Source organism: Aliiroseovarius sp. Z3 (assembly GCF_029105185.1).
In the GTDB taxonomy this organism is placed as follows: domain Bacteria; phylum Pseudomonadota; class Alphaproteobacteria; order Rhodobacterales; family Rhodobacteraceae; genus Aliiroseovarius.
Genome location: NZ_JAFMZK010000005.1, coordinates 111,900 through 169,570 on the forward strand (window position 1 = coordinate 111,900; position 57,671 = coordinate 169,570).

42 protein-coding genes (2 of these 42 cut by a window edge) are annotated in these 57,671 nt (G+C 59.7%); 28 read left to right on the top strand and 14 right to left on the bottom strand.

Annotated features, from left to right (window positions below; all coding sequences use genetic code 11):
- The 14 genes from J3R80_RS10665 to J3R80_RS10730 all read left to right on the top strand — a co-directional run.
- A protein-coding gene (locus J3R80_RS10665) for an ATP-binding cassette domain-containing protein (RefSeq protein ID WP_275393926.1) crosses the window boundary here: on the top strand, positions 1 to 546 show its final stretch. The gene continues 927 nt to the left of window position 1, outside the view; 546 of the gene's 1,473 nt are visible here — the last part of the coding sequence; its start codon lies beyond the left edge, outside the window; it ends in the stop codon at positions 544 to 546.
- 114 nt (positions 547 to 660) lie between these two features.
- Positions 661 to 2,274, top strand: coding sequence for a cytochrome ubiquinol oxidase subunit I (locus J3R80_RS10670; RefSeq protein ID WP_275393759.1), 1,614 nt, complete (start codon positions 661 to 663; stop codon positions 2,272 to 2,274).
- A gap of 5 nt (positions 2,275 to 2,279) precedes the next feature.
- Positions 2,280 to 3,440 carry a cytochrome d ubiquinol oxidase subunit II gene (gene cydB, locus J3R80_RS10675; protein ID WP_275393760.1) on the top strand — a complete coding sequence of 387 codons (1,161 nt, stop codon included), beginning with the start codon at positions 2,280 to 2,282 and terminating at the stop codon, positions 3,438 to 3,440.
- A 13-nt stretch (positions 3,441 to 3,453) separates the two neighbouring features.
- Positions 3,454 to 3,591: a cytochrome bd-I oxidase subunit CydX gene (gene cydX / locus J3R80_RS10680; protein ID WP_275393761.1), complete on the top strand. Its 138-nt coding sequence runs from the start codon at positions 3,454 to 3,456 to the stop codon at positions 3,589 to 3,591.
- A 108-nt stretch (positions 3,592 to 3,699) separates the two neighbouring features.
- Positions 3,700 to 4,137 (top strand): hypothetical protein, encoded by a 438-nt coding sequence (locus tag J3R80_RS10685; RefSeq protein WP_275393762.1) that lies wholly within the window; start codon positions 3,700 to 3,702, stop codon positions 4,135 to 4,137.
- An 86-nt stretch (positions 4,138 to 4,223) separates the two neighbouring features.
- Positions 4,224 to 5,522, top strand: coding sequence for an FAD/NAD(P)-binding oxidoreductase (locus J3R80_RS10690; protein ID WP_275393763.1), 1,299 nt, complete (start codon positions 4,224 to 4,226; stop codon positions 5,520 to 5,522).
- Positions 5,523 to 5,533: 11 nt separating this feature from the next.
- The gene (locus tag J3R80_RS10695) at positions 5,534 to 5,896 is read left to right on the top strand and encodes a DUF5368 domain-containing protein (RefSeq protein WP_275393764.1); all 363 of its coding nucleotides are present in this window, start codon (positions 5,534 to 5,536) and stop codon (positions 5,894 to 5,896) included.
- Positions 5,897 to 6,481: 585 nt separating this feature from the next.
- The gene (locus J3R80_RS10700) at positions 6,482 to 6,679 is read left to right on the top strand and encodes a hypothetical protein (protein WP_275393765.1); all 198 of its coding nucleotides are present in this window, start codon (positions 6,482 to 6,484) and stop codon (positions 6,677 to 6,679) included.
- Between the two features lie 69 nt (positions 6,680 to 6,748).
- Positions 6,749 to 7,519, top strand: a complete 771-nt coding sequence (locus tag J3R80_RS10705) for a hypothetical protein (protein WP_275393766.1) — start codon at positions 6,749 to 6,751, stop codon at positions 7,517 to 7,519.
- Entirely contained in the window at positions 7,516 to 17,262 is a 9,747-nt protein-coding gene (locus tag J3R80_RS10710) for a DUF6603 domain-containing protein (RefSeq protein ID WP_275393767.1), read from the top strand. The genes J3R80_RS10705 and J3R80_RS10710 overlap by 4 nt, the downstream gene beginning before the upstream one ends.
- 1 nt (position 17,263) lies before the next feature.
- Entirely contained in the window at positions 17,264 to 19,354 is a 2,091-nt protein-coding gene (locus J3R80_RS10715) for a hypothetical protein (RefSeq protein ID WP_275393768.1), read from the top strand.
- Positions 19,354 to 20,388 carry a hypothetical protein gene (locus J3R80_RS10720; RefSeq protein WP_275393769.1) on the top strand — a complete coding sequence of 345 codons (1,035 nt, stop codon included), beginning with the start codon at positions 19,354 to 19,356 and terminating at the stop codon, positions 20,386 to 20,388. The genes J3R80_RS10715 and J3R80_RS10720 overlap by 1 nt, the downstream gene beginning before the upstream one ends.
- Positions 20,378 to 24,181, top strand: coding sequence for a hypothetical protein (locus J3R80_RS10725; protein ID WP_275393770.1), 3,804 nt, complete (start codon positions 20,378 to 20,380; stop codon positions 24,179 to 24,181). The genes J3R80_RS10720 and J3R80_RS10725 overlap by 11 nt, the downstream gene beginning before the upstream one ends.
- Positions 24,181 to 27,549: a hypothetical protein gene (locus J3R80_RS10730; protein ID WP_275393771.1), complete on the top strand. Its 3,369-nt coding sequence runs from the start codon at positions 24,181 to 24,183 to the stop codon at positions 27,547 to 27,549. The genes J3R80_RS10725 and J3R80_RS10730 overlap by 1 nt, the downstream gene beginning before the upstream one ends.
- Positions 27,550 to 27,650: 101 nt before the next feature.
- Here the strand turns inward: J3R80_RS10730 and J3R80_RS10735 are convergent, their stop codons facing one another.
- On the bottom strand, positions 27,651 to 27,788 hold the full coding sequence (locus tag J3R80_RS10735; RefSeq protein ID WP_275393772.1) for a hypothetical protein: 138 nt from the start codon (positions 27,786 to 27,788) through the stop codon (positions 27,651 to 27,653).
- Between the two features lie 120 nt (positions 27,789 to 27,908).
- On the opposite strand from J3R80_RS10735, the gene J3R80_RS10740 reads away from it, so the two are divergent.
- From J3R80_RS10740 to J3R80_RS10775, 8 genes are all read left to right on the top strand, one after another.
- A complete protein-coding gene (locus J3R80_RS10740) occupies positions 27,909 to 30,674 on the top strand; it encodes a VWA domain-containing protein (protein WP_275393773.1) in 2,766 nt (921 codons plus the stop codon).
- Positions 30,675 to 31,178: 504 nt separating this feature from the next.
- Positions 31,179 to 31,697, top strand: a complete 519-nt coding sequence (gene napF / locus J3R80_RS10745) for a ferredoxin-type protein NapF (protein WP_275393774.1) — start codon at positions 31,179 to 31,181, stop codon at positions 31,695 to 31,697.
- Positions 31,691 to 31,963, top strand: a complete 273-nt coding sequence (locus J3R80_RS10750; RefSeq protein ID WP_275393775.1) for a chaperone NapD — start codon at positions 31,691 to 31,693, stop codon at positions 31,961 to 31,963. Before napF ends, J3R80_RS10750 begins: the two co-directional genes overlap by 7 nt.
- 19 nt (positions 31,964 to 31,982) lie before the next feature.
- On the top strand, positions 31,983 to 34,478 hold the full coding sequence (gene napA / locus J3R80_RS10755; RefSeq protein ID WP_275393927.1) for a nitrate reductase catalytic subunit NapA: 2,496 nt from the start codon (positions 31,983 to 31,985) through the stop codon (positions 34,476 to 34,478).
- A 26-nt stretch (positions 34,479 to 34,504) separates the two neighbouring features.
- Positions 34,505 to 35,371, top strand: a complete 867-nt coding sequence (napG, locus tag J3R80_RS10760; RefSeq protein ID WP_275393776.1) for a ferredoxin-type protein NapG — start codon at positions 34,505 to 34,507, stop codon at positions 35,369 to 35,371.
- Positions 35,368 to 36,291, top strand: coding sequence for a quinol dehydrogenase ferredoxin subunit NapH (gene napH, locus J3R80_RS10765; RefSeq protein WP_275393777.1), 924 nt, complete (start codon positions 35,368 to 35,370; stop codon positions 36,289 to 36,291). Before napG ends, napH begins: the two co-directional genes overlap by 4 nt.
- A 26-nt stretch (positions 36,292 to 36,317) precedes the next feature.
- Positions 36,318 to 36,746, top strand: a complete 429-nt coding sequence (locus J3R80_RS10770) for a nitrate reductase cytochrome c-type subunit (RefSeq protein ID WP_275393778.1) — start codon at positions 36,318 to 36,320, stop codon at positions 36,744 to 36,746.
- 31 nt (positions 36,747 to 36,777) lie between these two features.
- Positions 36,778 to 37,485 (top strand): NapC/NirT family cytochrome c, encoded by a 708-nt coding sequence (locus tag J3R80_RS10775; RefSeq protein WP_275393779.1) that lies wholly within the window; start codon positions 36,778 to 36,780, stop codon positions 37,483 to 37,485.
- Positions 37,486 to 37,557: 72 nt separating this feature from the next.
- On the opposite strand, the gene J3R80_RS10780 is transcribed toward J3R80_RS10775, so the two are convergent.
- The 6 genes from J3R80_RS10780 to J3R80_RS10805 form a co-directional block, all read right to left on the bottom strand.
- Positions 37,558 to 38,547, bottom strand: a complete 990-nt coding sequence (locus J3R80_RS10780) for an ABC transporter substrate-binding protein (RefSeq protein WP_275393780.1) — start codon at positions 38,545 to 38,547, stop codon at positions 37,558 to 37,560.
- Between the two features lie 39 nt (positions 38,548 to 38,586).
- Complete coding sequence (locus J3R80_RS10785; RefSeq protein ID WP_275393781.1) at positions 38,587 to 39,432, bottom strand: ABC transporter permease; 846 nt, start codon at positions 39,430 to 39,432, stop codon at positions 38,587 to 38,589.
- Entirely contained in the window at positions 39,429 to 40,364 is a 936-nt protein-coding gene (locus tag J3R80_RS10790; protein WP_275393782.1) for an ABC transporter permease subunit, read from the bottom strand. Before J3R80_RS10790 ends, J3R80_RS10785 begins: the two co-directional genes overlap by 4 nt.
- Complete coding sequence (locus J3R80_RS10795; RefSeq protein WP_275393783.1) at positions 40,357 to 41,139, bottom strand: ABC transporter ATP-binding protein; 783 nt, start codon at positions 41,137 to 41,139, stop codon at positions 40,357 to 40,359. The genes J3R80_RS10790 and J3R80_RS10795 overlap by 8 nt, the downstream gene beginning before the upstream one ends.
- A 1-nt stretch (position 41,140) precedes the next feature.
- The gene (gene hydA, locus J3R80_RS10800; RefSeq protein WP_275393784.1) at positions 41,141 to 42,595 is read right to left on the bottom strand and encodes a dihydropyrimidinase; all 1,455 of its coding nucleotides are present in this window, start codon (positions 42,593 to 42,595) and stop codon (positions 41,141 to 41,143) included.
- A gap of 108 nt (positions 42,596 to 42,703) precedes the next feature.
- On the bottom strand, positions 42,704 to 43,951 hold the full coding sequence (locus tag J3R80_RS10805) for a Zn-dependent hydrolase (RefSeq protein WP_275393786.1): 1,248 nt from the start codon (positions 43,949 to 43,951) through the stop codon (positions 42,704 to 42,706).
- A gap of 208 nt (positions 43,952 to 44,159) precedes the next feature.
- Between J3R80_RS10805 and J3R80_RS10810 the strand changes: the two genes are divergently transcribed.
- Positions 44,160 to 44,804 (top strand): TetR family transcriptional regulator C-terminal domain-containing protein, encoded by a 645-nt coding sequence (locus tag J3R80_RS10810; protein ID WP_275393787.1) that lies wholly within the window; start codon positions 44,160 to 44,162, stop codon positions 44,802 to 44,804.
- A gap of 12 nt (positions 44,805 to 44,816) precedes the next feature.
- Positions 44,817 to 45,443: a TetR family transcriptional regulator C-terminal domain-containing protein gene (locus tag J3R80_RS10815; protein WP_275393788.1), complete on the top strand. Its 627-nt coding sequence runs from the start codon at positions 44,817 to 44,819 to the stop codon at positions 45,441 to 45,443.
- On the opposite strand, the gene J3R80_RS10820 is transcribed toward J3R80_RS10815, so the two are convergent.
- From J3R80_RS10820 to J3R80_RS10830, 3 genes are read right to left on the bottom strand one after another with little or no spacing between them, the layout of a single operon-like run.
- Positions 45,424 to 46,314, bottom strand: coding sequence for a DMT family transporter (locus J3R80_RS10820; RefSeq protein ID WP_275393789.1), 891 nt, complete (start codon positions 46,312 to 46,314; stop codon positions 45,424 to 45,426). The genes J3R80_RS10815 and J3R80_RS10820 overlap by 20 nt on opposite strands.
- 7 nt (positions 46,315 to 46,321) lie before the next feature.
- Positions 46,322 to 47,626: an NAD-dependent dihydropyrimidine dehydrogenase subunit PreA gene (preA, locus tag J3R80_RS10825; RefSeq protein WP_275393790.1), complete on the bottom strand. Its 1,305-nt coding sequence runs from the start codon at positions 47,624 to 47,626 to the stop codon at positions 46,322 to 46,324.
- Complete coding sequence (locus J3R80_RS10830; protein WP_275393791.1) at positions 47,626 to 48,966, bottom strand: NAD(P)-dependent oxidoreductase; 1,341 nt, start codon at positions 48,964 to 48,966, stop codon at positions 47,626 to 47,628. The genes preA and J3R80_RS10830 overlap by 1 nt, the downstream gene beginning before the upstream one ends.
- Before the next feature lie 386 nt (positions 48,967 to 49,352).
- Between J3R80_RS10830 and J3R80_RS10835 the strand changes: the two genes are divergently transcribed.
- A complete protein-coding gene (locus J3R80_RS10835; RefSeq protein WP_275393792.1) occupies positions 49,353 to 49,811 on the top strand; it encodes a (2Fe-2S)-binding protein in 459 nt (152 codons plus the stop codon).
- Between the two features lie 2 nt (positions 49,812 to 49,813).
- Complete coding sequence (locus J3R80_RS10840) at positions 49,814 to 52,048, top strand: molybdopterin cofactor-binding domain-containing protein (protein ID WP_275393793.1); 2,235 nt, start codon at positions 49,814 to 49,816, stop codon at positions 52,046 to 52,048.
- 270 nt (positions 52,049 to 52,318) lie between these two features.
- On the opposite strand, the gene J3R80_RS10845 is transcribed toward J3R80_RS10840, so the two are convergent.
- Positions 52,319 to 52,762 (bottom strand): hypothetical protein, encoded by a 444-nt coding sequence (locus J3R80_RS10845; protein ID WP_275393794.1) that lies wholly within the window; start codon positions 52,760 to 52,762, stop codon positions 52,319 to 52,321.
- A 75-nt stretch (positions 52,763 to 52,837) separates the two neighbouring features.
- Positions 52,838 to 55,009 (bottom strand): excinuclease ABC subunit UvrB, encoded by a 2,172-nt coding sequence (gene uvrB / locus J3R80_RS10850; protein WP_275393795.1) that lies wholly within the window; start codon positions 55,007 to 55,009, stop codon positions 52,838 to 52,840.
- A gap of 565 nt (positions 55,010 to 55,574) precedes the next feature.
- Here uvrB and J3R80_RS10855 point away from each other — a divergent pair.
- Complete coding sequence (locus tag J3R80_RS10855) at positions 55,575 to 55,886, top strand: ETC complex I subunit (RefSeq protein ID WP_275393796.1); 312 nt, start codon at positions 55,575 to 55,577, stop codon at positions 55,884 to 55,886.
- Positions 55,887 to 55,950: 64 nt separating this feature from the next.
- Here the strand turns inward: J3R80_RS10855 and J3R80_RS10860 are convergent, their stop codons facing one another.
- Entirely contained in the window at positions 55,951 to 56,709 is a 759-nt protein-coding gene (locus J3R80_RS10860) for an alpha/beta fold hydrolase (RefSeq protein WP_275393797.1), read from the bottom strand.
- 123 nt (positions 56,710 to 56,832) lie between these two features.
- Here J3R80_RS10860 and J3R80_RS10865 point away from each other — a divergent pair, with 123 nt between their 5' ends.
- The gene (locus J3R80_RS10865) at positions 56,833 to 57,195 is read left to right on the top strand and encodes a hypothetical protein (protein ID WP_275393798.1); all 363 of its coding nucleotides are present in this window, start codon (positions 56,833 to 56,835) and stop codon (positions 57,193 to 57,195) included.
- A gap of 111 nt (positions 57,196 to 57,306) precedes the next feature.
- Here the strand turns inward: J3R80_RS10865 and glyA are convergent, their stop codons facing one another.
- Positions 57,307 to 57,671: the 3' portion of a serine hydroxymethyltransferase gene (gene glyA, locus J3R80_RS10870; RefSeq protein WP_275393799.1), read on the bottom strand. It continues 928 nt past the right edge of the window; only the last 365 of its 1,293 coding nucleotides appear in the window; its start codon lies off the right edge, out of view — the gene reads right to left on this strand; its stop codon occupies positions 57,307 to 57,309.

The following is a 57,671-nucleotide window of genomic DNA, read 5'->3' on the forward strand; positions in this document are numbered from 1 at the left end:
AGCGGTTGTGGAAAGTCCACAGTTTTGCTGTGTGTCGCGGGTCAGATTGAACCGAGCGGTGGGTTTGTTGAAGTTGGGCGTAACCCAAGTGATGGCACCCTTTCAGACAACCGTTTTCAGTATCTCGCGATGGTTCCACAACGGCACGCTTTGGTTGCCGGGACCATCGCCGAAAACCTGCGTATCGCCGCACCTGACGCGACTGATGAGCAGCTTTGGGATGTTCTGAGGGCGGTGGAACTGGATGCGACGATTGACGCAAAAGGCGGCTTGACCGCAAGGTTGGGGTTCAGGGGAACAGGGTTGTCCGGAGGCGAGGCGCGGCGGTTGGTGTTGGCCCGGGCACTGTTAAGAAAACCCGATATACTTCTTCTTGATGAACCCACGGAGGGGTTGGATGGACATCTGGCGGAAAAAGTGTTGATTGGTATTCGCAAGACGTTACCTCATGCTGCAATACTGATCGCTGCCCATCGTCCCGAAGAGGTAAGTTTTGCTGATCATGAGCTTCGGCTAACGGCGCCTTTAAACCAGCGCGAAGAATAATCTGCATCTTTGATGCGGGTTTTTGACACAGGTCAATCAATACATTTCATAATTAGAATATGAATTGATTAATCCGAATCACGGATGCAGGTTTTATTCATCAAGGAGTCCACCATGGAGATCGGGCTGGTTGAGCTGTCGCGCATGCAGTTTGCGCTTACCGCCATGTATCACTTTCTGTTTGTGCCGCTGACATTGGGACTGTCGATCCTCGTGGCGATTATGGAGACGGTTTATGTCATGACGAACCGCCCGATTTGGCGGCAAATGACGAAATTCTGGGGCACGCTGTTTGGCATCAACTTTGTACTGGGTGTCGCCACAGGTATCACGATGGAATTCCAGTTCGGCATGAACTGGAGTTACTACAGCCACTATGTGGGCGATATTTTCGGAGCCCCTTTGGCAATCGAAGGCCTGATGGCTTTCTTTCTTGAGGCAACCTTCGTTGGCCTGTTCTTTTTTGGCTGGGACAAACTCAGCAAAGTGCAGCACCTGGTCGTGGCCTGGCTGGTCGCTATCGGTTCCAACTTCTCGGCGTTGTGGATTTTGATTGCAAATGGCTGGATGCAGAATCCGGTCGGGGCAGTGTTCAATCCCGACACAATGCGGATGGAAATGACTTCGTTCTTCGATGTCCTTTTCAATGAAGTGGCACAAGCCAAGTTTGTCCACACTGTTTCAGCCGGTTACGTCACCGCGTCGGTGTTCGTTTTGGGTGTTTCCGCGCTTTACCTGCTTCAAGATCGGCACAAGGATCTGGCAAGACGCTCGATTGCGGTGGCTTCGGCATTCGGGCTTGCTGCTGCGCTTTCGGTTGTGGTGCTGGGTGACGAGTCGGGATATTCGGCAAGCCATACCCAGAAGATGAAGCTCGCGGCCCTGGAAGCAATGTGGGAAACCCACGATGCGCCCGCGCCCTTCACCGCGATCGGGTTCCCGGATCAGGAAGCGCGCGAGACGCATTATGCGTTGGAAATTCCTTGGGTGATGGGTCTGATTGGCACACGTTCGCTGACTGCCGAGATTCCCGGAATCAACGATCTTGTAGCGGAATCCGAAGTGAGGATTCGTGATGGGTTGATCGCTTATGATGCGCTTATGACCATTCGCGATCAGCGCGAAGCGACCCCGCCCGAAGTTCGGGAGACGTTCGAAAAGCATTCCGAGAACCTTGGGTATTCGCTTCTGCTGAAACGGTATGTCGACGATCCCCGTGACGCGACAGATGAGCAAATCAAAATGGCTGCGGACGACACCGTTCCGGGTGTGGCGCCACTTTTCTGGGCCTTCCGTTTCATGGTGGCGCTGGGGTTCAGTTTCATCGCTGTCATGGCCTATTTCTTTTGGCGCGCGTCGTTCCGTCAAATGCAGTTTCCGCGCTGGTCGCTTTACACCGCAGTCGCAATCATCCCGACGCCGTGGATCGCCGCGGAGCTTGGGTGGTTTGTGGCCGAGTTCGGTCGTCAACCATGGACCGTTGATGGTGTATTGCCCACCGCGCTCAGTGCCTCGCATCTAAGCATTGCCGATCTTCTGATCACGCTTGCAGGGTTTATCATTTTCTACACGATCCTCTTCGTGATCGAGATGAGCTTGATGGTGAAATACATCCGCAAGGGCCCATACCTTGACGTTGAAGAGACAGATGCCTGGAGGGAGCGCCATGAAAGGCGGCTTCGTTCAGATGCTGAACCGTCCAACGTTGCTAACAATCCAGCGGAGTAAGGCAAATGATCCTTTATGAACTGATCGAATATGACATTCTTCGCGTCATCTGGTGGGGGCTTCTGGGTGTGCTTTTGATCGCATTTGCCCTGACGGATGGCTTTGACATGGGCGTTGGTGCGCTGCTGCCGTTTGTTGCCAAAACCGATGTTGAACGGCGTGTGGCCATCAATACAGTTGGACCTGTCTGGGAAGGCAACCAAGTCTGGTTCATACTTGGCGGCGGCGCGATTTTCGCTGCATGGCCACCGCTCTATGCCGTCAGTTTCTCGGGCTTTTATCTGGCGATGTTTGTGGTGCTTGCCGCGTTCATCGTGCGCCCTGTCGCCTTCAAATACAGATCCAAGCGGGAAGACGCAAAATGGCGAACCCGTTGGGACTGGGCCTTGTTTGCCGGTGGCGCAGTGCCGGCGCTGCTGTTCGGGGTTGCTGTTGGAAACGTTTTGTTGGGCGTCCCTTTCTATCTGACCGAGGATCTGATGCCGATGTATCCGGGCAACTTCGCGATGAAGTTTGTTGGATTGCTGCGGCCGTTCGCCCTACTGGCTGGTGTTGTGTCGCTGTCAATGCTTCTGATGCATGGCGCGGCATGGCTGTCGCTGAAAGCTGAAGGTGCGGTTGCTGAACGTGCACGTGCAATCGGCACCAAAGCAGGCCTTGTTGCCGCGGCAAGCTATGCGCTGGCGGGCCTTTGGCTTGCAGTCGGTGTTGATGGATTTACGTTGGGCGAGGTTGCCGCCAATGGCCCGTCAAACCCGCTTTATTCTGAAGTGACCCGCGGCGGGTCCTGGTTTGCCGCTTACAGCGAACGACCATGGATATTGATCGCACCGGTTATGGGATTTGCGGGGATCGCATTCGCTGTCCTGGGCCTCCGTTCAGGGCGTGAAGTTTCGACCCTGCTTTGGTCGAAACTGGGGATACTTGGCATAATCTCAAGCGTCGGGCTGACAATGTTCCCATTCATCCTGCCATCGACCCTTGATCCGAACAGTTCGCTGACGGTTTGGGATGCGTCTTCGTCACATCAAACCCTGTTCATCATGTTGATTGTGACGGCGATCTTTCTTCCGTTGATCCTTGCTTACACGGCATGGGTTTACAAAGTGCTCTGGGGCAAGGTCACAGAGGCGCAAGTCACCGAAAACTCAGAAACCAGCTACTGAAGGAGATATAGACATGTGGTATTTTGCCTGGCTTCTAGGATTGTCCCTTGCTGCACTCTTTGCTGTGTTGAATGCGATGTGGCTTGAACTTCGATCCGACGCTTGTCTTTCGGATGATGGCGATTGCCCCGTGGGCGAACACACCCACTAGCCACGGGTATTTCCCCTTAGCAAAAACTGCGAGGCCCCAGACGAAACTCCGGGGTCACGTCCTCCCTACGCGCGAAATCTAGCTTTTTGACCCTCAAAGGAACCTCAAATGAAAAAGATGATTTTTGCCGCCTGTCCTGCAATTGCTTTAGCTGGTCCGACGCAGGCACAAGATGGGCCTGATAGCCTGGTAACGATCCTGACCGCACCCGAGCCGCAGACACAGTTGATGGCGATGGTGCTGGCGGTGCAGGCTGCACAACAGGGTGCTGCCCCGCATGTCATGCTGTGTGGACCCGCCGGTGACATCGCCCTGAAAGATGCGCCAGAATCTGCGACCGCACCGCAGCCGCCACGCGATATGAGCCCCAAGGGATTGCTGTCGAAAATTGTCGGCATGCCCGGCGCAAAAGTCGAGGTTTGTGCCATCTATTTGCCCGGCAAGGGTGCACAGGCCGACGTCTTGATGGACGGCGTGACCGTTGCGAAACCTGATGCAATGGCTGCGGCAATGATTGCCCCGAACGCCAAGATCGCAAGCTACTAATCTCATAGCCCGCATTTCTTTTGAGGTGCGGGCTTCATTATCAAATCCTGTAATGCATACGGAAGTGTACAGTTATGGAAATCAAGTTGAACAGAAGACAGCTGTTATCGCTTGCAGCAGGCAGTGGCGCCGCTCTTGCGACCTCTGGTTATGCGAATGGTGCGCGCGCACAAGTTGCCACAAAAGCCCGCATCGTGATTATTGGTGCCGGGGCAGGGGGGACCGCGCTGGCGAACCGGCTGGCAGATCGTCTGCAGGGTGCCGAAATTACCCTGATAGACCCTCGTGTGGATCACCTCTATCAACCCGGGCTAACGCTTGTGGCTGCGGGTTTGAAACCGGCCGACTATGTCCTGTCAAAAACCACGGACTGGTTGCCCAAAAGTGTGAACCTTATTCAGGAAGCGGCGACGGCCATAGATGCCGAAACCCAAATCGTCGCGACTGAAGGAGGTCAATGCATTGCTTACGATTTCTTGGTCGTGGCACCGGGTCTTGTATTGGATCATGATGCGATCGACGGATTCCACCTTGATATGGTTGGCAAAGACGGCATTGGCGCGTTGTATGCCGGGCCACAATATGCAGCAGCGACATGGCAGGCCGCACAGGCATATGTGGAAACCGGCGGTGTTGGTCTGTTCACCCGTCCTGCGACCGAAATGAAATGCGCAGGTGCGCCGCTGAAGCACACGTTCCTGATTGAAGACATCGCGCGAAACGCGGGCACACGCGGCAAACTGGATATGCACTATATGGCAAACAACGACAGTCTTTTCGGCGTGCCTATTGTGTCGGAAAAGGTGCGGATGTTGTTTGGCGATCGGCAGATCGACCCTGCTTACTCACACGTTTTGCGGGCGATAGATGCCGGTGCAAAAACAGCAACGTTCGATACACCGGAGGGTGCTGTTACCCGGGACTATGATTACATTCACGTCATCCCGCCACAGCGTGCGCCCGAGGTCATTCGGCAATCTGGATTGAGCTGGGTAGACAAGTGGACTGATCAGGGATGGGTCGAGTGTGATAAAGCCACGCTGCGGCATCTGAGATATGAAAATATCTGGGCGCTTGGCGATGTGGCGGGTGTGCCGAAGGGAAAAACCGCGGCCTCGGTCAAGTGGCAAGTGCCTGTTGTCGAGGACGGATTGATCGCAGCAATAGAAGGCCGTGATCCAACCGAGACCTATAACGGTTATACATCGTGCCCGATGATCACGCGCGTGGGGCGCGCCATGTTGATCGAATTTGACTACAACAACAACCTGACCCCATCGTTCCCCGGCATCATCGCACCGCTAGAGGAGCTGTGGATCAGCTGGTTGATGAAAGAGGTTGCATTGAAGGCAACCTATAACGCGATGCTGCGCGGTCGGGCGTAAGGAGAAGTGCAATGAAAGATATGACCTTTGGTACAATCCTGGCGGTCTTCGAGGAAATCTTCGGGCGGGGTCTTTTTTGGGTCATGGTCGCGATTGCTGCGACTGTTACGGTCACCTACCTTTATGTTCTTGTCCGTGATCGCAGTATTTCATGGCGGAAGTTTCTGCTGGCTCAACTATCTATGCCGTTGGGGGCAATCGCTGCGGTCTGGTTTGTGTTGGTGATGACCAGCTCAAGGCTCAGCGATATAGGAGGTCCGGTCGATGTTATTTTGTTCCTTGGCATCGCTGCCGCCGGTGCGGTTGGTATCGCAATTCTGGTGTATACTGCGCAGGCTTTGTTGGGCCGCAGGTCCGGATCCGATGCCCGCTAAGTCGTTCTACGTCCTACACTGTAAAACTGCTGCGGTAGATCATCTGCTTTGAGATGCCTTGGTTCGGTGGCGTGGGTGAAAACGCTTGTGGGGATAAATTGTCCGCGCTTTCGTGATCTGCGTCACCCACAACCGGGTCGAGGCAATCATCTCGTCTGAGAAGCTGGGCGGGAAACAGACGCCGATGAGGTCTTGTTGGCACACTTGGCGTCGCCTTCGATAAATGCAGTTCTGAATTGTCCCGCCGATTTTCGCAAAGCCGTTAACGGCGCGTACGCGTCCGCGTTGCAGCACGTGCGTGCAGTTTCGAGAGACGGGGCCTTGATGATCACCGAGTAGGTCGGGGATCAATCACCTTTCTTGCGTCAATTTCGCTAACTTTCACGACATACTCCCCGCCAATGGTGTGGATGCCGGCTCGAACTTGTTCAGCGTGAAATGCGCGTTTGAACGTCAAAGTGCTCGACCGTGTGATCGGCGGAAACTTGACCCTTTCCCCAATTTTTCAATTCTGAGTTGACAGATCGACATGGGGGCGAGCAGGCTAAACTTATTCAAAGAGCTTATTGTGCAAAGTGGGATGTCATGTACACGCTTATCGCAAATTGCGGATTGGCACGCGCGCTGCGCGCGGAATTTGTGCCGTTTCTGATAGCGCTCGTCGTTGCGCAGCTCTTCTTCAAATGGGGCAGTTTTGGTTTGGAGCTTCTGGGATTTATCGTCCTGTGGGCTGTTTTGGGCTTCATCTCTGATCGCGTGATGCCGGCACCCGGCAAAGACTGACGCGACACACCTATCGATGTCATCGCACATCACGCTTGTTGGGATCGCCAGCAAGCGAGGAGGATCGCTATGGGCAAGCCGCCCCGCCAACAATCACAACGACCACAGGGTGCGAAGCGTCCGACAAAGCGGCCAGAGGTTTCGCTTCCCCACTCACGTCTTGATGATCTTGAGCAACTCGTCGGAGCGGGGGCCTTGCGGGTCGCGATTGACCGTCTGCTGGAAAGGGCACCTGACAAAGAGACGGGCAAGGATGACGACGATATCGAAAAGGTTTGCGACAAGATGTTCCAGGCGCTCAAAAAGCGCTGCCCGCATCTGGTGCCGGATCGCCCTGTAAATTCCGGGGAAGTCGGCCCAAGGATTGATCTTGGACCTAAGACCGCGGTGACATTGTTCCGGGGTGCCGCAGTCAAGCTGGCGGGTGAAAAACAAATTGTCTGGGTTCAGGGCGATAGCGAAATGCTTGTCTTTGCAAGCCGCGTAGGTCTTGAAACCGAGTCTGGCCGGATTGTTGTGCATGTGCCCGTGAGGACCGACCAGACCAAGGATGTGGTGATCAAGGTGCCTTTCGCGATCGGGTCTGAAAAGCGCCCCGCGGGTCTGATGGCGTCGACGCCGATGCGTCCCACCGGACCCGAAGCAATTGTCGAGATTTGGGCCGACGCCCTTACCGCCTTCGCTTGGGGTTCGGTTCTGACCCTGGCCGAGGTGCTTGCCAGCCGCGCCGGGCAAGATCCCGACCGTCAGGGTCTTATAGCGTTCAACCTGCTGGCCGGCGCCGACGGATTGGCCATCGGCACAATGGCGCGACACGGATTTGATCGGAGAGCGCCATGAGCCTTGACGCCGCCGATTTTGGAGATCTCGAAGACGTCCTGAAGGCGCTTGGCTTTGCCGGAGACAACGGTGCGCTAAACGAAGATTGGCTGGCCGATCCGATTGCGTATCTGAAGAAGATGCTCGCCAACGAGACGCAGCGCGAGGCGTTGTTGGCGGTCATGGATCGCTTGTTGGAAGGCGATACAGAAATTGATGGCGAAGGGCATCAGTGGTTGCCGATCGTTGCCAGCGACGATGGCGCGGCGACCTTCTATTTTGTCATCGATGATGAACCGGAAACCGAAGTTCACATCGGTCTGGGCGTACGGCTGAAAACCACTGACCCAGACACCGCGACCTCGTTCTTCGTGCCCTTGTTCCGGGCTGCCAAGGAAGGTCATTCCGTCCCGGACCCGGTTTTGATCGGCCATCCCGGCGGCAAGATCATTTTGGCCAGCGAAATTGTCGTCGATCCCAATCCGCCAAGCGGCACGGCGGGGCTCAGATCGATCGGCCTTGCCTTTACCACCCCCACCGCCGCCGGGGACGGTGATCCTTCCGTGGCGCTGACCCTTGGCGGGTTGTTCCTTCCGGGGTTTGCTTCGCCGCGCGATTTCTCGCTGTCGGTATCGGATCTCGAGACGCTCGATGAAGCCGCGCTTGAACTGATCCTTGGTATCATTCAGGCGATGGCCGATGGTGGGGCCACAGCGCAGATCACTGCGCTGGCCGAGCTTTTGGGTCTTGCCGGTTCGGTGCCACCGCTTCCCATCGAGGGGTTGGTCAATCAAGGGCCGGAAGTGTTGGCAGATTGGTTCGCATCGCTGATGGGGGACAACGCGGCCAAGACGACATGGATGCAGGCGGCGGCTGATTTGATCGGGGGCGCGGCAAGCCTGTCGGGCGATACGCTCGCCATTGATCTGGGCGGCGGGGTCAGCGTCGATTTGGTCATCGCGGCTGTGACCGGTCCGACCGGACGCCCTATTGTGACGCCTGCGATCTCGTTCGGGATCACACAGGGGACGGCGCGGGTCGAGGCCGTGGCAGACCTGTTGAAACTTGATCTGGGAACCGGCGCGGCGGTTGCCGTTCCATCTTTGTCGGCGCAACTGAGGCTTGGAAGTTCAGGTTCGCCACTTCTGGTCGGTGATCCTGGCATCGAGGCGTTGCGCGCGGGTATTGCCCTTGGTCCGTTGCGCCAACCCATTGCGATTCTTGCGCTGGATCAAGTGGTGATCGCAGGCAATTCCTATGAAGTGCTCGACTTGTCCACACCGGACGCGATTGCCGAGGTCGGCACGACCCTGATCAACGAGGTGATCGCGGATCTTCTGGCACAGCTTGGACCACCGGGAACCGCGATTTCGGTTCTTTTGGGGATTGCGCCGCCCGCCAGCGTGCCGGGCATGCCGACCTTGGATATGACCGCCTTTCTGGCAGACCCTTTGACAGCAGTGCGAAACCATTGGTTGGGCATCCTCAGCACACATGCCGCCGACATTCCGGACATTCTTGGCGCACTTCGCGGGCTTATCGCCGACACCACGCTGGCCGCTGACCCCGTAACAGGCGATGGCAGCGTTGAGACCCCATGGCGCATCGGCATCACCGGGCCGGTGGCCTTGCTGGTGCGGCAACCCGATCCGGGCGTGATCGAACTGGCGATTGGGATCACCGCAACGCAGTCGGAGCTAGGCGAGCGTTGCACGGTGCTGGACACAAGTTTGGACATCCAGATCATGCGCGCGGACCTTTCCGCGCCGGATGCTGCCTTCGCCGCAGAGATTACCCTGAATATCGACGCCCGAGGGCGTGGCACGCGGCGCACCGCGTTGGGGGACGACCCACTGGCGATTGCCGCAGACCGGGTCGGCGTCAGATTTGGCTGGAGCGCCACCGACGGGCTGGCGATCAGTTTTGCCGCCCCCAATCCTGCGCTGGTGGTGAGTGAGATCGAGATACCGCTCGACATACCGGATTTTGACCAGGGCTTCGATGCCCTGACCCCGGCGCAATGGGACGCAATAGAGGAGCTGATTGGTCTATTGGGCGACACGATTGCCGCGCCATGGGCGGTGGATATTCTGACCGCTGTTGGCTGGCGGCGCCCCAGTGTTCTGGCCGAGAATACGGCGATCAATCGTTTGCCCCTGTCGGACTTGATCGACAACCCCGACGCAGCGCTTCGGGCTTGGCTTGGCCGGCTGATCAGCGATCCGGGCGGTTCGCTGCGCAAGGTTTTGGAACCTCTGGGGCGGGTGTTGTCAGGCAGTCGCGACCGCTTTGGTGCGTTGACTGGCCGGGGGGCGCCGAATGATCCCTTGCGGCTGAACCTTGCTCCGGATTTGGGCGGCCCGTCGCTGGGGCTTTGGACTATGCCCGGTCGCGCCGTTCAGGGAGACGGGCTGGTGCAGTCCGAAGCGCTTCGGCTGTGGCAACCCCTTGACGCCCCGCTTGATGCTGCCGCGTTGGCAGCAGGGATCGTGGTCGAACTGGCGTCGCGCGAGGGGTTGGCGCAGGCAGGCGCGCGGATTGGTGCGTTGGCAGAGGGGATCGCTGCGCTTGAAGCACGACTGGCCGGCACCGATGGCCTGATCGCCCCGCCCGAAACCCTGCCTAGCGGCGCATCGCGGCATGACATTCCAAACGTCGCTGGACCCGGGCTGCGCGACACCGTTGATCTGAACGCTGTATTCGGTGCAACGCCGGGCACCGTCTTGCATGTGGCCGTGACCAGCGAAGCCGATGCGTTCCCCTTCGAGGCTGCGCCTGACGACCGCAGGATTGATTTGCGCCCGGCTGGGCGTGCACCGGATACCTTCGAAGCGCCGACCGCTATGCCGGGTGAATGGTTCATTGCGCTTGGCCCACGCGCCGATGTTGCACTTCTGTCTGGCGACCCTGATGGGTCGGTCGGGCAAGCGGCAAGGCTCTCGCGGATATTCGCCGCATTTTCGACAGCCGGTGGCGATGTCGCCGTGGTTGCAGATGCTGCTGCGTCCCATGCGGCTTGGTTGGCGGCAGAGGATGTCGGTCCGGCGTCGATCAACCGGCTTTTGACCCTCGGCATGCCGTTGGCTCCGGTGGCGTTCTCGATCTTTGATCTGAACCCCGGTGCTGAAGCCCTTCGAACCTTCCTTGGTTTGTTGCCGCCCGAGGATCCGGGAACGCCGGATGACGCCGCACTTGGCGTCGCGCGCGCGGTGTTCGGGGCGTTGTCCGGGCTGTCGCGTTTCTCTGATCCCGCTGCCGAACTTAGCCCACCCCCACATCTGCCGACTGCCGTTGCCGCAGGTCTGGACCTGCACTGCGCCTATGGCGTCTTTGACCGAGCAGCGATTCAGGTTGGTCTGACAGCCGCCGCAGCGGCGGGGCTGAGCGAACGCGCGGTCGTGCAATCTGAATACGAAGCCGGGGAGACCGTAACCGGCGCGGGATTTGGTCTGCTTTTGCCAATCGCCCCTACCAGCGGCGGTTTGTCGGTCTCGGGCCACGTGGCCGTCGAATTGGGGGCCATCGCGCTTGATCCGCTTCCCTCGTTGACCGACGAGCGGAGCGTCAGGCTGCATCTGGAAATCCGTCGCGATGGTGGCTGGCTGTTGGGTGGCCCCGGATCAGGCGCGGGGGCGGCGCAGGAGTTGCGCTGGATTGCCGTCGATATCGCTGTGCCGCTTGGTGCATCTGGCCCTGTGGAAGCGGAAATCAGGCTGCATGACGCGGTGGTCTTTGGTCTTGCCCGCGATGTCTGGACCCTGCGCGAAGCCGGGGCCGAAGCCGCCGAAGGCGTGGTCACAACCGCGCTGCCCGAGGTGCGGGTACTCTTGTCATCCGTCATTGCCGAAGTTCTGGCCGACCCCAGCCCGGAAATGGGTGCACTGGCGGATTTGTTGCGCGCAATCGGCGTTGTGGACGATCTGGGCGGGCTGGTTGCCACGGCACTTGACCGGGTATTGCACGAACCAGATGCGCAGGTGCGCGACGCCCTTCTCAGCGCGGCGCGGGTTCTGGACCTGCAAGATGCCGCAGACACGATCTTTGCCGGCATTCCGGGCCTGAGTATCGACATCGCCGCCCGGTCAGTGGCGTTTTCGCTGGCCGGGTCGGCCCCGGCGCTGGGTTTGCCCAACTGGGCCATATCCGCCTGCGCGGCCGCTGCCGGGCCGGTCACAGCGGATCTGAGCATCGGCTCGGTGGCCTCGGGCGCGCTGACCGCCTCGCTCGATCCGTTGGAGATACGGCTTGACTGGACACCGCCCGGTGCCGCGCCGGTCAGCCTGCCGATCTGGCCGAACGCCGATGCCGTCGCTCTGGTGCGCGAAGGCGCCCCGTTGACCATCGCCAGCGCGGTCAAATTCGGCGTGGATTACATGCGCGATCAGGATGACGGCGCGAAGCTGGTCATCGACGGGTTGCTTGAACTGCTCGGACTGCTTGCCGATCCCAACCCGGAGGGTGATCGGGCGATGATCACCCCCATCGGGCTGTTCCGTGACCCGGTGGGCTGGTTGAAAAGCGAAGCAGTGTTCGGTCTGGCCGGTGGCTATGACGCCAGCCGTGTGGCAGCGGCCTTCGATGCGCTGCGACCCTTCCTTGGGCTGCCCGGTGCGCCGGGGCGCTGGGATGTGGCGGATGGCGTCGCGATTGAACTCAGCGGCGCAGGCGGGGTGCTGGATCTGGCACTGGCGCTGGACAGCAGTGCCATCGGTGGCGGGGCAGAGCAACTGACCTTCGGGGGTCGGTTCGGGCTGCTGATCGCGAGCACCGGCCCTGTCGCGCCCAACATTGCCATTTTCGCGGGGCTACCAAGCGCGGTCGAGGGGCGCAGCGCCGTGCATCTTGAGATTGCCCCCGATGTCAGCCTGTTCCTGCGCAACGCAAGCGGCACCGACCTGCCGCTTTATCCCAACACGCCCGGCCTTGCGGCGCTGGCCAGTACGGCGGTTGAAACTGCGCTGCCGCTGGCGCTGAACGCGCTGGTGGATGCGGGCGGCACGGCGGGGGACGTGGTGGCGGCGGTGGGCGATGCGCTGGTCTTGCGCGAAGGCGCGCCGCTGGAATTCACGGGTCCGCGCCTGTCGGCCTGGGCGAACGACCCGGAAGGCGAGCTTGCCGCGCGCTGGCCCGCGATCACCACCGGGGCGTTGAACGCCTTGGCCAGCGCGTTGGCACCGGTTCTGCCCGTTGGCGTGTTGGCAAGCGCCAGCGCGACCGGGCTGGATATCACCGCCGGGCCGATCACCCTGTCGCTGGACACCGGGCCGTTCCGGTTTGCCATCGGCTATTCCGACACCGGGTTGCCATTTGTCGAAACCATCACCACCGCGATGGTCTTTGACGCAGGTGGGCTGGACGAGTTCACCGGCAGCGTCGGGCCAGCCCTGATTGACGCGGGCGGCGCAAGCCTGTTCCCCGTGGTCTCGTTCGAAGTGGGGGAAGGCATTGCAGTGCCCTTCGTGGGGCTAGGCCTTGCGATTGCGGGCGACGGGGTTCAGGTTTTGACCCTGCGCACGATCCTTGATCCGCTGGGGTTCGAGGTTGTGTTTGACGATGGCGGCGGGCCAGTGTCCGATCCGGCCAGTGTTGCCTCGGGCCTGTTGACGCTGACGCTGGGACTGGTGGTGGACTTCCTGCGCCAAACCGACCCGGTTCAGGACCTTCTGGAAACCGAAATTCCCGGCACTGGATCCAGTGATATCGAAGACCTTCTGGAAGGTGTGATCCTGTTGGATGGTGACACCAGCCAGCTTGACCTTGCCCTGTTCCAACTGATCCCGACGCCCGGGCAGAGCGCGGCCGATATTCGCGACAACTTCATCGCGCGGATGATCCGGTTGATCGAAAACTTCGCCGATGCAGGCCCATCGGTGACGATCGACAGCATCCTGACCGTGGGGCTGGCACGGGATGGAAACGCCATCGGTGTGAATGTCGGCCTGACGTCACGCCTGCCGCTGACCTCGGGCGATATTGTTGTCTCGATTGAAAACGACAGCCGCTGGATCAAGGGCGCGCCACCTGCGGGGATCGTGATCGGGTTGGTCGAAACAAGCCCGTCCCTGGGGTTCGCGCCGTCGATTGCCGCCAATGGCTTGGGCGTGCGGATCGGCAAGGACGGTGCGCCGCTGGTCGATTTCGGCCTGTCGCTCGGCTCGATCGCCCTGCATCTGTTTGGTCGGATCGGCAACGGCCCGCCTGCGGGCGGTGTGCAGGTGCAGCTTTCCGATCTTGCGGTCAGTGTCTCGGGCGGGACGGGCGGCAACCCGGTGGCGCAAGGGATCATGGACGAAAGCTCGGACAGTGGGCAGGCGTTGGCACCGATGTTCAGCCCGGCGCTGGCCATCCAGAAACACGGGTCCGACCCGGTGATGGTGCGCCTGTCGGCGGGCGAGGGCGACGGGCCGTGGTGGCTGTCGATCAAGAAGGGCTTCGGGCCGCTTTACGTCGATCAGGTCGGGCTGGGCGTCACGCAGACTGGTGAAGAGCTTGAGAAGATATCGCTTCTGTTCGATGGCAATATCTCGATTGCCGGATTGACGGCGGCGGTGGACGACCTGCAACTGACCTATTCGCTGGATGCCGGACCGATCTATGACCCCGGCAGTTGGAGCGTCGATCTGGCGGGTCTGGCCGTCAGCGCGGACCTGTCCGGCGTGCAACTGGCCGGGGGGCTGCGCAAATTCTCGGACCCCGGCAACCCCGAGAATGTCGAATATGTTGGTATGTTGCTGGCGCGGTTCGCGGCCTATGGGCTGTCGATCTATGGTGGATACGCGTCAATCGAGGAATCGGGCGAGGGGCGTTATACCGCCTTCTTCGCCTATGGCGCGGTGGTCGGCCCCATTGGTGGGCCACCCGCGTTCTTCCTGACCGGGATTGGCGGCGGTTTCGGGATAAATCGCGAGATCATCGTCCCGGACGACCTGTCGAAATTCGATGAGTTCGTGATGATCAAGGCGCTTGATCCCAGCGCTTCGGCCCCGTCTGACCCGATGGCCGAGATGGACAATGTCAGGGGCACGTTCCCGCCGCGCAAGGGCACATTCTGGTTTGCCGCCGGGATCAGTTTCACCAGTTTCATGATCGTCGATGGCGTTGCCGTCGTCGCGGTCGAGTTCGGCAACGGGTTCGAGCTGAACATCTTCGGTCTTGCCCGCATGGCGTTGCCGCGCCCACAGTTTCGGTTGGTGTCGATCGAGATTGCGTTGGTCGCCCGGTTCTCAACCGAAGAGGGCGTGATCTGGATCCAGGCGCAACTGACCGACAATTCCTGGCTTCTGCATGAAAGCGTGCGGCTGACCGGCGGCTTTGCCTATGTCTCGTGGTTCGGGGGGCCGAAGAAGGGCGAGTTCGTCCTGACCTTCGGCGGCTACCACCCGAAATTCCACCGCGACGGCTATCCGGTTGTGCCGCGCCTTGGGTTCCATTGGCAGCCGGTCAGCAACATCGTCATCAAGGGCGGCAACTATTTCGCCCTGACGTCCGAGGCGATCATGGCGGGCGGCGGGCTGGAAGCCTCGGCCACGCTGGGGCCTGCCTGGGCGCATCTGTCCTATGGCTGTGACGTCATCATCTATTTCGATCCGTTCCGGTACGAGGCCGAGGCCTATGCCAGAATTTCGGCGGGCGTCACGATTGATGTGTGGATCGGCAAGATCACGATCAAGATCAGCCTTGGTGCCAGCATCTATATCGAAGGGCCCGAGTTCCGGGGCGAGGCCAAGTTCAAGGTCGGACCGGTCAAGCTGAAGGTGAAATTCGGCGCCAGTGCGCAATCCTCGCCCAACTACATCACCTGGACCGATTTCGTCGTCAAATACCTGGAAGAGGCGCAGCCGGGAACGGCGCGTGCACTGACAGCCATCGCGGGCAATGGCGCATTGCCGCCCGGAGGTGAAGAAGGCACAGCGGATGGTTCCATCCAGCATCCCTTTGAAGTCATGAGTGAATTTGAGATGACGGTAACGACCACACTGCCTGCAGACCGGCTGGTGGTCGGTAACGCAAGCCCGCAGAATTACTCAACCCTGCCGCTGGGTCTGCCCCCGATCAACGCCTCGCTCGACGGATCAGAACTTTCGCTTTCGCTGATCCGGGTCGACACGCAGGCCGAACGGATCAATGAAACCGGTGTCACCGTTCTGGGGCGCTATACCGGCAAGTTCCCCATTGCCGTGTGGGGCCCGCCGCAGGAGATGGACAAGAAATCCATGCCCAAGGGCGAGGTGCTGGACGCGCTTGAAGGCGCGCATATGACCGTCAAGCCCTCGCGCATTGGGCGGCTGCCACCCGAAATTGCATTCAATCAGGTTGAGGCTGGCCCGCGCAAACCTTTGCCATTCGTCACCGAGGCCACAGTGCGCCCCGGCTTCCTTGCTGGCATCGGCGGGCTGGTCGCGAGCGTGCCGGGTGGGCTGGGGCAACTCGAAATTTTTGCGTTAGAGCAAAAGATCCTTGCCGATAACGGGTTGGGCAAGGCGGCCTTGGCTGGGCGTGCGAATGCACGGGTTGCGCCCGGGCGCATTGGATCGCTTGGCGAGCGGTTGGTGGAACCTGAGCCTGTCACCCGCGGCACTGTGTTGAATGCGGCGCCTGTGAAGGAATTGGATCTGTCGGTCAAACCACCGCGCGCCGCCGCCATCCTAAGCCCCGAAATCCGGGCCGAAGCCGCCGCGCGGATCACGACGGTTGCGAATACCGATCAAATCGCACGGACCACTGCACCGAGCCTTGCGAAGATGAGGGCCGGCCTTTCGCCCCAAATGCCCGCAGTTCTGACCCGTGTCGATACTGCGGCTCGCGGAGAAAAAACCGTCATTGCCGGCACACGCCCACCTGTCACGCAATCGGCGCGGGCCAATGCCAGTTTCGTGGCAGGGCTTGGGCAGGATGGCGCGGCAGCCGCGCGTCTGGCGGCGTTCGACCGCGTGGCGACCGGTCCGGCACGCCGCGCGGCGTCAGATAGTGCTTTGCTATCGCCCGGTGAGATCGCCATTTTTGACATGCCAGCCGCCCGACGTTCGGACCCACGTCTTGGGGCTGGGACAATCGCGACATCCGGTGGGGCTGCACGGGTGACGGCAATCGGGCTGGGCGGCGCAGTTCTGGAGACCGGCAAGCCCGAGCGTGGGCGCGTCCGCTTGCCGGGCCGCACCTCGCGGATCATTGTCGAAGCGTTGGGCGATGGTGGGGCCAAGGGCGGGGTCACAGGCTGGATGGCCGAGCGGGAGCTGGCCTTTGTCGGCTGGAGCCGCGCCTTGTTCGCCGGTGGCTCGGTCCACGCGGCGGGCGCGCGCATCGGGCGGCGTGACGAAGCCGCCGGGCTGGGCTGGATCAAAGCGGCAAAATTGGCGCGGCAGGGCCGTATCACCACGCGGTTTGACACCTTCCAACCCCTTCTGGTCCTGTTGCTGGAAGGCCCGGTTGATCCCGATGCGACCCGCGATTTCGCGCTGGCCCTGACCGGCGCAACGGAAACCGGTGTCGCGCCAGTTGTGGCGCATCTGGGCGCGCGCACCGCCCTAATCCTGAATATTGCACCGACAGGCAAAGGCGGCCCGGTCAGCGTGGGCGTGGAAACCAAGGCGCCCGGGCGGCTGGCTGGCGTCATGCTGGCAAGCGGCACCGCAGACCGGTTTGCCGAGCTTCTGGACAGCCGCAGCCTTGAGGGCCTTCTGGATCGCCCCCGCGCAGCCGGTGGCAAGCCCGTGAAAATCGCCTGGACGAAACCGAAGGCGAAGAAGAAAGAGGAGGCATACTGAGATGGTCGCGGTTGGAAAATTCGTGCTTTATGACGGGTTCGTTCCCCCGCTTGAAGCCGGGGATTACGATCTGGTTGCCCGCCACACGCTCGACTCGCCCGACGTGTCCGGCCTGAATGTCGAGACCCAATCAAGCCGGGTGCGCATCACCTCGCCCCGGTTCAAGCTGCCACCCGATCAGATATTGTCGACCTTTCCGCCCGCGAATTCCGAAGGGGCATATGAAAGCCGCCTGCCGCAGATCGTCATCAAGCGCCGGACGATGCCGTGGGAACGCCGCCCGCTGCGCCCCGGCGACCCGGATGTGCCCCACGCCCCCGAAGAAGCCGCAGATCGCAACACGCCATGGCTGGCGCTGGTGGTGATCGCGGAAGGGGAAGGCGAGATTTCGGTCGAAACCCCGATTGCTGATTGCGTGACGCCGGGCGTTCCGATGACCGGGCCGTCCGACGTGGTCAAAGGGCTGTATCTGGCGGTGCCGGAAACGGTGGTGCGCAAGGTTTTCCCCACGGTCGAGGATCTGCGCCTTCTGGCCCATGTGCGCGAGGTCAGCCTGGCCGACACGGAAAATGCGCTGGGGGATGATGACGGGTTCATGGCAGTGGTCCTGGCCAATCGTCTGCCCCAATTCGACCGGGTGGCGTGCAAACCCGTGCGCTATATGGCATGCCTTTTGAACCTTGAAGGTCAGCTTGACGCACTGCCCGCGCCGACCCCGCCGATCAACACATTTCTGGCAACACAGTTTGTGTTCAACGCCGCCGCAGTCACGCCATCCCAGCCGGTCGATCCGGATTTGCGCTTCATGGGTGCCGAAGTCGACACCGTTTTTGCATCGCCCTTCGCTGGCGGCGAAGTCCCCCGCAGCGGGCCGGGAACCCGCGCAGTCTTGGGCGGCACAACGGCGCGGGTAAATGCGGGAAACCCGACACGTGCAACAGCCGCGACTTCGAGCCGGGCAGCGGAATGGGCGTCCGGTGCCACGACAGCGCGTATTTCGGACATCGCCAGCTCGTCCAATTCAGAGGATGTTGCCTTCGCGGTGCGCGACGCGATGAAAGCAGGTTTCCGCATTCCGTTCGAGGCCTATGTGCTGGAGAAAACATATCGTTTCCCGGTGCTTGCACACTGGAGTTTCACCTGCACCGGTGCCGGGTCGCTTGATACGATCATGCAGGAACTCGACGTAGGGCTCCTAGGCACCTTGCCCGGACCGGACGCCGAACCCCCTCGGCCCGAATGTTTGCCGCCGGTCGGGGGCGATGCGCCACCGCCCGCAGACAAGCCGCGTGTGCCACCCGAAGTCACCGGGACCGGCCATGTCGGGTTGGCGCATAAAACCCGCGAAGGCGAAGATCGCCGCGCGTGGTTCCGTGGCCCCTTCGTGCCCTTTGCCACGCGCAGGCGCCATCATGAAGGCGACCTGCCGGTGCTGGCCCATGTCTCGGACCAGTTGCGCCTGACCATTCCGGATGGCCGTGAAGACCTTTCGCTTGCCATCGCGTTTGAGATCGGGCGCCTTCTGGCGCTGTCGCAACCCTCCTTCGTGGCGGGCCTGATGCGTTGGCGGCGCGAACAGTTTGGGGCCGAACGTGCGCGGCTTCTGAACGGTAATCTGGGCAAGTTCGGTCAGTTCGCTGGAATGCTTGATCTGAGCTTGAACCAGGGTGTCGCGCGCGAGGTTGGCAGGCGGTTTCTGAAGGTCGCGTCAGCCGATCTTGTCGCCAATTTCGGGGATGCTCGTCCGATTGCCGACCCCGGTCGCCCCATTGATCATCTGGCCGCAAATCCGATCACTGATCTGGCCAATGGGTTGGAGATTGATCGACAGGTGCTGACCGAAGCCCAGCGACTGCACGACCCGGCGGTTCTGGACCGCGTTGCGGTTGCCAGAGGTGCTTCGGCCGAGACACTCGACCCCGCGATCATGCAGGCACTGGATGCCGGGCTGGACGAGTCCTTGCGCAGCGTGCTGACCCAAGGCGCGGCGCAGCCCGAGCGCGACCTGCGACGGTCGTCGGAACAAGACCAAGACGCCTTGGATGTGCTGATCCAGCGCCAGACCGAACGTCGCAAGAAGGAGTTGGACTAATGGCCAAAGCAACTTTGACTGCCGAAGTCGTAATGAACGAAGCCGTTGCCGCCATCGACGGCGTTCTGGCGGCAACGGATGTCGATGACTTCACAGATGACGACAAGATCACACCACGCGAGGTTCGGCAGTTCCTGGCGCGCCTGCGGCTTCTGGAAGGTGTGCCGTTTTCCAACATCGTGGCAGACAGTGCGCTGCTTCCCATTGAATCTATACGATTTTTCTATGTCGATCGGGGCTGGACCGATGCGCTGACCCAAGGCGCATTGTCCGTTGGCACGGTCAACACGGGGGACCGCGCACAGCTTGACCGGCTGTATGGCGCGATCGAAGATGAGATCGACAGCGAAGAACGCCTTGTGCGTCTGCCGGGCGGCGAAGAACGTCAGGCTGGTCGCGCGGGGTTAATGACCGGTTTCCTGCTGCGGTCGCGCGCCGTGTCGGGCTGGCCGGGCCTGCATGTGCGGGCCTATGCGCGTGAACCAGATGGCAATGACGAAGAGATATTGCCCGAATCCCACCCCGACCGGTTGAAGCTTCTGCGGCTGGAACGGCTAGCCCCTGCGGTGATGCTGGCGCTGTTCGACGGGATGCCCGAGGTCGTGCACATCGAAGAGCCCAAGCGCGGGCTGCAATTCGGGGTTTCCCTGACCGAGACGGCGTCCAACACCTATTCTGCGTCGATCCCGGCGCGCAATGTGCAAACAGCCAATTACGTCGACGAAAACGGTGCCGAGGTTGAAACCATGGCCGAGGCCAAGCGCCTTCCTGTGCGTTTCCGACCCGGTAGCCCCGGTGTGCTGGATCTTGCCAACACGGGCCGTGCGTTTCTTGACGATGATAGCCTAGGCATGGGGTCCACGCTGGATGGTGCCGAGTTTGCCTTGCAGATGATCCGTTTCCCCTATCGACAGGTCTTTGGCGATCCGCAGGTGACATCGGATTTCGATATTGCAGCTGTATTCCGCCCGACCTTGTCGAAAGAGGTGGGGGCGCTAACGACCGATTTTGAAAGGGTGTTCGATGCCGATTGAACTTGACCCGCAATTTCTGAACACCGCGATCACGTCGCCTCGTTGGTCGGTGATTGCGCGCACCGGGCTTGGGGTGGATGATTTCGCAACCTGGGATCCGAAGATCATTCGCAAGCCGCGCCTGATCGTCCCGATTGATGTGCAGGCGCTTTATGTCGAAGAGGGATCGACCGAAGCGTTTGTGCGGTTGCCGGGTGCCATTTCCACTCCGGATGGCGATCCGCCGGAACCATCGCCCGCGCCGCTTGCCCCCGGTGCGTCGCGCCCCTCGGGGGTGCATCTGCATTGGGCGATGCCCGACGCGGTGATGAATGGCGAGATGCAGGATGTTGAAGGGGATGGTCTGGGCCTTGCGCCCCTTCCGAACCGTTGGCTGGTGATGAGACTTCTGGCCCCAGAAGGGGCCGAGCGGATGGCGGTGACGGGTTGGGTGATCGAAGCCGATACAACACGCGTCATTGCTTTGAAGGACTGGAAGGAAGATACCCCAGAAGGAAGCGCCCCGACGGGAAAGACGCTTAAGGGTCGGGATTTGAATGCCGGAGCTGGTGGCAGTCTTGCCTGGACCGCCAGCTATGACGCGACGCTCAATCGTTTCGCCTTTCACGATCCGTTGACCGATATTGCCGAGGTCGCGTCGCAAGGTGTGTTCAGTGATGTGGCAACCTATCTGATCGCCGGATGGTGGAGCCGTGCGGCAGAAGACCCGTTGGATGCGGCGCGCACCGCGTCGGGCTTTGCCAGTGTGACCGAGGAACTGGGCTGGCGGGTCAACGCTGACACCAGTGGGCAGACCGCAGTAACAGAACAGGCGATGCTGTATCAGGCAGAGCTGGCGACTTTTGGTGTCGAAAGCGCAAGCCGGTTCGCGCTGATAGATACCGGTTCGCTGGCAAGCTCAACTGCATTGTCAGGCGCTCAGGGGGCCGAGGTGTTTCTGCCCGAAGGCGGGCGGTTCGTCGCAGTAGAACCAAAACACATCTATTCCACGTTGCTGAACGGGATCGTTCACGGCGTGCCGGTGGCAGGTCGGGTGCCCGCCGACCAACGCCCGGACCCCCGAAGGGTTCGTGCAGCACTTGGCCCGCAGGTCGAAGACAGCATTGCCGCACTGACTGCCGCCGCGATGGAGGGTGATGATCTTGATGCGCGCGCCGAGACCGAGCGCCTGATCGCAGCGTTGACCAATGATCAGGTTGCGAAACTGGGCGAAAGAAATGGCGCTGTCGAGATCGAAGAGCGCGAACATGCCGCCCGGTTCGAGGCTGAACGCGGGCGGGACTATTCCATAGAAAAGATCATTGATCGCGGTGGGCCGGAAAACCTGATCGCAGGGCGCGCGGCACGCAATCGCGCGGGAACCACCGAACGTCAACAAACCGAGCGTACCCTCGCCACTGATCTTACATGGTCCGCAACGAAACCCGGCGTTGTCGGCGTGGTGCCCGAGCATCTCGGCTTCACTTCGAATTATTTCGAACGTGAAGGCCGCCCGCAGGCCGAACCGAAAGTGCGCAGTGTGCGCCGCCCCGGCCCGCGTTATTTCCGGGCGTTGGAACCCGTTGTGGCGATCCGCGACGCAAAACGCTCGCGCCGCCATCAGGAGGACGGCGTGGCCTCGCCCGACGGGACACTGACCTGCCGTTGGCCCAGCCAGATCCCGATTGTCATTCCCGGCGGTATCTCGGGCCGTCAGCATTTGGAGCCCTTCCCCCATGGGGCGCTGCCCGATGAGGTGGTTCGGCTGGCCCAGAACGCGGTAATCACCGACCCGTTCACCACACCTTGGCTGGCCCAGCAGGCCGCACCCACAAGCCCGTTTCCGCAAAGCGTTCTGGCCGCGCGGCTGCGGGGCGAGGTGGCGCTGCGCTATTCGCGCGATGGTGTCTATGACGGCACCGTGCCGGGGTTCACCGTGCAGGCAAAGCGCGGCGAGGCATCCGTGCCTGGCCCGATGGAGGCCGCCCTGGGCGATCAGCTGCGCCGCCATTCGCTGCTGGATGGGGTGGATGCCGCACCCTTGGGTGTCACCGTTTGGGCGCAGCCCTGGTCGCCGATCTGGCTGGAATGGGAGGTCGAACTGGATCTGACAGACCGGCTGACCGGCTGGGCGCTGGGGCAGGTCGATTACGATGCTACCCCGCCGCCGGGCGGTGCCACGCGGGTCATGTCGGGCCGCAGCCCAATCAATAATGGTGCCGCCGAAAGCCTGACGGCCACTGTGACGAACTGGATGATTGCCGAAGACCTGCGCGATGCCGAGGACGAAGGCCAGCTTGATGAAGACGGCGAAAAAGAGGTTCGGGCGGTCTATAAGCACCTGACGAATGCGGATGTGATCTCGGCGACGCTGAGCGGGGTTCACGAGGCTTTGCTGGGTCTGCCCGAGGCACCGGACGGGCAGGTTGAGGCGCCAGATGAAAAGATCGCGCCGACTGACCTGCCGCAGCTTCTGTTCTCGGGCCGGATGCGGGTCAGGGCGGCGCGGCTGGTCGATGCCTTTGGCCGGGTTCTGGATCTTGAACCGGGCAAGGTAGTGCATCCCGCGGCCCTGATTGCGCCGGGGGCAGGGCTGGAACTGCCGCCCCGCCTGACGCGGCCCGCACGGATCGCGTTCCGGCTGGCTGACCCCGCCGATGGGGCCGCGCTGCCGCGCGAAGCGACGATCAACCAGGAACGCCCCGACCTGATGGTCAATCCGGTCGCGGGTTTCCTGCTGCCTGACCTGATCGACGAAGCATTGGAGGTCTTCGACGTCGCGGGCAACCCCTTGGGACAGTTGCAGCACGAACCCATTGGCGGTGGTGTCGTCTGGGAAATCGCGCCGGGCCGGGAAGGGCCGGCAGATGCCGGGCCGCTATATGATCTGCCGCCCTCTGCTCAGCCATTGGGTCGTTTTGCCGCCGCGATGATCGAGGCGGACGCACGCACGCGAGGCGGCACGGCACTAAGCGCAAAGCGGGAAACCGCGTTGTCGGCCTTCCTGCGCGCGGTTGATACGACTCTTTGGTCGATCGACACGTTCGCCTCGCTCGGAACGCCGCATATTGCGGGGCTGGTGGGGCGTCCGATGGCGGTGGTGCGGGCGACGATCAGGATGCAGATTTACGATGATCTTGACCTTCTGGACCTGTCCGCCCCCGGTGCCCGCGCCGCGCGCAAGGCGGTCTATGACGATCTGGCCGACCGCGCATTCCGCGCGCGCCTTGGGGAATTCACCCGTGATGATGACGGGGTCTATGGTTATTTCATCAATGACGACTACCGGCGCTTTCACGTGGTCGACAAGATCGTCAAGACCCGCGCCTTGGAAAGCGGGCGGCGGCGCGGGCATTTCGCCGCCCTTGGGGGTGCGCGCATTCCCCAGCCGGACCCGATCGACCACCCCTATCTGGTGGGCGAGGACGAATTTCCCATTCATCTGGGCGAGGTGATCCGCCTGACGATCCTGATGCACCCTGCGGGCAAGGTGCATCTGACCTCGGGCATTCTGCCGCGCAAGTCCTTGCAACTGGCGCGGGATTGGGTGGATGCCGGGCTTGGCCGGATGGCGCCCTCGGCCCGGATCGGTCCGGTGTTGATCGACCCCGACAAGGTGCGCCTGCCGAAGATCGCCAGTTTCGGAGAGGATCAGATCTGGACGCGACGCGACACGCCCTTTTTGTGGAAGGATGACCCCATTCTGGCCGCCACCCAAGCCGCGATACTGCCAGATGCGCCCGCCGCGATTGAAGAGGGATATGTGCGCATTGCAACCGCGCCCATCCCCGGCACGGAAGGGGAGGGAAGCTGATGCGATACAACTGGCCTGGCCGTGGACGTGCTGGCATTGATTTTGCCGCCCAGCGTCATGATTTCAACGCCTTTACAGACATTCACGCCCCAGAGGGCTTGTTTGATGAGATCTTTGGCAGTCGGGCGGATTACCTGCGCGTTCTGGAAGACCTTGGCGCCTTCACCGACGCCAATCGCTGGATCCCGATCGGACCGACAGGCATGATCAACGGGCAGGCGACTGGCAACCCGGTGGTGGCTGGGCGAGTGCGTGATCTGAAGGTTGCGCCGGATGGCAGTCGTGCCTATGCGGGGGCGGCCAATGGCGGGGTTTGGGTGACGCTGGATGCCGGACAAAGCTGGTCGCCGCTTGGCAGTTGGGGGGTAAACCCCAGCGCGGCTTCGGGCACCGGTGGACGTGTGCAATCCCTGACCATCGGCGCGCTGGATGTCGAGTTCGGCGCGACACCGGATGACGACGTTGTCTATGCGGCGACGGGCGAGCTGAAGGCCGTCATAGGGCGCACCCACGCGGATGATCACGCGGGCATCGGGATATTGCGGCTTGACGGCGCGCTGTCCAGCGCGCTGGGAAGCGTGGGGTCGATCCCGTGGCTGCGCGAAGGGACGGCGATGCGCGGAGCGGGGATTTTCCGGCTGACCCACGAGCCGGGTGTGCCGTTGTCTTTTGATCCAACGGGCAGCAACGTGATGATCGCGGCGGCCTCTTCCGGGCTTTACTTTCGTGATGGTCCCTTTGTGGCGGATGCCGCCTGGACCCGGATCGAGCGTGCGCCCTTTAACTTTGATGCAGATACCTGGCCCCATGTCTCAGACGTGCTGTGGACCAATGCGACCCCGAAACGCATCTATGCCGCTCTGACGCATAATGAAAGCGGCAAAACGGCGGTGTATGTCACCGAAGGCGGACCAGATAGCAATTACAGCAAGATCACTCTGAACGGCGTTCGGCGCACGGCGCGGCTGAGTCTGGCGGTCGCGCCCTCCAACCCCGAAGTGGTCTATGTGCTTGGCACCGGGGCGCACAATCGGGCGCGGCTGTGGCGGATCGAAGGCACCGGCCCGGCCCGTGTGGTCGACGACGTCCCGCCGGGCCTTTTTGGCAAGCCAAAGATGGATGGCACGACCGTGAAGGTGGACGGCAATTCGTCGCATCACAACAATTCGGTCGCGGTCGATCCAACCAATGAAAACATCGTCTATGTGGCCGGGTCGACGATCCGGGTCAGCAATGTCTCGAACGCCAATATGCACCGGCTGACCGTCAGCGGCACCCATGCGGCGAATGACTTTAGCACCGATTTCAACACCGCAAACAACCTTGCGGCCCAGACCGATCCCACCTTTTTCGGCAACATGGCCCATGCCGATGTTCACGCCATCCGGCCGATCGCTGGCGAAGTCTGGATTGGCTGCGATGGCGGGGTTTTCGTGGATCGCGGTGCCGGGATGGTGTCGTTGAATTACGGGCTTGCGATCTCGGAACCCGGCTTTCTGGCCTGTCACCCCGAATTGCCCGGTGCGCTGATTGCAGGCACACAAGACAATGGCCGGATCGAACGGGTCGGTGGGACGCTGTGGCGGCTGTGGCGCAAGGGTGATGGCGGTGGTGTTGCGTATCACACATCCAATTCTGCCTATTATTTGGGCCAATATATCAAAGCCACGTGGCGTGAGAACGGAGGACGGTTCACGCGGCCCGTCTTTCGCACCAATGTTGGGGCGGGCTCGTCGCCCCCTGAAAGCGAAACCAAGGAAGACGATGCCTCTCTTTTCTACAGCGGGATTGCTGCCGTGGCAGGTGAGGCGGATGAAACCCGCATTGCCATTGGAACGACACGGGTCTGGTTTTCGCCTGACTGGAACCCGGAAAATGCGGACAACACCTGGATGACCCTGCCGAAAGGCGAGGACGCCCGCACACCCGGATCGGAAAACGATGGGCAGGACAAGTTTGGCGATAACGAAATGGCGGTAACGCTTCGCTGGGCGCAACGTGGCGACGCCACCAACGACTTTGACGGCGCGCGGCTTCTGGTTTTGACCAACAAGAATATCTTCCAATACAGCTATGCGGCGGACGAGGACGAATGGACCCGCCACCGCTTCACCGAGAGGAAGATGAAGGACCGCATTCGCAAGAATGAGGATATCGAGACAGGCCCGTCGCAGAAACTGCCCTATATCGGCAAATGGACCGATGTTTTTCCCCACGACCGGACGCGCGGCAGTCATGGCTCGTTCTATGTGACCACAACCTCCAAATCGAAAATGACGGATACCGGCGCGGTGGGCGAAGCCGACCGGATGGACACGCTGTGGTGGTTCGATGGCGAAGAGACATGGCACCCGACCGGATTGCGCAATCAGGGTCTTGATCCGGTGGCCGGGACCTCGGGCACCAAGGCACCGCAGTTTGCCGTTGTTGTCCATCCTGACGATCCGAATATCGTTTTTGTCGGCGGCAGCGCGGGCGTTTGGCGCGGGGTGCTGAGCTTTTCGGGCACCACGCCAAGCTGGACATGGACCGGAGAAATCAACGGGTTGCCACAGGCGATCGTGCAGGATCTGGTGATTTTCCGCGAGGGCGATCTGAGGCTTTTGCGCGCTGCGCTTGAAAGCCGGGGAATGTGGGAGCTGAACATCTCGGACACGCCGACATCCGTTGGCAACACCTATCTGCGGGTCACAAATCTTGATACGCGGCAGGCCGATATTGATGCCGCACCGATTGATCCGTTAAGCACCACCACCCCGCCTGCGACGTTCACGCTGGATATGAGTCCCGATATCTACGTGCATGGCTCGGCCGGTCCACCGCCATGGGGTTCTGGCGTTCTGCCCAACGAAGCGCAGCTTTACGATCGGACCGAGCTGTATCGCCACCCGACCATGATCCCGCTTCGTCGTCCCCCCGGCACTTATCCGGCATTTGTTATGGTGCATCACCGGGATACAGATGCGCTGGCGGGCAATCAGGTGACGGTTGTCCTGTTACGTCTTGCGAACGCGCCTGCTGATCTGACAACGGTGGCGATTGATACACCCTGGCGACAGGCGGTCCTGGCTTTGATGGATGGGTCTTCAAGCACGCCTCCCGCTGGCTGGGATTTGGCCGAACCGGGTGCGCCACGTCGGAACCTGAGCGATCCGATTGAAGCCCGTGTCCCACGCGCGGTGGAGTTTTCGGCCGATCTCTCTCATCCGGTGACGGATGCCTCGGGAACCGATGACGAATTGCTGGTCGCCATTGCAGGATCGACACGCGATCCGGTGACCCTTGTTCAACTCAATCGCAATAATTTGGCCATGCTTATCCGACGAAGCCGCCACGTCGCGGCCCGAAGGTTCCGCCGCCGCAGTTGATGGCGGTTCTTTTTGGACCCGCGCTTACACTCGTTTGTCACTTGGCTATCGAGCTCGGCGTTCTTAAACGCAATTGCAACGGACTGGAACGATTGGATCAATCAGGCCGCAAGCACCATATCGGCCAAACAATCCGTCACGTTGTATCCCTGCGCACGCTCCATACGCTGCAGCGCCAACAATGTGGCAAGTGAGCCGGTGATTTCAAACAAGACCGTGGCCGCGATGGTCGGTGTCATGATCGTTGTCGCCCGGTGCGGAAAGGTTTCCGCGGCTGTGAATGATAGTTGAACAGCGCTGCTGACTGGAAATTTCTTCCGAAATCTGCATCCTGTTAGGAAATTGGTCGGGGGGTCGTCATGCGTTATCTTACTGCTTTATTCCTGTGTGTTGGTCTTGCGCTTCCAGCAATGGCACAGGATCGTGCCTCGACCGTGCTTGTTCTGGATGGGTCCGGGTCGATGTGGGGGCAGATTGACGGGACCGCCAAGATCACCATCGCGCAGGATGTGATCGACGATCTTTTGCAAACGCTTCCAACGGATCAGGCCCTTGGTTTGACGGTGTATGGACATCGCCGCAAAGGCGATTGCTCGGACATCGAAACGCTGGTGGCACCGGGATCCGAAACCAAAGCGGCAATATCAACCGCTGTGAATGCCATCAAACCCAAGGGGAAGACCCCTATGACCGATGCGGTCATCGCTGCCGCTCAATCCCTTCGCTATACCGAGGAAAAAGCGACCGTGATTCTTGTCTCGGACGGGATCGAAACCTGTAACCCGGACCCGTGTGCCGCCGCCCGCGCGCTTGAGGAAGCAGGCGTGGATTTCACCGCCCACGTGATCGGTTTTGACATCAATGACCCGGAAGCCATGGCGCAGATGCAATGTCTGGCAGCAGAAACCGGCGGCACGTTCCGGTCGGCCGCCGATGCACGAGAGCTTGGGGCCGCGCTGGTCGAAGTTGCCTCGGCTCCCGAACCCCAGCCCGAGCCGGTGACCATTTCGTTCCGGGCAACTCTGGGCAAAGGCGGTCCGGTGATCGGTGACGGCTTGGTCTGGGGATTTACACCTGAAGGCACAGGCGATCAGACAGCACCGACCGGCACCACACAACTTGACCTGCTGCCAGGAGACTACGCCGTTTCCGTTCTGCGGCTTGAAGATGAAGCGACCGCCGAAGCAGAATTCAAGGTGTCCGGGCAGGCCAAAATGGTCACGCTTGTATTGCCAGAGATCGCCTATCACGCGTCACTTGAAGCAGTCGATACTGCCCCCATCGGATCGACGATCGAGGTCACTTGGGATGCCGAGATCGGCAAGAATGACTACGTGACGATCGTGCCGCCGGACGCAGACCCCGGCACCTACCGCAACTATACCTATATCTCGAAGGGCAATCCCTTGCCCCTGACAATGCCGCTGACACCCGGCACTTATGAACTACGATACATCCGCAGTGGCACAGGCAAACCCGAGGTCACTGCCACCCGCCCCATGGTCGTCACAGACCTGACCGTCACACTGGACGCCGTTGAAGAAATCGGGGCCGGGGCAGTGCTTGATGTCGGATGGGATGGGCCGGGATACAAGAACGACTATATCGCGATCACGGCACCTGACGCCGATGACAATGCATACGAAAACTATGCCTATACCAATCGTGGCAATCCTGCCGAGGTCACAAGCCCGATCGAGCCGGGCACCTATGAGCTTCGTTATGTCGCCCAAGGAAATCCGCCGCGGGTATTGGCCCGCCGGACCGTGAATGTTCTGGCCGTGACTGCATCGCTGACCGCCCCGGAGGAAGTGGTTGCCGGGGCTGCTGTGGACGTCGAATGGGTAGGGCCGGACAACAAGAATGACTATATCTCGGTTGCGGCACCTGATCAAAACCCCAACAAATATGTCAACTATGCCTATGCGAACCGGGGCAATCCCGTGTCTGTAACGATGCCGCTTGATCCCGGCACCTACGAGCTGCGCTATGTCGCTCATGGCAACCCTGCCAAGATCATCGCGGCCCGACCCATCACCGTTATTGCGGCGCGGGTCACGCTTGAGGCACAGACGGAAGCGGTTGCCGGGTCGCAGGTTGATGTCACGTGGGATGGACCAGACAACAAAAACGACTACATCTCGGTGGCATCAGCCGACCAGCCACCAAACAAATACGTCGCCTATGCTTATACCCAGCGGGGCAATCCGGCATCGGTCAAGATGCCGCTTGAACCCGGCACTTACGACCTTCGCTATATCGCCCATGGCAATCCAGCGAAGGTGTTGGCCACGCGCGAGATCACCATCGTTGCGGCTCAGGTTGCGCTTGATGCTGCCGATACTGCTGAAGCTGGGGCGACAATAGATGTCACGTGGGAAGGGCCGGACAACAAGAACGACTATGTCTCGGTGGCGGCACCGGATCAGCCGGTCAACAAGTATACGTCTTACGCCTATACCAGCCGTGGCAATCCATCGAAGATCAAACTGCCGCTTGAACCCGGCACGTATCAGCTGCGATACATCGCGCAAGGCAACCCGCAGCGTATTCTTGCCACGCGGGATGTTAGCATCGTGGCTGCCACTGTGGCGCTCGATGCGCCAGAAACGGCGGTTTTGGGCACAGAGGTTGATGTGTCCTTCGTCGGACCGGCCAACAAGAACGATTATGTTTCGGTGGCGGCCATTGGGTCAGAACCGGGCGAATACCTGCATTATCAGTATGCGAGCCGCAGTAATCCGGTTCGACTGAAGGTTCCGGTTGAAACCGGGACTTATCTGATCCGCTATGTTGCCCACGGAAACCCGAAAAAGGTATTGGCGCGCCGTATGTTGAAAGTCGTCGAGGCCAGCGCGGCAGTTACCGAAGAGGCTGTTCTTGAGGCCGCAGACAGCGGCACGGCCGGCGCGCAGATCGAGGTTTTCTGGGTCGGGCCGGAGGGTGAGGGCGATCTGATTGCTCTCAAGAAGATCGGGTCAGATGCCGTCGAAGCCTCGGTGGCGACGGCCACTGGTAATCCGGCAGTGCTACAATTACCCGATGAGCCGGGCGATTACATGCTGCATTACCTGTCTGGTCAGGGCCAGACATCAATCGGAAGACGCCCTCTCACCGTGAACTGAAGCCAAAAGGCCATACCGGAGGCGGCGTGTGAAGCGTGGTTCAGGCCGCAGCTACCAGAAACAGGCAACCCGTGCCCAGCGTGTGGTGACGGTGTTGAAATCATTGCCTGACGGGAAGGGCGGTGGGTTCGAGGCGAGTTTCATTTCCCCCTCAGGACAGGCTTGAATCGCGTCTAGACGGCTTGCTGCTTCGATGAGCCGCGTGCAGAGCCGCGCGCCGTCCAAGACTCGGTTCCTGACGCCTTCAATCTGCAACTGGCTTAACGACAAGGTGGGCCGCAGAAAAAAGTTCATTGTTCAGTATCTGTCGTGCGCGACCTGCTGATTTTCGACAACCAGTAAAAGGTTGTTTTAAAACAGCGATATAACTGCTCTATCCCGCAACGCATTCAAATTAATGAATTTTTCTGTCAAGCGAAGGCATGGGCAAATCGTCGAATTCCTTGATCCAAGTCAATAAGTCGCACCCTTGCCAAGTCTAAACAGGAATCCAAAGCCAGCAAATTGCGAGCGGTTGATATGTCTGCATCCCCCACCAGGCGTGCCTTTTTGAAAGGCAAAGTTCAGGAGGTTCCGCGCCAGCGCCCTCCTGGTGCAGGTTCGGAGGCAGAGTTTTACGACGCCTGCACCCAGTGCGGCGAATGTGCTGCGGCCTGCCCCGAAGGTATCATCATGAAAGATGCGGGCGAGCGCCCGTTTCTCGATTTCAACGCTGGTGCATGCACCTTCTGCCATGCCTGTACGGATGCCTGCGACTTTGGCGCGCTATCACCGGACAACGAATGGCTGTGGCGTGGGAATGTTGGCAACAGTTGTCTGTCGATGAACGGCGTTAATTGCCGCACATGCGAAGATCACTGTGATCAGCGCGCCATCAGGTTTCAACTGCAAACGGGCGGTCGCGCCCAACCGATGTTGGACGAAGACCTGTGCAATGGTTGCGGCGGCTGTTCGATGGCCTGCCCCGTTGGTGCCATCTCGTTCAAGAAAATCAAACCAGAAACGGAGGCCCGCGCATGCTGAATATTTGCGGATGCCTTGTGCATACAATGCCGGAAATGACCGCTCAGGTCATATCGGCCATTGGCGCCACCCAAGGTGGTGAAGTGCATGCCCACGAAGACGGTCGCATCGTCGTGACCGTTGAAGACACGCCAGACATGCGTGCATCCGACCAGATCATGGAGATGCACCAGATCCCCGGCGTTTTGACGATAACCCTGACGTATCACCATTTCGAAGAGCTCGATGGCGAACCTGCCGCAGCCTCGACAACCAAACACCAATAACGGGAGACCTAACATGTCCATGACTTCATCCCGCCGATCCTTTCTAAAGGCCAGCGCCGCCGCCGCGACCGCTTCGGCCGCCGGCATCACCCTTCCCAATGGGGCACTTGCGCAACCGAAAAGCCCCGACATTCGTTGGGACAAGGCCGCATGCCGCTTCTGTGGCACGGGCTGCTCGGTGCTTGTGGGCGTCAAGGATGGCCGCGTCGTAGCCACGCAAGGCGACCCGGAGGCTCCGGTGAACCGCGGGCTGAACTGCATCAAGGGGTATTTCCTGTCCAAAATCATGTATGGCGCCGACCGTCTGACCACGCCGCTTCTGCGCAAGACAAACGGAGTCTACGACAAGAATGGCGACTTTGAGCCGGTCAGCTGGGATGAAGCCTTCGACGTGATGGCCGAGAAGTGGAAAGCCACGATCAAGGAAAAAGGCCCGACTGCCGTGTCCATGTTCGGTTCTGGCCAGTGGACCGTTTGGGAAGGCTATGCCGCCGCCAAGCTGATGAAGGCCGGGTTCCGGTCAAACAACATCGACCCGAACGCGCGGCATTGCATGGCGTCTGCCGTAGCAGGTTTCATTCGCACCTTCGGCATCGACGAGCCGATGGGCTGCTATGACGACCTTGAGCACGCGGATACCTTCGTGCTGTGGGGGTCGAACATGGCCGAGATGCACCCGATCCTGTGGTCGCGTCTGACCGACACCCGCCTGACCAAACCGGGGGCCGAGGTGCATGTGCTGTCCACCTTCGAACACCGCTCGTTCGAACTGGCCGACAACGGCATGATCTTCACGCCGCAAACCGACCTTGCGATCCTGAACTACATCGCCAACTACATCATCCAGAATGATGCGGTGAACTGGGACTTCGTCGAGAAGAACACTCACTTCAAGCGCACCAATACCGATATCGGTTACGGGCTGCGTCCCGAGCACGCTCTGGAACAAGCCGCAGAGAATCCAGCCCATGATGGGGCACATGGCAAGCTTTCGGACATGACGTTCGAAGAATACAAGGAAGCCGTGGCCCCTTACACCGCCGAATATGTGTCCGAGCTGTCGGGTGTGCCGGTGGCTTCTCTGGAACGTCTGGCGCAGCAATATGCAGACCCCAACCGCAAGGTGATGAGCTTGTGGACCATGGGGTTCAACCAGCACACACGCGGGTCGTGGGTGAACTCGCTCATGTATAACGTGCACCTGTTGGTCGGCAAGATTTCGGAGCCCGGCAACTCACCCTTCTCGCTGACAGGACAACCGTCCGCCTGTGGCACGGCACGCGAGGTTGGCACCTTTGCCCACCGTCTGCCCGCCGACATGGTGGTCGCAAACGAAGCGCATCGCGACATTTGCGAAACCGCATGGGGCATCCCGAAAGGCACCATTCCCGGTAAGCCGGGCTTCCACGCCGTATTGATGCACCGCAAGCTGAAAGATGGCGATCTGAACTGCCATTGGGTGCAGTGCACCAACAACATGCAGGCCGCACCGAACATGAATGAAGAAGGTCTGCCGGGCTATCGCAACCCTGACAACTTCATCACCGTGTCCGATCCCTATCCGACCGTCACTGCCCTGTCGGCTGACCTGATCCTGCCCACCGCGATGTGGGTCGAGAAGGAGGGCGCCTACGGCAACGCAGAACGCCGCACCCAGTTCTGGCGCCAGCAGGTATCTGCCCCTGGCGAGGCAAAATCGGATGTCTGGCAGGTGATGGAATTCTCGAAACGCTTCACCACGGACGAGGTATGGCCCGCCGAGCTTCTGGACACCATGCCCGAGCTGAAAGGCAAGACTTTGTTCGAGGTGCTTTACGAGAATGGCAAGGTTAACAAATTCCCCGTCTCGGAAGTGGCCGAAGGGTTCGACAACCACGAAAGCGATCATTTTGGTTTCTACGTGCAGAAAGGTCTGTTCGAAGAATATGCCGAATTTGGTCGCGGCCATGCTCACGACTTGGCGGATTTCGACACCTACCACCAGGCGCGCGGTTTGCGCTGGCCGGTGGTAGACGGCAAGGAAACGCTTTACCGCTTCCGCGAAGGCTATGACCCTTACGTGAAAGAAGGCGAGGGTGTGAGGTTCTATGGCAAGCCTGATGGTAAAGCCTTCATCATCTTTGCGCCCTACGAACCCGCCGCCGAAGAACCGGACGAGGAATACAACCTCTGGTTCGTGACCGGTCGTGTATTGGAACACTGGCACTCGGGCTCGATGACGCGCCGCGTGCCCGAGCTTCACCGCTCGTTCCCGTCGGCCGTGGTGTTCATGCACCCGGATGACGCCAAGGATCGTGGTCTGAAGCGTGGGCAGGAGATTCAGGTTTCAACCCGCCGTGGAGAGGTTCTGTCGCGCGTCGAAACCCGTGGCCGGAACAAGATGCCCCGTGGTGTCGTGTTCATGCCGTGGTTCGACGAAGGACAGTTGACCAACAAGCTGACGCTGGACGCAACATGCCCGATTTCCAAGGAAACCGATTTCAAGAAATGCGCCTGTAAGGTCGAGCGCGCCTAGGCCCGGTACTGAAGGAAAGAAACACCATGTCCGCCGCCCCAAAACGCAACGCCACGCCGACAAGTCGTCGCCGCTTCCTTCAGGACGCAGCGCGGGCGGCAGGCGCTTGCGCGGTGGCGGGCATGGCGCTTGGCAAACTGGCGACGGATGCGCGGGCGCTGCCCGCACAAGCCATCCGACCGCCGGGTGCCCTGCCGGAAGAGGATTTTCTGGCGGCCTGCATTCGCTGTGGGCTTTGCGTGCGGGATTGTCCCTATGATACGCTGAAGCTGGCCGAGTTGGGGATCGAAGGCCCCGCAACCGGCACACCCTATTTCACCGCCCGCGATATCCCGTGCGAGATGTGTGACGACATCCCATGTGTTGTTGCTTGTCCAACCGGCGCGCTGGATCACGGGCTGACCAATATCGACGACGCCGACATGGGGCTTGCGGTGCTGATCGACGAGGAGCATTGCCTGAATGCGCTCGGTCTGCGCTGCGATGTCTGCTATCGCGTCTGCCCGGTGATTGACAAAGCCATCACGTTGGAGCGTCGTCACAACGAACGCTCTGGCGCGCACGCGATCTTCATGCCCATCGTGCATTCCGATCACTGCACCGGCTGTGGCAAATGCGAGAAATCCTGCGTCCTGCCGGGCGAGGCCGCGATCAAGGTTCTGCCGCGCCGTGTTGCCATGGCCGAGGCTGCAGATCACTACAAGCTGGGGTGGGAAGACCGCAACCCGATGGTGGACGACATCATCGACTTGCCCGATCGCCTGCCCGGACCGGGCACCGACAATCTGGCTGCACCGGGGGGCTATCTGCCCGACGGGATGCCCGATCCGTCGATGGATGGCGGCTTCACCCCCTCCTTCGAACTTCCCGGCACAGGGGGGGCAGGGCAATGAGCGAGAAGACCGCCCTTCCCGTCGGTCAAGAGGCCATTCGCGACAAAGGCTGGTGGATGGCCCATCGGTTCCTGATCCTGCGCCGTGTGGCTCAGGCGTTTTTCCTTGGTCTGTTCCTGCTGGGCCCGTGGTTCGGCATCTGGTGGGTGAAAGGCAATCTGGCCGGATCGCTGACATTCGATGTTCTACCGCTGACCGATCCGTTCGTTTTGGTGCAGGGGCTGGTGGCCCAACACTGGCCCGAAATGACCGCCATCATCGGCGCGCTGATCGTAGGGGTGGTTTATGCCCTGATCGGGGGTCGCGTCTATTGCAGCTGGGTTTGTCCGATCAACCCCGTCACCGATGCTGCCCATTGGTTGCATGACCGCCTTGGTCTGGCCAAGGGCTGGCAGCCCAAACGCGGCACCCGGTATTGGGTGTTGGGAATGGTGCTGGTCGTGTCCGCCCTGACCGGCACGATCGCGTGGGAGTTCGTGAACCCGATCTCGATGTTGCACCGTGGCCTGATCTTTGGGATGGGTTTCGCCTGGACCTTCGTGCTGGCTGTGTTTCTGTTCGACCTTGTGGTGTCGCGCCGGGGATGGTGTGGACATCTCTGCCCGGTCGGGGCCTTCTACGGCCTGCTCGGTCATGGCTCGATCCTGCGGGTCAGCGCGGTCAAACGTTCTGAATGCGACGACTGCATGGATTGCTTCGCAGTCTGCCCCGAAATGCATGTTATCACCCCCGCGCTTCGCGGCGCGGATGAGGACACGCCGATCATCCTGTCGCCCGATTGCTCCAATTGCGGTCGCTGCGTGGATGTCTGCGCGCCCGATGTTTTCAAGTTCACGACCCGGTTCGATACGACCCCCGCGCCAGCCCGCGCGGTCCGCCGGAACAAACAACGTCAACCCGAGGCCAGTCGCGCGGCCTGAGACACAAAAATACGGGAGATGCCCAAATGAATAAGAACTTTTTGATCAGCGCCATCGTTGCCCCGACGCTTCTGGCGACCGTTGCCTTCGCGCAAAGCACAGGAGGCGTCAGCACTCTGCGCGGGGCCGACGTGTCCGATCCCGTTGCGGTCGAAGATGTGTTTCACCAGAAGGAAACCCGGTTTGCGCGCAACTATCGCCAGCAACCCCCCTTGGTGCCCCACTCGATCGACCAATATCAGATCGACCTGAAAGCCAACCGCTGCCTGTCTTGCCATGACTGGACCGTGGCTGGCGAGCGTCGGGCACCGACATTGTCGATGACCCATTATCTGGATCGCGAAGGCAACCAGCTTGATACCGTCGCCGGAACCCGCTGGTTCTGCAACCAGTGCCACGTGCCGCAGGCAGATGCGCCCGCACTTGTCGACAACACGTTCGCGCCGTCGAACTAGGGCTGGACGGACAAGGGAAAGGATAAGGGACATGTCGAAAGCAAACCCCGGTTTCATCCGCCGAACGTGGCGCAAATTCTGGTCGCCTGCGGGGGCGATCTCGCTTGGTATCATCCTGATTGTCGGCTTCGGCGCCGGGGTCGTTTTCTGGGGTGGTTTCCACTGGGCGCTTGAGATGACCAACACCGAAAAATTCTGCATCTCGTGTCACGAGATGGAGGATAACGTTTATGCCGAGTATCAGGGCTCGGTGCATCAGAACAACAGTTCGGGCGTGCGGGCGACCTGCCCGGATTGTCACGTGCCCAAGGATTGGGGGCCGAAGATCGTGCGTAAGATTCAAGCCTCGAAAGAGCTGTATGGACACTTCATCACACGCTCGATCTGGACGCGCGAGAAGTTCGAAGATCATCGTATTGACATGGCCGCCCGTGAATGGCGCCGGATGAAATCGACGGATTCCAAGGAATGCCGTAACTGCCACAGCTTCGACTTCATGGACTTCACGCAGCAGGAAAACCGCGCCGCCGACAACCACCAGATCGCGCTGGACGAAGGCAAGACCTGTATCGACTGCCACCAAGGCATCGCACATGAACTGCCCGAAAACTGGCAAGCGCGCTATGAGGAAATGTCGGATCAGCTTGCGGCTGGGGGCAATCTGACCCTGCCAAGCGGTCGTGTCGTGGCCGACGCGAAAGAAGAACTAAATGGGTATCTGTCAGGGTCGTCCAACTGATTTCGAAACACCCGGGAAACAAAACGGCGCGCTGAGGTCAGCGCGCCGTTTCTTCTTTGTGTGCTGGCCCGATCAGTTCAGGGCCGCATCTGTAATGACGCTGGTCCATGCCCCTTCAGGCTCTTTCGTGATCACGGGATCGGATCCGCCGGACAACAGCGTCTCGACCGTCCGCTCATACGCGGCGGGGTCAAGGGCACCGTTTGACCCTGCGGTCAGTTTGGCGATCTCGCCCATCATGCGGACCTGGTGCTTTTCGGTCTGCGCGCCGGTTTCGTCATATTCAAGTACGATCATCGCGGCGTCTTCCGGGTTTTCTTCGGCCCATTTCCACCCTTTCATCGACGCGCGCACAAAGCGTTCCATCTTGTTGGCGAAGGCTTCGTCGCTCAGATTTTCTTCCATCACGTAAAGACCATCTTCAAGCGTTGCGACGCCCTGATCTTCATATTTGAAGGTGATCAGCTCTTCCGGCGTCACACCAGCGTCGATCACTTGCCAGTATTCGTTATAGGTCATGGTCGAAATGCAATCGGCCTGACGCTGCAACAGCGGATCGACGTTGAAGCCCTGTTTCAGAACCTCGACCCCGGTTTCGCTGGCCCCGTCGGTCGACAAGCCCATCTTGGACATCCAGCTCATGAACGGAAACTCGTTGCCGAAAAACCAGACTCCAAGCGTGCGGTTGGCCAGATCATCCGGGCTTGCGATACCGACGTCGCCCCAGCAGGTCAGCATCATGCCAGACGATGCGAAGGGCTGTGCGATATTGACCAATGGCAGGCCTTTTTCGCGTGCGGCAAGGGCGGCGGGCATCCATTCGACAATAACGTCAGCGCCGCCGCCAGCAATCACTTGCGTAGGGGCAATGTCGGGCCCGCCCGGAAGGACGGTGACGTTAAGGTCTTCTTCGGCATAGAAGCCCTGATCCAGCGCGACGTAATACCCGGCGAACTGGGATTGCGTGACCCATTTCAACTGCAAGGTCACATCATCCGCCGCCATCGCGGTACCTGATGTGACAGCCAGGGCCATGGCCCCGATCACTGAATTGAATTTCATCATTTTCTCCTTGTTGAACTTAGTTTGTTATTATTTTGCTCAGCCTCGTTGGGATGGGTGCCAGAATGTCACCTTCTTTTCGAACCATGCAACCACACCATAGAAAAGCGTGCCTGCCAATGCCGCGACGACGATCTCGGCCCAGACAAGGTCAATCGACAGGCTGCCGACCCCGGTCGAAATGCGAAACCCCATGCCGCGTGTGGGTGATCCGAAATATTCAGCCACGATTGCGCCGATCAGGGCGAGCGTGGCGCCGACTTTCAAACCGTTGAAGATAAATGGCATGGCGGCGGGAATGCGCAGTTTCCACAGGGTTTTGAAATACCCTGCGGCATAGGTTTTCATCAGGTCCCGCAGCATGGCATCCGTTTCGCGCAACCCCTGTACCGTATTCACGAGCACGGGGAAAAACACCATGACGACCACTACGGCGGCTTTTGAATGCCAATCAAATCCGAACCAGCTGACCAGGATTGGTGCGACACCAACAATAGGGAGGGCGGCGACAAAATTTCCGATCGGAAGAAGCCCGCGGGTCAGAAACGGTGATCGGTCGATCAGGATGGCAACCACGAAAGCCGCCGCGGCGCCGATAAAATACCCTCGCAACGCGCCTTTCAGGACGGTTTGCGTGAAATCCTCCCACAGCATGTCGGTCGATCTGGCAAACGTGTCGGCAACCGCAGAGGGGGCGGGCAGAATGGCGGCCGAGACATTGAACGTGTGGACCAGCGCCTCCCAAGCGACGACCAGCGTGAGGCCGAAGATGACCGGAACAACGAAGCGCACCAGCGTGGTGTCGGACCATTTCGACCGAACCATTGCGACATTCGCGGCCCAAGCCGCCAGCCAGAAGATAATGGCAATGATCAACCAATTCATGACCGCATCCCCATCCGTCGCAAAAGCACCTGCTGTGTGCGGTCAAGAAGGGTGACAAGCACCCCTGCCAGGATTGCCGCTGCAAACAGGGCCGCCCAGATCGCCAGCGGCGTGCCGAACTGGTCGCCGATCAGAATACGTGCTCCAAGGCCGCTGATTGCGCCTGTGGGAAGCTCGCCCACGATGGCACCGACCAGTGCTGCCGCAATGCCGATCTTGAGCGAAGTAAACAGATAAGGCAGAGAGGCAGGCACCCTCAGTTTCAGGAACCGCTGCACGCCCGAGGCGCTATAGGTTTTCAACAGATCCAATTGCTCGCTGGTTGGTGATCGCAACCCTTTGACCATCCCGACCAGCACCGGGAAAAAGCATAGATAGGATGAGATCAACGCCTTGGGAAAGCCGCGCCCCTCGATCCCTACCTGTGATGACAGGACGATGATCATCGGGGCCAGTGCCACAATAGGGATGGCCTGTGAAATGATGGCCCACGGCATCACCGACATTTCGATCACGCGGGACTGTACAATGGCGACGGCACCGATGATCCCGATGGTCGTGCCCAGCAAGAAACCCCAAAACGTCGATTGCAGCGTAATCCAACCATGATAGATCAACGACCGCTTCGACCATGTGCGACCTTTCAGAACCATGGCCCCGGTGGTTTTCCACAATTCCTGTGCGACCTGTTTTGGCGTGGGCAGTCGCGGTCGTTCAAGATTATACCCTTCCGAGATGTAATCACGGTTTTTCGCCATCAACACCCAGTTCGACATTTCGCGCCGCTCGACCGCCGAAGGGGGGTCAATGGCCCCGCCCGCGCGCTCGGCCTGATCCAGGGCAACACGAATGTTCATCGGGGCGACCGCCAGATACCAGGTGACGACAATTGCAGCCAACACGGTCAATACGGAAAGCGCGGTCTTAGTCATAAGAATGCCCCGCGCGCAGCCCTTCACGCACCCGATGGGCCACGTCCAAGAATGCCTGCGTGTCACGAATGTCCAGCGGCCGATCCACTGGCAACGGGTTCTCGATCACGTCAGAGATACGACCTGGACGAGGTGACATAACCACGATCTTGGTCGACAGATAGACGGCTTCGGGGATCGAGTGGGTGACGAAGGCAATCGTTTTCTGAGTTTTGGCCCACAACTTCAAAAGCTGTTCGTTCAGGTGGTCCCGCACAATCTCGTCTAGTGCGCCGAAGGGCTCGTCCATCAACAGAATGTCAGCATCGAAGGCAAGCGCCCGCGCGATCGAGGCACGTTGCTGCATTCCGCCAGACAGCTGCCACGGGAATTTCTTGTCAAAACCGTCCAGCTCGACCAGCTCCAACACACGCTTGATGCGCGCGTCCTGATCGGCTTTCGGGTAACCCATGATCTCAAGCGGCAGACGGATGTTTTTGCCGATGGTGCGCCACGGATAAAGCCCTGCATGTTGAAAGACATAGCCATAGGCGCGCGACTTGCGCGCCTCGCGCGCAGATACGCCATTGACCGTGATCGACCCGCCAGTGGGTTGTTCCAGATCGGCCATGCAGCGCAGGAAGGTGGTCTTGCCACATCCTGACGGACCGATGAAGCTGACGAAATCGCCCTTGTTGATGTCAAGCGACACGTCCTTCAACGCATGCACCGGCCCGTCATTGGTCTGAAAGGTCAGAGAGAGGTTCTCTGCCTTGATTGCCGTCTCTCGCGTCACGTCAGACCCCCGTCGCCGGAATGCCGGTGCGTTTGACCGGTTGCGGTGCGGTCAGTTCTTTCCACTTGGACAGCGCCGTGTTCACCGTCGCATTCGGTGCGCGTTCGACAAACTGTCCATGGCCTTCCTGCGTGCGGATCTCTCCGTCATGCACAGCCACCTGACCACGTGTCAGGGTGAAGCGCGGAAGGCCTTTGACCTCGTGCCCTTCAAAGACGTTGTAGTCGATCGAGGATTGCTGCGTGCTTGCCGCGATGGTCTTGGACTTCTCGGGATCCCAAACCACAAGGTCCGCATCAGCGCCGACCAGCACGGCCCCCTTGCGCGGATAGCAGTTCAGGATTTTCGCGATATTGGTCGAGGTCACGGCGACGAATTCGTTCATTGTCAGACGGCCCGTGGCCACGCCGTGGGTCCACAGCATCGGCATCCGATCCTCAAGCCCGCCGGTTCCGTTGGGAATTTGGGTGAAATCGCCCACGCCAAAGCGTTTCTGCTCGGTCGTGAAGGCGCAGTGGTCGGTCGCGACAACCGAAAGGCTGCCCGACTGCAGACCCGCCCACAGGCTGTCTTGGTGCTTTTGATTGCGGAAGGGGGGCGACATCACGCGACGGGCGGCGTGGTCCCAATCGGCGTTGAAATACTCGCTTTCATCCAGCGTCAGGTGCTGGATCAGCGGCTCGCCCCACACGCGCTTGCCTTGCATACGGGCGCGGCGGATAGCCTCGTGCGCTTCCTCGCACGAGACATGCACCACGTAAAGCGGCGCGCCGGCCATATCGGCGATCATAATCGCGCGGTTGGTGGCCTCGCCTTCGACCTGAGAGGGGCGGGAATAGGCGTGCGCCTCGGGTCCCGTGTTGCCCTCGGCCAGCAGCTTGGCGGACAGCTCGGCAATCACATCACCGTTTTCGGCGTGGACCATCGGGGTGGCGCCAAGTTCGGCCAGACGGGTGAAGGACGAATAAAGCTCGTCATCATTCACCATCAGCGCGCCCTTATAGGCGAGGAAGTGCTTGAAGGTGTTGATACCGCGCTCCTGCACAACAGTTTGCATGTCGTTAAACACCTGCTCGCCCCACCACGTAACAGCCATGTGGAACGAATAGTCACAGTTCGCGCGGGTCGATTTGTTGTCCCAACGCTTCAACGCATCCAGCAGGCTTTCGCCTTGGTTTGGCAGGCAGAAATCAACCACCATCGTGGTGCCGCCCGCCAGACCGGCCCGCGTGCCGCTTTCGAAATCGTCCGAGGAATAGGTGCCCATAAAGGGCATTTCGAGGTGCACATGCGGGTCGATCCCGCCGGGCATGACATAGCACCCGGTGGCGTCGAGCACCTCGTCGCCTTTCAGGTCCGGTCCGATTTCGATGATTTTGCCGTTCTCGATTAGGACGTCTGCTTTGTAAGTGAGGTCCGCCGTGACGACGGTTCCGTTTTTGATGACTTTGGTCATTTGTTATCTCCCTGATTGCCTTGGGCCGGTATCGCTCAGGATCCTACCTCTTCTTCTGGCTAAAAATATCCCGGGGTCCGGGGCTGGCCCCGGTCCGGCGGTGCAGCTTCACTCCACAATCTCCGCCGTCGCCAGCACTGCGTGCAGCAACACATCCGTGCCCGCCGCTGCCCAGTCCTTGGAAATCTCCTCGGCCTCGTTGTGCGACAGCCCGTCCACACAAGGGCACATGATCATTGCAGTCGGATAGATCTCGTTGATCCAGCAGGCGTCGTGGCCTGCGCCGGAGACGATATCCATGTGGCTATAGCCCAGCTCTTCCGCCGCATCGCGCACGGCCTTCACGCAGCCCTCATCAAATGCGGGCGGGTCGAAAGTGCCGACCATGTCCCAGCTCATCTCAACCCCAATATCGGCGCAAAGCTTGGGCGCACGCTCGTCAAACTCAGCGATCATCGCGTCGATCACCTCTTGCAGGTGCGAGCGGAAATCGACGGTGCAGACGACCTTGCCGGGGATGATGTTGCGCGAGTTTGGATAGACGTCGATATGGCCGATCGCCCCCACCGCGTTGGGTTGGTGCTTCATCGCAATCTCGTGGACCAGTTCGGTGATCAGCGCCAAGCCACGGCCCGCGTTGATGCGCATGTGCATGGGGGTTGATCCTGTGTGGCTTTCCTTGCCCGTGATGGTCACTTCCAGCCAGTTCAGGCCCTGACCATGGGTGACGACGCCGATGTCTTTGCCCTCGGCTTCCAGAATGGGGCCCTGTTCGATGTGCAGTTCGAACATCGCGTGCATCTTGCGCGCGCCGACCTCTTCATCGCCGACCCAGCCGATGCGCTTCAGCTCGTCTCCGAATTTCTTGCCCTCGGCATCTTCGCGCGCGTAGGCCCAGTCTTGCGTGTGCTTGCCCGCAAACACGCCCGAGGCCAGCATGGCCGGCGCAAAGCGGGTGCCTTCTTCGTTGGTCCAGTTGGCGACGACAATCGGATGTTTCGTTTTGACGTTCAGATCATTCATCGTGCGAACGGCTTCCAGCCCGCCCAACACGCCCAGAACGCCGTCATACTTGCCGCCCGTGGGCTGCGTATCCAGATGCGAGCCCATATAGACGGGCAGGGCGTCCGGGTCTTCGCCGGGGCGGGTGGCAAACATGTTGCCCATCGTGTCGACGCCCATCGTCATACCCGCAGCTTCGCACCATGTCTGAAACAGCGCGCGGCCTTCGGCGTCTTCATCGGTCAGCGTCTGGCGGTTGTTGCCCCCGGCGACACCGGGGCCGATCTTGGCCATCTCCATGATGCTGTCCCAAAGGCGGTCAGGATCAATGCGCAAATTGCTTCCTTGGCTCATATCAATCTCCCAATTGCTTTGCTTGCGGCAGCGCGGATTTTAGATTCCGTCTTGATGACAGGCTGACGGATTTCTGCACGATCGGTCAATCTTTTTCTGACCGATCGTGCAGAAATACCTGTTTTTCAGGCAAAACTCGTGGCACAAGATGAAACCCTGTGCTGGTTTCGCACGCAAGAGGGCCTGGAAAGCGAGTGTAAAGAGCGACGTGAACAAGACGACAAGAGGGATCCAAAGCCGCAATCGCGAAGAGGTGACAGCCCGTATTCTGGCCGCCGCTGAAAAGGTGTTTGCCGAGTTCGGATATGCCGGTGCATCCATCAGTCGGATCGCGGCGGTGGCGGGGCTGCCCAAGTCGAACGTCGTGTATTACTTTGAAACGAAAGAGGCGCTCTATCGACGTGTCGTGGGTGAGATTTTTGATATCTGGCGCGCCGCCGCAGACAGTATCGCGACAGACAACGATCCGATCCACGCACTGGGCGATTACATCGACACAAAGCTCGATCTGGCCCGGACAAGACCGTATGGATCAAAGGTCTGGGCGAACGAGATCATTCAGCGTGCGCCCATCGTTCAGGACTATCTGGAAGAGGAGTTGAGATCATGGACAGAGAACCGGATTGCGGTGATCGATGCATGGATAGAAAACGGCCAGATTCGACCGATCAGCCCACGCCATTTGCTTTATGCGATCTGGGCAATGACGCAGCATTACGCGGATTTCACCCATCAGATCACGACCTTGAACGACGGCGTTGAACTCACCGATGCGCAGTGGAACGAGACGAAGGCGGCGGTGAAAGACCTTCTGCTATGCGGTGTCGCGCTGCCAGATCTCAACCGGGCGTAGGGACAGCATATCATGGCGAAAGCAGGATCGACATCCCGCCCCACCCGCATACAGCGCGAGAAACGGCGGGCGATTTTTGAGGCGGCGCTGGACGTCTTCTCGGAAAAAGGACTGCGCGGGGCGACCTTGGACCAAATCGCGGATGCTGCCGGGTTGTCCAAGCAAAACATCGTCTACTATTTTAGTGGCAAGGAAGCGATCTATTCCGAGCTTCTGGAAAGCCTGCTGGAAGAATGGGTCAGCCCCTTGCGCGATCTGTCCGAGGACGGCGAACCGCTGGACGAGATTTTGACCTATGTCGGTCGAAAGATGGAAATGTCACGCGAGATGCCGCGCGAAAGCCGGTTGTTCGCAACCGAAATACTGCATGGTGCCCCACGGTTGGGGAATATGCTGACAAAGGACCTTAAATCACTGGTCGATGAGAAAGCAGCGGTCATTGCCACCTGGATGGTCGAGGGACGGCTGGCGACCATTGATCCGCATCACCTGATCTTCTCGATTTGGGCGATGACCCAGCACTATGCCGATTTCGATTTGCAGGTGCAGGCGGTTTTGGGTCCGGTGCGCAGTGATACGCGGTTTGAGGATGCGGAAGTGTTTATCAAGCACATGCTCGTCAGGGCGCTTCACCCCTAAGCAACATCGCAAGCGCCAGAAGCGTCGCGGCGACACCCGCCAGCAACAGGGCAGGGGGGGTGGTGCCGTAAAACAAGAAATCCCAAAGCACGACCCAACTTGGCACCAGATATGTGTAAGCCATGACCTTGCTGGCTGGCAGGCGCTGGGCGGCATATTGTACCAGAAAGAACGTGCCAGCGGTGGTGACGATAGCAAGATAGGCAATGACCATCCAAACCGCAGGGCGAAGACTTGCGAAGTCGGTGTGGATGAGGTCGCTAAATCCATAGAGTCCGGTAACGATCAGCGCCCCGAGCACCGTTCCAAGTGAAGTTTGTAACGGTTTGACATCGCTTGCCAACTTTCGGGCAAGCGCGGGCACCAGAGCATGGGCCAGCGCACCAATTGCAAACAGCGCTTCGCCTCGGCCAAGCTCGAACCGCATGAGCGCGCCGATATCTGCGCGAAAGATGACCCATACGGCGCCCACTGCGCCGATTGTCAGCGCAATCAGCGTCCAGCGGCCTGACCTCTGCCCCGCGATCAGCAACCCGCAACCTGCCGCCATCAAGGGTGTCAAAGTAAAGACTGCCGCGGTGGATACGGCGGTCGTGACGCGAAGCGCCTCGAACATGGTGATGAAATAGACGGCCATCAGACCGCCCATCAGTCCGAAGCGCCAGAAGCCCGTGAAGACAGGGGCGATGGGAATGCGCAAAACCCGCGCCAGTCCAAACAGGACCAGCGCGGCCAGCGCGAACCGCACGGTGTTCAGGGCGGTCGGAGTGATTTCTTTCGCGACGATGTGGCCAAAGCTGAACGACAGCGAAACCAGTGCCGAAAAGGATAACATCGCCAGATGGCCCTGCCGGGAGGGGGACAGGGCCATCCCAGCCTTACTCGGCGGCTGTGGCGGTTGGATTGTTGGGGTGGGTTGTCCAGTTGGCATATTCTTTTTCAACAACCTTACCTGTTCGTTCATCCATGGCGCCCGGCGCAATGGTTTCCATGGTAATGCAGCCCTCGACCGGGCAGACATTGACGCACAGATTACACGCCACGCATTCGTCATCCTTCACATCAAAGACACGGTCATCCGACATGCTGATCGCTTGGTGCGACGTGTCTTCACATGCGGCGTAACAGCGGCCACATTGAATGCAAGCGTCCTGATCAATCCGTGCCTTGGTGACGTGGTTCAGGTTCAGATATTGCCAGTCGGTGACATTCGGAACGGCCCGTCCGACGATTTCATCGACCGAGGTGTAGCCTTTTTCATCCATCCACTGGCTGAGCCCCGAAATCATTTCCTGCACAACCTTGAACCCATAGGTCATGGCCGCCGTGCAAACCTGCACGTTACCGGCCCCAAGCGCCATGAACTCGGCGGCATCGCGCCAGGTTGTGACGCCGCCGATACCGGAAATGGGCAATCCATGCGTGCCGGGGTTGCGCGCAATCTCGGCCACCATGTTCAGGGCGATGGGTTTCACCGCAGGGCCGCAATAGCCGCCATGCGTGCCCTTGCCGTCAATCATCGGTTCAGGCGACATCGCATCCAGATCAACAGATGTGATCGAATTGATCGTGTTGATCAGGCTGACCGCATCCGCTCCGCCATCCTTGGCCGCCTGCGCGGGCATCAGGATATTGGTGATGTTCGGCGTCAGCTTCACGATGACGGGCAGGTCGGTGGCTTCCTTGCACCAGCGCGTGACCATCTCGATATATTCCGGCACCTGACCGACAGCGGATCCCATGCCGCGTTCGGCCATGCCGTGCGGGCAGCCGAAGTTCAGCTCGAACCCGTCACAGCCGGTTTCCGCGATGCGCGGGATGATCCGCTTCCATTCGTCCTCCTCGCAAGGGACCATGACCGAAGCAATCAGCGCATGATCGGGATAGTCCTTCTTCACGCGGGTCATTTCCTCAAGATTCACCTCAAGCGGGCGATCGGTAATCAGCTCGATGTTGTTCAAGCCCAGAAGGCGGCGGTCAGCACCATGGATCGCGCCATAACGCGGGCCATTGACGTTGACCACAGGTGGCCCTTCCGCGCCCAGTGTTTTCCAGACCACGCCACCCCAACCGGCTTCGAACGCGCGGCGCACGTTATATTCCTTGTCGGTGGGCGGGGCCGAGGCCAGCCAGAACGGGTTCGGTGACTTAATTCCCAGAAAGTTTGATGTCAGGTCGGCCATTAGCTTGCTCCTGTCAAAGTGGCGTGGATGTCCATGGCCGCATCACGGCCCTCGGCAACAGCGGTTACAGTCAGATCGTCCCCGCCCGAGGCGCAGTCGCCCCCGGCCCAGACACCCGCGACATTGGTTTTTTGTGCCGCGTCCACCGTGATCTTACCACTTTCGATTTTCAATGTGTCCGGTATGTCACCCAACGCTTGCCCAATCGCTTTGAACAGCTGATCGGCAGGCAAGGTAAACGTCTCGTCCAGTGTCACGAGCTTACCGTTTTGGGTTTCGGTGTAGGCGAAGGTTACACCTGTCAGCGAACCGTTTCCTTCGATCCCGACAGGGGTTGCGTTGCAGATCAGGGTCACACCCTTTTGCTGCGCCAGATCCTGTTCGAACTTCGAGGCTGCCATCGCCTCTTGCCCGCGACGATAGACGATGGTCACATCTTCGGCGCCCAGCAATTTTGCCTGAACACCCGCGTCGATGGCTGTCATCCCACCGCCAATGACGACAACGCGCCGCCCAACGGGCAACTTGCTCAGGTCGCTGGCTTGACGCAACTCGGCAATGAAATCGACCGCATCGGTGACGTTTTCCTTGTCTTCCCCGTCAAGGCGCAAGGCGTTCACCGCTGTCAGCCCCATGCCAAGGAACACTGCATCAAAATCGCTTTGCAATCCGTCCAGTGTGACCGATTTGCCAAGCGGTTGGTCATAGCGGATATCAATGCCGCCGATGCCCAAAAGCCAGTCCAGCTCTTTCTGCGCAAAATCGTTGGTGGATTTGTAAGCGGCGATCCCGAATTCGTTCAACCCGCCCCCTTTGGCGCGTGCTTCAAACACAACCACGTCGTGGCCAAGCATCGCCAAACGGTGTGCACAGGCCAAACCTGCGGGGCCAGCACCCACCACGGCCACTGTCTTTCCGGTCGACGCCGCACGGGTGAAGGGATGTTTGCCTTGTGCCATCAAAGTGTCGGTGGCGTGGCGCTGCAGGCGACCGATTTCAACCGGTTTGCCTTCGGCGATTTCGCGCACACAAACCTCTTCGCACAATGTTTCGGTCGGGCAGACACGCGCGCACATCCCGCCCAGAATGTTCTGGTCCAAGATCGTTTTCGCGGCGGCTTCCGATGTTCCCGTTGCGATCTGACGGATGAAAAGGGGGATGTCGATCGAGGTGGGGCATGCTGTCATACACGGCGCATCGTGGCAGAAATAGCAACGATCAGCGGCCACCCTGGCCTCGTGTTCATCATATGCTGGGTGGAGGTCCGAGAAATTGGCTTGCACGTCGGCTGGCGCTAATCGGGCCGGAGATATTCCGTTTTCCCTGTTGGTTTGGGGCATTTTTTGATTCCCGTTCTTGTTTTCGTCTTTCTATCAAGGCACAGAATCAAGAATTTTACCAGATGGTAAAAAATAAATGATTAGACCGGGCATCTGTGGTGAGGTGGCTGGCCGGTCGAAGGTGCCGAATTCATACCAACTGGTCCCGTACTTCCAGAGCCAACCAAAGTCATGAACAGAACCTCGCCGCGATCGGTATCAACCCGATATGTGACCCAGTGCGGTCAACCACTTGAGACCCGAACATCCGGGCAACCGATTGGTTGGCTTGTTCAAATCACAGTTGCCTAACGCGCTATTCTATGATCACTATTACATGACCAGCGGTCATTTAGGCGTTGGCAGGACGGGCCAAGACAGCAAATAGGCGATTAGGGGGCTGATCGTTGCAACTTACAGTGAACGGTACGGTTCATGACGTGGATGTCGAAGACGACATGCCTTTGTTGTGGGTCTTGCGCGATGAAATCGGTCTGAACGGGCCGAAATATGGATGCGGCGTTGCCGCCTGCGGAGCTTGCACGGTGCATATCAACGGCGTTGCCGTGCGCTCGTGCCAGACATTTGTTTCGGATGTGGACGGTCCCGTCACCACGATCGAGGGGTTGGGAACGCCGGATGAAATGCACGCTGTTCAAGCTGCATGGCTAGAACATCAGGTTGCACAATGTGGATATTGCCAAGGTGGTCAGATGATGCAGGCCGCCGAATTACTTTCGCACACGCCTGAGCCATCGGATGTTGATATCGACGAGGCGATGTCGGGCAACCTGTGCCGGTGTGGAACCTATCCCCGCATCCGCGCGGCCGTGAAAACGGCTGCCAAAACGTTACAGGGCACTTGATCATGGGCCGCGCTGGAACCATCGCCCGTCGCACCTTCATGGTGGGTTCTGTCGCCATTCTGGGCGGAGTCGCCTTTGGCTATTATCAATACAAACGACCTGCAAAGAACCCGTTGTTGGATGGTTTGGCGGAGGGCGAGGCGGCCCTGACGCCTTATGTACTGATTAACGCTGAGGGCATCACGCTGATCACTCCGCGCGCGGATATGGGGCAGGGGGTCTATTCGGTGCAGGCGGCGCTGATTGCCGAGGAGTTGGATGTTGAGCTTGACCAGATCAGGGTTGATCCTGGCCCGCCGTCAAAAGCCTATTACAACACGGCGCTGGCAAATGATGCGGTGCCATTTCCAAGCACCAACCAAGGTGCGGCGGCCAATGCCATGCGCGGGACCGTTGATGCGGTGATGAAGTTCATGGGCATGCAGTTGACCGGCGGGTCCACCACAGTGCCTGACGGGTACGAGAAGTTACGCGTGGCGGGGGCCGTTGCCCGCGAAACGCTAAAGGCGGCAGCGGCGCAACAAAGTGGTCTGGCTGTCACGCAGTTGAAGACCGAGCGGGGCGCCGTCGTTCTGCCCGATGGCAAGCGGCTACCTTATCAGGCACTGGCCGCGACAGCCGCCCAGATTGACCCGATCACCGATGTGACGCTGCGCCCAACAACTCAATGGCGGCTTCTTGGTAAGCCCATGCAGCGTGTCGATATGGTTGCGAAATCCACGGGCAGACAAACCTACGGGATCGACACGCGGATGGACGGGATGGTCCACGCCGCCATTCGCCTGAACCCGCGCAAAGGGGGCGAGGTTGTCGGCTTCGATGCCACGACCGCTGAAACCATGCGCGGTGTTCGACATATCATCCCTGTGACGGGCGGTCTCGGCGTGATCGCGGATAATACTTGGCGGGCCTTCCAAGCGGCGGACGCTATTGAGATTGAATGGGGCCCGGCCCCGTACCCCGCCACACAGGATGAACATTGGCAGGTTCTGGCGGATACGCTTGAAACAGGCAACCAAGATTCCCAGCCGCGCGACGATGGTGATGTGGATGGCGTGTCCATGACGGTCGAGGCGGAATATCGCGCGCCCTATCTGGCACATGCGCCACTAGAGCCGCTGAACGCGACGGTTCTGGTTGGTGAGAACCGCGTCGATGTCTGGACCGGCAATCAGATCCCCCGCATGACCCAGGCCAGCGTGGCCGACATGACGGGTGTGCCGGTCGAGAATGTCCATGTGCATATCCTGATGATGGGCGGCAGTTTCGGGCACCGGCTGGAAGACGAGGTCGTCAAACGTTGCACCGAGCTGGCAATGGCGCTGCCGGGCACGCCGGTCAAGCTGACCTATAAGCGCGAGGAAGACACGGCGCAGGATTACACCCGCCCGATTGCCATGATGCGTGCGCGGGGGGCGGTTGAGGATGGCAAGGTCGTCGCGATGGATATCCGGGTGGCGTGCCCGTCGATTCTGGACAGTCAGATGGGTGAAAGGCAAGGGTTTGGCTTGCCCGGTCCCGACAGCACCATCACCCAAGCCCTATGGGATCAGCCCTACGCCATTCCACATTATCGTGTGACGGGGTATCGGACCCCCAAACTTGGGCCGGTCAGTTCGTGGCGGTCAGTTGGGGCGTCGCAAAACGGGTTTTTCCATGAGAATTTCCTGAACGCGCTGATCCATGAAGCCCGAGCCGACCCGATCGAGGAACGCTTGCGGCTGATGACAGACGCACCATCGCGCAAGCTGTTGGAAACCGTGGCCGAGATGTCGGGCTGGGGCGGATCCCTTGGTCCGGGCAAGGCGCGTGGCGTTGCTTTCAGCCTGTCCTTCGGCACCCCCGTCGCCGAGGTGATCGAGATCACCAACACCGAGGATGGCATCAAACTGGACAAGGTCTGGGTCGCCGCCGAAGTGGGGCGCGTCGTCGACCCGGTGAACTTCGAAAACCTTGTGCAAGGCGGGGTGATCTGGGCGCTGGGCCACGCGATCAACAGTCAAATCACCTATGCTGACGGCAAGGCCGAACAGGAAAACTTTTTCGATTTCGAGGGGCTGCGGAACTATCAAACGCCGGAAATCATCGTGCGCGGGCTGGAAAACCGTGACCGGGTGACGGGCATCGGCGAACCCCCCGTACCACCTGCCGCCCCCGCCTTGGCCGAGGCGATATTTCAGGCAACCGGAGAGCGCCCGACCGAAATGCCCTTTGCCAACAGCTTCACATTCGTCTGACCGATCTTCCACCACTCACGGGGTCAGGCAAAAACGCGCTCGTCAGAAATGGCGGGCGCGTTTGATATAGGGGGCAGGGGCTTTGCCCCTCTGCGCTGCGCGCATTCACCCCAGGATATTTGGGGCCAGAAGAAGGGGATAGGGCTGGCCGCAGAGGCGGCTAGAGTTGATGCCCGAACTGTTGACCGGATTATCCAGCGGTTAATCTGCGTATCGAGACTTTGATTGAAAGGCGACTTGAGTCTAATCGCGTGTGATCTCTCCAAATCGTTATCTAAGCCGCCATTCGCCACGCCGGACGTGTTCAAACAAGTCATCGCGTCCTTTAAAGGCCTCTGAATCAGATGACTGCTCCTCCAGTGAGCGACGCACAATTGCTTGAAGGTTTTTCGGCAATGTTCGCCGTGCTTCTGATCGCTGCTTTTCAACTTGTGTGTAAATCCGATGGAGGGTGGCCTGACCATTCAATGTTTGAAGGGCAGCAACTACATCGTCGATCCAGCGAATCTTGCCAACTGGGACTTGCAACATTGGCGCGCTTTCCTTTCCATAGTTGTGACTCTTTAGATCTTTTTTGATCTGCGTAGGCCTGAGTGTGTTCGGGTCGTCGAGGCCGAGCACCCTCCTTAGGACCTCGTTTTCGCTAGCTTCAGGTGTAACGCGGTTTGTCCAAATGGCAGCATATACATCCAAGTCGATTTCGATAGTTGGCAAGATTAGCATCCTTTTCGTATCATTTTGATACTAAAAAGATCATCTTTGTGAGTCAACAGTTCAGAAATATTTGCGCTACCGCTTCTTCCCCCGACCCGCCCGTTGCCCCGGCTTCCCAGCCGTTGACCGCCCCTTCACCTTCTGCGCCGCCTCACCGGCGGCCTCAATCGCCGATTGCCGCGCCAGCGGGTCGTCGGCGATGGCCAGTTCGACGGCTTCCAGACGGTGCACCTCGTCGCGCAGGCGGGCGGCTTCTTCGAACTCAAGGTTTTCGGCGGCTTTGCGCATCTGGGCTTTCAGCCCCTCCAGATGGGTGATCAGGTTGTCGCCGATCATTGGTTTGTCGATGGTGGCCGTGACGCGGGACATGTCGGTGTCGCCCTCGTAAAGCCCGGACAGCACGTCTTCGACATTCTTCTTCACGGTTTCGGGCGTGATGCCGTGCAGTTCGTTATAGGCTTGCTGCTTCTCGCGCCGCCGGTTGGTTTCGTTCAGCGCGCGTTCCATCGACCCGGTGATCCGGTCGGCATACATGATGACGCGGCCTTCGGCGTTCCGGGCGGCGCGGCCGATGGTTTGCACAAGCGAGGTTTCCGAGCGCAGGAAGCCTTCCTTATCCGCGTCCAGAATGGCGACCAGCCCGCATTCGGGAATGTCCAAGCCTTCGCGCAGCAGGTTGATGCCCACCAGCACGTCGAAGGCCCCCAGACGCAGGTCGCGCAGGATTTCGATCCGCTCGATCGTGTCGATGTCCGAGTGCATGTAGCGCACGCGGATGCCCTGTTCGTGCAGGTATTCGGTCAGGTCTTCGGCCATGCGTTTGGTCAGGGTCGTGACCAATGTGCGCATGCCGCGGTCGGCCACTTTGCGCACCTCGTCCAGCAGGTCGTCGACCTGCATGTCGACCGGGCGAATTTCGACTTCGGGGTCCAGAAGGCCAGTGGGGCGGATCACCTGTTCGGCGAAAACGCCGCCTGTCTGTTCCAGCTCCCAGTTCGAGGGTGTGGCCGAGACAAAGACCGATTGCGGGCGCATGGCGTCCCATTCCTCGAACTTGAGCGGGCGGTTGTCCATGCAGCTAGGCAAGCGGAATCCATGTTCGGCCAGTGTGAACTTGCGCCGATAGTCGCCGCGATACATGCCGCCGATCTGCGGCACGGACACGTGGCTTTCATCGGCAAACACAATCGCGTTGTCGGGGATGTATTCGAACAGGGTAGGGGGCGGTTCGCCGGGCGCGCGGCCCGTCAGGTAGCGCGAGTAGTTCTCGATCCCGTTGCAAAATCCGGCAGCTTCCAGCATTTCCAGATCGAACCTCGTGCGTTGTTCAAGGCGCTGGGCTTCGAGCAGTTTGCCTTCGTCCTCGAACTGTTTCAGGCGGATTGCAAGCTCTTGTTTGATATTCTGAATCGCTTGTTTCAGCGTCGGCGTGGGCGTCACGTAGTGGGAATTCGCATAGACGCGCACCTTTTCCAGCGTGTCGGTCTTGGCCCCGGTCAGGGTATCGAACTCGGTGATGTTTTCCAGCTCTTCCCCGAAGAAGGACAGCCGCCAGCCGCGATCTTCCAAGTGGCTGGGCCAGATTTCCAGACTGTCGCCGCGCACCCGAAAGCTGCCACGCTGGAACGCGTTGTCGTTGCGCTTGTATTGCTGGGCGACCAAATCGCGCATGATGGATCGCTGGTCGTATTCCTCGCCCACCGTGATATCCTGCGTCATGGCGGTGTAGGTTTCGGGCGAGCCGATGCCATAGATGCAACTGACCGAGGCCACGATGATCACATCGTCACGTTCCAGAAGCGCCCGCGTGGCCGAGTGGCGCATCCGGTCGATCTGTTCGTTGATCTGGCTTTCCTTCTCGATGAAGGTGTCCGAGCGGGGGACATAGGCTTCGGGCTGATAGTAGTCGTAATAGCTGACGAAATATTCGACCGAGTTGTCGGGGAAATACCCCTTCATCTCACCATAAAGCTGGGCGGCAAGGGTCTTGTTCGGGGCCAGAATGATCGCGGGGCGTTGGGTTTCCTCGATGATCTTTGCCATGGTGAAGGTCTTGCCGGTGCCGGTGGCGCCCAAAAGCACCTGATCGCGTTCCCCGCCTTCGACCCCGCCGACCAGTTCCGCGATGGCGGTGGGCTGGTCGCCTGCAGGTTTGAAAGGTGTGCTCATCACAAATCGCTTGCCGCCTTCAAGTTTGGGGCGAGCTGTCGGCGCGAATGTCGGGTTGGTCAACGGGCTATGGGTCATGCGAATCCTTCCGCCGTTTAGAATGGTCACATTTTGTTCTTCTTCAAGGGGTAAGGATTACTTTACCTTTCCCTCCCCATAATTAGCGAATTGAGCGGAATAGCCGATTTTCGGACTATGGGGTCCAGATAGTGGCTTTCAGATATGTGAAAGCATTTACCAGTTGGCAACCAATGGTTGTATTTGTGCAAAGAGGAGCGTTAGCCACCTTTTTGCTTAGTGCTATCTAAATATCTGAAATAAAAAGAAAAATAAGAAAAATTTTCTTCAAAAAATGCAACTAATAGTGTTTTTTTGCACTTGTCTTAGCTATGGCGTCGCGCTAGGTTTGTGTTGCAAGCAGCAGAACGGACTGCCGGTGGCGACGATACACCCACCCCACCCCTCGCTCCCTCGGAGCTACCGGCAGCCACTCTGAACTCTCAAAAACCACCACTCACAAAGCGCTTCCGGCCCGCAGCTGGGCTGGAAGCCGCATCCGACACTGCCAATATGAGTTCCTTATTTGCTTGAATTACGTCCACGCATGCCGGATAAACCGCACAGGCTTTCAAGGAGATCCCGGATGCGTGCACGTATCTATCAACCCGCTCGTAACGCCATGACATCAGGGCAGGCTAAGACCAAGGTGTGGCTGTTGGAATATGCAGCAGACGAAGCGCGCGACGTGGATCCGTTGATGGGTTGGACCAGTTCGTCCGACACTCAAAGCCAAGTGCGTCTGAAATTCGACACCAAAGAAGCGGCGTTGAGCTATGCACGTGAACGTGGCATCGAAGCGATAGTGCAGGAACCACATAAACGCCGGGCAAACATTCGGTCCGGTGGCTATGGTGAAAACTTCGCCACCAATCGGCGTGGCCCCTGGACGCACTGATACGATTTACCATGTGCTGACGACAGCCGCATCTGGCGGTTGTCCACGTCATTCGTCAAAATAATCACCCGTCAAAAAACACGCGCGCCGAGGCTTCGAATTCGCGTGGCTTTTCGGCGTGTAGCCAGTGCCCGGCCTGCGGAATCTTAGCATACTTGGCTTTCGGGAACAGCCCTTTGATGATGGGTCTGTGATCAGGCAAAACATAGTCGGACATCGCCCCGGACAAAAACAGGGCAGGGCCGGTGTATAGCCCGTGAATGTCGGGAAAGCCGATAACAAGATCCATATCGCGCTCTAGCACATCGAGGTTCAGACGCCATTCACGTGATTTGACATCCAGTGACTGCAACAGGAACGCCCGCACCGAAGCCTCTTCGACGACACGTGCCAGTTGCCTGTCGGCATCACCGCGCGTTTCGACCTGTGACAGGTCGATACTACGCATAGCCGTGATCATAGATTGCTGGCTGTGCGCATAGGCGACGGGGGCGATATCTGCGACCAGAAGGCGGCGCACCCTGTCGGGGTGAGACAGCGCAAGAACCATCGCAGCCTTTCCGCCCATTGAATGTCCGATGACATCCGCGGTGCCGCCCAGCCTGGTCACGACTTCGGCAAGATCGGCGGCAAGGTCAGGATAACTATGACTGTCGGTCCAAGGGCTTAGCCCATGGTTGCGCATATCCACACACACCACGCGGCGGGTGTCTGACATGCGTTTTGCAATGACGCCCCAATTGCGCGCCGAGCCAAAAAGACCGTGGGCGATCAGAACAGGTGGTTGTATCGTGTCGGTACCATATGTCTGCATCTCAAGCATGCGGTTTGATAGCGTGGCGGTGATCGCGCTTGAAGCCCTTTTTATTCCCCCGAGCCCTTTCGCATACACAGTCGTTACCGATAAGATGGCGGTGAAGAAGGACAAAGCAGGACGAGAACCGTCGTGGATTTAGGCGCGCGGACAGATCGGCTGGCCCAATTGCTGGAACAGCGGTTGGACATTCGCGGCACGGGGTTTGAAACCAAGTTGCGTCGCGCCGGGCGGCTGTTGCCCCGTCATCTGCGCGGCGACGGTGCGAAACTGGTCGAGGCGATGAAGCTGTCAGAACACCCACGTCTGGGTCGGCAAGTGGACCCCAAGCGGCTTGAGAAAGCCGCTGATGCGATCGAGCACTACCTTCTGAACCTGGATGCCTGGGATCGGCGGCGGGGCATCGCGGTGAGCGTCTCGGCCAGTGTTCTGATGAATCTTCTGATTGTCGCTGCCTTGGTTGCCGGGGTGCTTGTCTGGCGTGGTCTGCTTTGATCCCGGATCACAAATCCGTCGGGTAACGTAAAAAAAGCCCCGGACATCGTCCAGGGCTTTCATCATTTGCGGCGTTGGACGTCAGCAGGTTTGCTGACCAACCGGCCTTCCTTACAAGTTCGGATACATCGGGAACTTGGCGCAGAGTGCGGCAACTTTCGCTTTGACCGCTGCTTCCACCGCGCCGTTCCCGTCTTCTCCATTTGCCGCCAGCCCGTCAATCACTTCAACGATCAGGTCGGCAATCTCACGGAACTCGGCCTCGCCAAAACCACGGGTGGTGCCGGCGGGGGTGCCAAGGCGAATGCCCGACGTTACGGTGGGTTTTTCCGGGTCGAACGGGATGCCGTTCTTGTTGCAGGTGATATGTGCGCGGCCAAGGGCCTTGTCCACGATGTTGCCGGTCACGCCTTTGGGACGCAGGTCAACCAACATCACATGGGTGTCGGTGCCGCCGGTTACGATGTCCAGACCGC

Excerpts from the sequence above, each read along its gene's own strand:
- J3R80_RS10750 (WP_275393775.1), top strand. The coding sequence starts at position 31,691 with ATGCTGAATATTTGCGGATGCCTTGTGCATACAATGCCGGAAATGACC.
- uvrB (WP_275393795.1), bottom strand. The coding sequence starts at position 55,009 with ATGACCCATAGCCCGTTGACCAACCCGACATTCGCGCCGACAGCTCGC.
- J3R80_RS10735 (WP_275393772.1), bottom strand. The coding sequence starts at position 27,788 with ATGACACCGACCATCGCGGCCACGGTCTTGTTTGAAATCACCGGCTCA.
- J3R80_RS10860 (WP_275393797.1), bottom strand. The coding sequence starts at position 56,709 with ATGCTTGAGATGCAGACATATGGTACCGACACGATACAACCACCTGTT.
- J3R80_RS10785 (WP_275393781.1), bottom strand. The coding sequence starts at position 39,432 with ATGAATTGGTTGATCATTGCCATTATCTTCTGGCTGGCGGCTTGGGCC.
- J3R80_RS10805 (WP_275393786.1), bottom strand. The coding sequence starts at position 43,951 with ATGAGCCAAGGAAGCAATTTGCGCATTGATCCTGACCGCCTTTGGGAC.
- napA (WP_275393927.1), top strand. The coding sequence starts at position 31,983 with ATGACTTCATCCCGCCGATCCTTTCTAAAGGCCAGCGCCGCCGCCGCG.
- cydX (WP_275393761.1), top strand. The coding sequence starts at position 3,454 with ATGTGGTATTTTGCCTGGCTTCTAGGATTGTCCCTTGCTGCACTCTTT.
- J3R80_RS10700 (WP_275393765.1), top strand. The coding sequence starts at position 6,482 with ATGTACACGCTTATCGCAAATTGCGGATTGGCACGCGCGCTGCGCGCG.
- J3R80_RS10855 (WP_275393796.1), top strand. The coding sequence starts at position 55,575 with ATGCGTGCACGTATCTATCAACCCGCTCGTAACGCCATGACATCAGGG.
- preA (WP_275393790.1), bottom strand. The coding sequence starts at position 47,626 with ATGGCCGACCTGACATCAAACTTTCTGGGAATTAAGTCACCGAACCCG.
- J3R80_RS10840 (WP_275393793.1), top strand. The coding sequence starts at position 49,814 with ATGGGCCGCGCTGGAACCATCGCCCGTCGCACCTTCATGGTGGGTTCT.
- napH (WP_275393777.1), top strand. The coding sequence starts at position 35,368 with ATGAGCGAGAAGACCGCCCTTCCCGTCGGTCAAGAGGCCATTCGCGAC.
- J3R80_RS10715 (WP_275393768.1), top strand. The coding sequence starts at position 17,264 with ATGGTCGCGGTTGGAAAATTCGTGCTTTATGACGGGTTCGTTCCCCCG.
- J3R80_RS10670 (WP_275393759.1), top strand. The coding sequence starts at position 661 with ATGGAGATCGGGCTGGTTGAGCTGTCGCGCATGCAGTTTGCGCTTACC.
- cydB (WP_275393760.1), top strand. The coding sequence starts at position 2,280 with ATGATCCTTTATGAACTGATCGAATATGACATTCTTCGCGTCATCTGG.
- J3R80_RS10740 (WP_275393773.1), top strand. The coding sequence starts at position 27,909 with ATGCGTTATCTTACTGCTTTATTCCTGTGTGTTGGTCTTGCGCTTCCA.
- J3R80_RS10685 (WP_275393762.1), top strand. The coding sequence starts at position 3,700 with ATGAAAAAGATGATTTTTGCCGCCTGTCCTGCAATTGCTTTAGCTGGT.
- J3R80_RS10790 (WP_275393782.1), bottom strand. The coding sequence starts at position 40,364 with ATGACTAAGACCGCGCTTTCCGTATTGACCGTGTTGGCTGCAATTGTC.
- J3R80_RS10830 (WP_275393791.1), bottom strand. The coding sequence starts at position 48,966 with ATGCCCCAAACCAACAGGGAAAACGGAATATCTCCGGCCCGATTAGCG.
- J3R80_RS10780 (WP_275393780.1), bottom strand. The coding sequence starts at position 38,547 with ATGAAATTCAATTCAGTGATCGGGGCCATGGCCCTGGCTGTCACATCA.
- J3R80_RS10820 (WP_275393789.1), bottom strand. The coding sequence starts at position 46,314 with ATGGCCCTGTCCCCCTCCCGGCAGGGCCATCTGGCGATGTTATCCTTT.
- J3R80_RS10725 (WP_275393770.1), top strand. The coding sequence starts at position 20,378 with ATGCCGATTGAACTTGACCCGCAATTTCTGAACACCGCGATCACGTCG.
- J3R80_RS10695 (WP_275393764.1), top strand. The coding sequence starts at position 5,534 with ATGAAAGATATGACCTTTGGTACAATCCTGGCGGTCTTCGAGGAAATC.
- J3R80_RS10815 (WP_275393788.1), top strand. The coding sequence starts at position 44,817 with ATGGCGAAAGCAGGATCGACATCCCGCCCCACCCGCATACAGCGCGAG.
- napG (WP_275393776.1), top strand. The coding sequence starts at position 34,505 with ATGTCCGCCGCCCCAAAACGCAACGCCACGCCGACAAGTCGTCGCCGC.
- J3R80_RS10720 (WP_275393769.1), top strand. The coding sequence starts at position 19,354 with ATGGCCAAAGCAACTTTGACTGCCGAAGTCGTAATGAACGAAGCCGTT.
- J3R80_RS10730 (WP_275393771.1), top strand. The coding sequence starts at position 24,181 with ATGCGATACAACTGGCCTGGCCGTGGACGTGCTGGCATTGATTTTGCC.
- J3R80_RS10705 (WP_275393766.1), top strand. The coding sequence starts at position 6,749 with ATGGGCAAGCCGCCCCGCCAACAATCACAACGACCACAGGGTGCGAAG.
- hydA (WP_275393784.1), bottom strand. The coding sequence starts at position 42,595 with ATGACCAAAGTCATCAAAAACGGAACCGTCGTCACGGCGGACCTCACT.
- J3R80_RS10770 (WP_275393778.1), top strand. The coding sequence starts at position 36,318 with ATGAATAAGAACTTTTTGATCAGCGCCATCGTTGCCCCGACGCTTCTG.
- J3R80_RS10775 (WP_275393779.1), top strand. The coding sequence starts at position 36,778 with ATGTCGAAAGCAAACCCCGGTTTCATCCGCCGAACGTGGCGCAAATTC.
- J3R80_RS10710 (WP_275393767.1), top strand. The coding sequence starts at position 7,516 with ATGAGCCTTGACGCCGCCGATTTTGGAGATCTCGAAGACGTCCTGAAG.